This window comes from Sporobacter termitidis DSM 10068, from assembly GCF_900130065.1.
Taxonomy (GTDB): domain Bacteria; phylum Bacillota; class Clostridia; order Oscillospirales; family Oscillospiraceae; genus Sporobacter; species Sporobacter termitidis.
This window is the reverse complement of the sequence record NZ_FQXV01000013.1, coordinates 57,672-115,103: the sequence shown is the minus strand read 5'-3', so window position 1 is coordinate 115,103 and position 57,432 is coordinate 57,672. Positions and strand designations below refer to the sequence as shown.

General features: G+C 57.4%; 53 protein-coding genes and 3 riboswitches (2 of these 56 running past the window's edge). Of the genes, 42 read left to right on the top strand and 11 right to left on the bottom strand.

All coding sequences use genetic code 11. The features are described 5' to 3' along the window. Positions 1–17: riboswitch (molybdenum cofactor riboswitch) on the bottom strand (it extends 130 nt beyond the left edge of the window). 236 nt (positions 18–253) lie between these two features. From BUB60_RS16065 to BUB60_RS16045, 5 genes are read left to right on the top strand one after another with little or no spacing between them, the layout of a single operon-like run. Next, on the top strand, positions 254–943 hold the full coding sequence (locus BUB60_RS16065) for a GTP-binding protein (RefSeq protein WP_073081183.1): 690 nt from the start codon (positions 254–256) through the stop codon (positions 941–943). Further along, complete coding sequence (locus BUB60_RS16060; protein ID WP_073081180.1) at positions 940–1,959, top strand: ATP-binding cassette domain-containing protein; 1,020 nt, start codon at positions 940–942, stop codon at positions 1,957–1,959. Before BUB60_RS16065 ends, BUB60_RS16060 begins: the two co-directional genes overlap by 4 nt. Positions 1,960–1,995: 36 nt before the next feature. Beyond that, complete coding sequence (locus BUB60_RS16055) at positions 1,996–2,775, top strand: Rossmann-like domain-containing protein (protein WP_073081177.1); 780 nt, start codon at positions 1,996–1,998, stop codon at positions 2,773–2,775. After that, the gene (locus BUB60_RS16050) at positions 2,765–3,466 is read left to right on the top strand and encodes a class I SAM-dependent methyltransferase (protein ID WP_073081174.1); all 702 of its coding nucleotides are present in this window, start codon (positions 2,765–2,767) and stop codon (positions 3,464–3,466) included. The genes BUB60_RS16055 and BUB60_RS16050 overlap by 11 nt, the downstream gene beginning before the upstream one ends. After that, a complete protein-coding gene (locus BUB60_RS16045; protein WP_073081170.1) occupies positions 3,463–3,984 on the top strand; it encodes a nucleoside-triphosphatase in 522 nt (173 codons plus the stop codon). The genes BUB60_RS16050 and BUB60_RS16045 overlap by 4 nt, the downstream gene beginning before the upstream one ends. A gap of 21 nt (positions 3,985–4,005) precedes the next feature. Here the strand turns inward: BUB60_RS16045 and BUB60_RS16040 are convergent, their stop codons facing one another. From BUB60_RS16040 to BUB60_RS16025, 4 genes are all read right to left on the bottom strand, one after another. Beyond that, positions 4,006–6,687 (bottom strand): molybdopterin-dependent oxidoreductase, encoded by a 2,682-nt coding sequence (locus BUB60_RS16040; RefSeq protein WP_073081167.1) that lies wholly within the window; start codon positions 6,685–6,687, stop codon positions 4,006–4,008. Positions 6,688–6,763: 76 nt separating this feature from the next. Next, positions 6,764–7,111, bottom strand: coding sequence for a hypothetical protein (locus BUB60_RS20215; protein ID WP_073081163.1), 348 nt, complete (start codon positions 7,109–7,111; stop codon positions 6,764–6,766). A gap of 155 nt (positions 7,112–7,266) precedes the next feature. Then, a riboswitch (molybdenum cofactor riboswitch) is annotated at positions 7,267–7,398 on the bottom strand. A 166-nt stretch (positions 7,399–7,564) separates the two neighbouring features. Continuing rightward, positions 7,565–8,260 (bottom strand): RNA polymerase sporulation sigma factor SigK, encoded by a 696-nt coding sequence (gene sigK, locus BUB60_RS16030; RefSeq protein WP_073081160.1) that lies wholly within the window; start codon positions 8,258–8,260, stop codon positions 7,565–7,567. A gap of 182 nt (positions 8,261–8,442) precedes the next feature. Further along, entirely contained in the window at positions 8,443–8,952 is a 510-nt protein-coding gene (locus BUB60_RS16025; protein WP_084726559.1) for an SLOG family protein, read from the bottom strand. Positions 8,953–9,075: 123 nt separating this feature from the next. Continuing rightward, a riboswitch (FMN riboswitch) is annotated at positions 9,076–9,193 on the top strand. Positions 9,194–9,270: 77 nt separating this feature from the next. Here BUB60_RS16025 and BUB60_RS16020 point away from each other — a divergent pair. Then, positions 9,271–9,849 (top strand): ECF transporter S component, encoded by a 579-nt coding sequence (locus BUB60_RS16020; protein WP_073081157.1) that lies wholly within the window; start codon positions 9,271–9,273, stop codon positions 9,847–9,849. Positions 9,850–10,025: 176 nt separating this feature from the next. Here BUB60_RS16020 and BUB60_RS16015 read toward each other — a convergent pair whose 3' ends face one another. Both BUB60_RS16015 and BUB60_RS16010 read right to left on the bottom strand, forming a co-directional pair. After that, positions 10,026–10,427, bottom strand: coding sequence for a hypothetical protein (locus tag BUB60_RS16015; protein WP_073081154.1), 402 nt, complete (start codon positions 10,425–10,427; stop codon positions 10,026–10,028). Positions 10,428–10,605: 178 nt separating this feature from the next. After that, positions 10,606–11,268 carry a hypothetical protein gene (locus BUB60_RS16010; RefSeq protein ID WP_073081150.1) on the bottom strand — a complete coding sequence of 221 codons (663 nt, stop codon included), beginning with the start codon at positions 11,266–11,268 and terminating at the stop codon, positions 10,606–10,608. A 259-nt stretch (positions 11,269–11,527) separates the two neighbouring features. Here BUB60_RS16010 and hrcA point away from each other — a divergent pair, with 259 nt between their 5' ends. From hrcA to dnaJ, 4 genes are all read left to right on the top strand, one after another. Continuing rightward, positions 11,528–12,607 carry a heat-inducible transcriptional repressor HrcA gene (gene hrcA / locus BUB60_RS16005; RefSeq protein ID WP_073081147.1) on the top strand — a complete coding sequence of 360 codons (1,080 nt, stop codon included), beginning with the start codon at positions 11,528–11,530 and terminating at the stop codon, positions 12,605–12,607. A 27-nt stretch (positions 12,608–12,634) separates the two neighbouring features. Continuing rightward, positions 12,635–13,156 (top strand): nucleotide exchange factor GrpE, encoded by a 522-nt coding sequence (gene grpE / locus BUB60_RS16000; RefSeq protein WP_073081143.1) that lies wholly within the window; start codon positions 12,635–12,637, stop codon positions 13,154–13,156. A gap of 42 nt (positions 13,157–13,198) precedes the next feature. Then, complete coding sequence (gene dnaK, locus BUB60_RS15995; RefSeq protein ID WP_073081139.1) at positions 13,199–15,061, top strand: molecular chaperone DnaK; 1,863 nt, start codon at positions 13,199–13,201, stop codon at positions 15,059–15,061. A gap of 109 nt (positions 15,062–15,170) precedes the next feature. Further along, positions 15,171–16,295, top strand: a complete 1,125-nt coding sequence (gene dnaJ / locus BUB60_RS15990) for a molecular chaperone DnaJ (RefSeq protein ID WP_073081135.1) — start codon at positions 15,171–15,173, stop codon at positions 16,293–16,295. Between the two features lie 40 nt (positions 16,296–16,335). Here dnaJ and BUB60_RS15985 read toward each other — a convergent pair whose 3' ends face one another. After that, positions 16,336–16,965: a hypothetical protein gene (locus tag BUB60_RS15985; RefSeq protein ID WP_073081132.1), complete on the bottom strand. Its 630-nt coding sequence runs from the start codon at positions 16,963–16,965 to the stop codon at positions 16,336–16,338. Between the two features lie 257 nt (positions 16,966–17,222). Between BUB60_RS15985 and BUB60_RS15980 the strand changes: the two genes are divergently transcribed. The 6 genes from BUB60_RS15980 (at position 17,223) to BUB60_RS15955 (ending at position 24,594) form a co-directional block, all read left to right on the top strand. Then, on the top strand, positions 17,223–19,130 hold the full coding sequence (locus tag BUB60_RS15980) for a phospholipid carrier-dependent glycosyltransferase (protein WP_073081128.1): 1,908 nt from the start codon (positions 17,223–17,225) through the stop codon (positions 19,128–19,130). A gap of 50 nt (positions 19,131–19,180) precedes the next feature. Further along, the gene (rpiB, locus tag BUB60_RS15975) at positions 19,181–19,621 is read left to right on the top strand and encodes a ribose 5-phosphate isomerase B (protein WP_073081125.1); all 441 of its coding nucleotides are present in this window, start codon (positions 19,181–19,183) and stop codon (positions 19,619–19,621) included. A gap of 15 nt (positions 19,622–19,636) precedes the next feature. Further along, on the top strand, positions 19,637–19,834 hold the full coding sequence (locus BUB60_RS15970; RefSeq protein WP_073081121.1) for a hypothetical protein: 198 nt from the start codon (positions 19,637–19,639) through the stop codon (positions 19,832–19,834). A 420-nt stretch (positions 19,835–20,254) separates the two neighbouring features. Next, entirely contained in the window at positions 20,255–21,346 is a 1,092-nt protein-coding gene (locus BUB60_RS15965; protein ID WP_073081117.1) for a metallophosphoesterase family protein, read from the top strand. Beyond that, positions 21,343–23,541, top strand: a complete 2,199-nt coding sequence (locus tag BUB60_RS15960) for an ATP-binding protein (protein WP_073081115.1) — start codon at positions 21,343–21,345, stop codon at positions 23,539–23,541. Before BUB60_RS15965 ends, BUB60_RS15960 begins: the two co-directional genes overlap by 4 nt. Before the next feature lie 219 nt (positions 23,542–23,760). After that, entirely contained in the window at positions 23,761–24,594 is an 834-nt protein-coding gene (locus BUB60_RS15955) for a cell wall hydrolase (protein WP_073081113.1), read from the top strand. A 464-nt stretch (positions 24,595–25,058) separates the two neighbouring features. On the opposite strand, the gene BUB60_RS15950 is transcribed toward BUB60_RS15955, so the two are convergent. Together BUB60_RS15950 and mutS are read right to left on the bottom strand one after the other, a co-directional pair. Next, positions 25,059–25,766, bottom strand: coding sequence for a CPBP family intramembrane glutamic endopeptidase (locus BUB60_RS15950; protein WP_073081109.1), 708 nt, complete (start codon positions 25,764–25,766; stop codon positions 25,059–25,061). A 66-nt stretch (positions 25,767–25,832) separates the two neighbouring features. Further along, on the bottom strand, positions 25,833–28,430 hold the full coding sequence (gene mutS / locus BUB60_RS15945; protein ID WP_073081097.1) for a DNA mismatch repair protein MutS: 2,598 nt from the start codon (positions 28,428–28,430) through the stop codon (positions 25,833–25,835). Between the two features lie 233 nt (positions 28,431–28,663). Between mutS and recJ the strand changes: the two genes are divergently transcribed. From recJ to BUB60_RS15910, 7 genes are all read left to right on the top strand, one after another. Beyond that, complete coding sequence (recJ, locus tag BUB60_RS15940) at positions 28,664–30,364, top strand: single-stranded-DNA-specific exonuclease RecJ (RefSeq protein WP_073081094.1); 1,701 nt, start codon at positions 28,664–28,666, stop codon at positions 30,362–30,364. Beyond that, the gene (locus tag BUB60_RS15935) at positions 30,365–32,539 is read left to right on the top strand and encodes a RelA/SpoT family protein (protein WP_073081092.1); all 2,175 of its coding nucleotides are present in this window, start codon (positions 30,365–30,367) and stop codon (positions 32,537–32,539) included. A 794-nt stretch (positions 32,540–33,333) separates the two neighbouring features. Then, positions 33,334–33,777 (top strand): D-aminoacyl-tRNA deacylase, encoded by a 444-nt coding sequence (dtd, locus tag BUB60_RS15930; RefSeq protein ID WP_073081090.1) that lies wholly within the window; start codon positions 33,334–33,336, stop codon positions 33,775–33,777. Positions 33,778–33,816: 39 nt separating this feature from the next. Further along, positions 33,817–34,440, top strand: a complete 624-nt coding sequence (locus BUB60_RS15925) for an MBL fold metallo-hydrolase (protein ID WP_073081088.1) — start codon at positions 33,817–33,819, stop codon at positions 34,438–34,440. Continuing rightward, positions 34,437–35,924, top strand: coding sequence for a coproporphyrinogen dehydrogenase HemZ (hemZ, locus tag BUB60_RS15920; protein ID WP_073081087.1), 1,488 nt, complete (start codon positions 34,437–34,439; stop codon positions 35,922–35,924). The genes BUB60_RS15925 and hemZ overlap by 4 nt, the downstream gene beginning before the upstream one ends. A gap of 78 nt (positions 35,925–36,002) precedes the next feature. After that, positions 36,003–36,938 (top strand): uridine kinase family protein, encoded by a 936-nt coding sequence (locus tag BUB60_RS15915; RefSeq protein WP_073081085.1) that lies wholly within the window; start codon positions 36,003–36,005, stop codon positions 36,936–36,938. A gap of 100 nt (positions 36,939–37,038) precedes the next feature. Then, complete coding sequence (locus tag BUB60_RS15910) at positions 37,039–37,431, top strand: hypothetical protein (RefSeq protein WP_073081083.1); 393 nt, start codon at positions 37,039–37,041, stop codon at positions 37,429–37,431. A gap of 112 nt (positions 37,432–37,543) precedes the next feature. On the opposite strand, the gene BUB60_RS15905 is transcribed toward BUB60_RS15910, so the two are convergent. Continuing rightward, positions 37,544–38,308, bottom strand: a complete 765-nt coding sequence (locus BUB60_RS15905; RefSeq protein WP_073081081.1) for a protein-glutamine gamma-glutamyltransferase — start codon at positions 38,306–38,308, stop codon at positions 37,544–37,546. Beyond that, a complete protein-coding gene (locus BUB60_RS15900; protein WP_073081079.1) occupies positions 38,305–39,294 on the bottom strand; it encodes a hypothetical protein in 990 nt (329 codons plus the stop codon). The genes BUB60_RS15905 and BUB60_RS15900 overlap by 4 nt, the downstream gene beginning before the upstream one ends. 429 nt (positions 39,295–39,723) lie before the next feature. Here BUB60_RS15900 and BUB60_RS15895 point away from each other — a divergent pair, with 429 nt between their 5' ends. The 19 genes from BUB60_RS15895 to BUB60_RS15805 form a co-directional block, all read left to right on the top strand. After that, complete coding sequence (locus BUB60_RS15895; RefSeq protein ID WP_143162385.1) at positions 39,724–40,659, top strand: sensor histidine kinase; 936 nt, start codon at positions 39,724–39,726, stop codon at positions 40,657–40,659. After that, the gene (locus BUB60_RS15890) at positions 40,634–41,737 is read left to right on the top strand and encodes a response regulator (RefSeq protein WP_073081075.1); all 1,104 of its coding nucleotides are present in this window, start codon (positions 40,634–40,636) and stop codon (positions 41,735–41,737) included. The genes BUB60_RS15895 and BUB60_RS15890 overlap by 26 nt, the downstream gene beginning before the upstream one ends. Before the next feature lie 140 nt (positions 41,738–41,877). Continuing rightward, positions 41,878–44,451: a winged helix-turn-helix domain-containing protein gene (locus BUB60_RS15885; protein WP_073081073.1), complete on the top strand. Its 2,574-nt coding sequence runs from the start codon at positions 41,878–41,880 to the stop codon at positions 44,449–44,451. Positions 44,452–44,960: 509 nt separating this feature from the next. Further along, a complete protein-coding gene (locus tag BUB60_RS15880) occupies positions 44,961–45,308 on the top strand; it encodes a sporulation initiation factor Spo0A C-terminal domain-containing protein (protein ID WP_073081071.1) in 348 nt (115 codons plus the stop codon). 34 nt (positions 45,309–45,342) lie between these two features. Next, complete coding sequence (locus BUB60_RS15875; protein ID WP_159435442.1) at positions 45,343–45,966, top strand: HD-GYP domain-containing protein; 624 nt, start codon at positions 45,343–45,345, stop codon at positions 45,964–45,966. A gap of 18 nt (positions 45,967–45,984) precedes the next feature. Continuing rightward, entirely contained in the window at positions 45,985–46,659 is a 675-nt protein-coding gene (locus BUB60_RS15870) for a prepilin peptidase (protein ID WP_073081068.1), read from the top strand. Between the two features lie 18 nt (positions 46,660–46,677). Beyond that, the gene (locus BUB60_RS15865) at positions 46,678–46,857 is read left to right on the top strand and encodes a hypothetical protein (protein WP_073081066.1); all 180 of its coding nucleotides are present in this window, start codon (positions 46,678–46,680) and stop codon (positions 46,855–46,857) included. Positions 46,858–46,942: 85 nt separating this feature from the next. Next, positions 46,943–47,122 (top strand): Flp family type IVb pilin, encoded by a 180-nt coding sequence (locus tag BUB60_RS15860; protein WP_073081064.1) that lies wholly within the window; start codon positions 46,943–46,945, stop codon positions 47,120–47,122. Between the two features lie 243 nt (positions 47,123–47,365). After that, positions 47,366–48,157, top strand: a complete 792-nt coding sequence (gene cpaB, locus BUB60_RS15855) for a Flp pilus assembly protein CpaB (RefSeq protein ID WP_084726550.1) — start codon at positions 47,366–47,368, stop codon at positions 48,155–48,157. A gap of 43 nt (positions 48,158–48,200) precedes the next feature. After that, positions 48,201–49,379 carry a P-loop NTPase gene (locus BUB60_RS15850; RefSeq protein WP_073081062.1) on the top strand — a complete coding sequence of 393 codons (1,179 nt, stop codon included), beginning with the start codon at positions 48,201–48,203 and terminating at the stop codon, positions 49,377–49,379. 7 nt (positions 49,380–49,386) lie between these two features. Next, positions 49,387–50,742 carry a TadA family conjugal transfer-associated ATPase gene (locus tag BUB60_RS15845; RefSeq protein ID WP_073081060.1) on the top strand — a complete coding sequence of 452 codons (1,356 nt, stop codon included), beginning with the start codon at positions 49,387–49,389 and terminating at the stop codon, positions 50,740–50,742. A 4-nt stretch (positions 50,743–50,746) separates the two neighbouring features. Further along, positions 50,747–51,682: a type II secretion system F family protein gene (locus BUB60_RS15840; protein ID WP_084726549.1), complete on the top strand. Its 936-nt coding sequence runs from the start codon at positions 50,747–50,749 to the stop codon at positions 51,680–51,682. Between the two features lie 77 nt (positions 51,683–51,759). Then, positions 51,760–52,680: a type II secretion system F family protein gene (locus tag BUB60_RS15835; protein ID WP_073081058.1), complete on the top strand. Its 921-nt coding sequence runs from the start codon at positions 51,760–51,762 to the stop codon at positions 52,678–52,680. A gap of 1 nt (position 52,681) precedes the next feature. Continuing rightward, positions 52,682–53,056 carry a DUF192 domain-containing protein gene (locus BUB60_RS15830; protein WP_073081055.1) on the top strand — a complete coding sequence of 125 codons (375 nt, stop codon included), beginning with the start codon at positions 52,682–52,684 and terminating at the stop codon, positions 53,054–53,056. A 100-nt stretch (positions 53,057–53,156) separates the two neighbouring features. Continuing rightward, positions 53,157–54,617, top strand: coding sequence for a coiled-coil domain-containing protein (locus BUB60_RS15825; protein WP_073081053.1), 1,461 nt, complete (start codon positions 53,157–53,159; stop codon positions 54,615–54,617). Between the two features lie 92 nt (positions 54,618–54,709). Continuing rightward, positions 54,710–55,246 (top strand): TadE/TadG family type IV pilus assembly protein, encoded by a 537-nt coding sequence (locus tag BUB60_RS15820; protein ID WP_073081051.1) that lies wholly within the window; start codon positions 54,710–54,712, stop codon positions 55,244–55,246. Positions 55,247–55,265: 19 nt separating this feature from the next. Next, entirely contained in the window at positions 55,266–55,814 is a 549-nt protein-coding gene (locus BUB60_RS15815; protein ID WP_073081049.1) for a TadE/TadG family type IV pilus assembly protein, read from the top strand. 21 nt (positions 55,815–55,835) lie between these two features. Beyond that, on the top strand, positions 55,836–56,396 hold the full coding sequence (locus BUB60_RS15810) for a pilus assembly protein TadG-related protein (RefSeq protein ID WP_073081047.1): 561 nt from the start codon (positions 55,836–55,838) through the stop codon (positions 56,394–56,396). An 18-nt stretch (positions 56,397–56,414) separates the two neighbouring features. Continuing rightward, on the top strand, positions 56,415–57,432 hold the 5' portion of the coding sequence (locus BUB60_RS15805; RefSeq protein ID WP_073081045.1) for an ABC transporter substrate-binding protein. 263 nt of this gene lie beyond the right edge of the window; the window shows 1,018 of its 1,281 coding nt (coding positions 1–1,018); its start codon is at positions 56,415–56,417; its stop codon lies beyond the right edge, outside the window.

Sequence of the window (57,432 nt, the reverse complement as noted above, 5' to 3'; positions counted from 1 at the left end):
CGGAGCCAATATTGGATTTTATCTGTATAAATCAATGAAATTTATGCAGATACTATCATTTTTCCACGAGAAGCTTGAAATGGCTTTATTTTGAGTTAATATTTTAGTATAATAATATAATATCAAACCAAAACAGACCAAACTAAATCCACTTATCTCCAAGCAAATTTAACCAGTACAAATATATTTTACATAAGATCGCGTCAATGTCAACACTCTTTCTCACGCGAACGGCAGATCGGGAGCATTTATTATGAAATTGATCACCTTTGCAGGCCCGCCCTCCTCCGGCAAAACCTCCGTCATCCTCAAACTGATAGAAGCCCTGGACATGGACCCCAGCGACGTCGGCGTCGTCAAATTCGACTGTCTGACGTCGTTTGATTACCTCCGCTACGAGGAGGCCGGCGTCAAAACCGTCACGGGCTATTCCGGCAAAACCTGCCCCGACCATTTCTTTGTCGGGAATATCGAGGACGCCGTCCAGTGGGGGCTGCGCTCCGGCTTCAGGCTGCTGATCACGGAGAGCGCCGGCCTGTGCAACCGCTGCTCGCCGTACATCAACGGCATCGCCTCCGTCTGCGTCATCGACAATCTCTCCGGCGTCAACACGCCCAGAAAGATCGGCCCCATGCTCAAGCTGGCCGACTATGTCGCCGTGACGAAGGGCGATATCGTCTCTCAGGCCGAGCGGGAGGTCTTCGCCTTTAACATCAGGCAGGTCAACGCCTCGGCCAAGCTCGTCAGCGTCAACGGCATCACCGGCCAGGGCGCGTTCATGCTGGCAAAGCACCTGAGGGACGCCAAGGATATCACCACCCTGAAGGATTTGAAGCTGCGCTTCACAACGCCCGCCGCCGTATGCTCCTACTGCACGGGAGAAACGCGCATCGGCGAAATCTATCAGATGGGCACGCTGAAGAAAATGGGTTTTGAGCTATGACGGAACGGGAGCTGTATGATTTTTTAACGACGGCGGCCCTTGGGGATATTCTGGTGCGCTACCCCCTGGCCCGCGACTTTCTCTCCAACATCCGCGTCCGGGAGATACCGCCGGAAATGCGCCTTGAGGCGCTGCTCGCGGCGCTGGACGACACCGTCGCCGATGAATTCGGCCTCCGGAAAGAGGATATCCCGTACCAGCTGTGCCGCTTTCTCCTCTCCGTCACGCCGGGGCAGGCGCGGGAGGCGTCGGTCTCGTCGCTGACGATACTGGGCGGCCGGAACAAGTCCGGCGAGGCCGAAAATGTCACCCTCACGCTGGCCAGAGGCGAGGTCGCCGCCGTGGTGGGGCCCACGGGCTCCGGCAAAAGCAGGCTCCTGGCAGACATCGAGTGCCTTGCCCAGCGCGACACGCCCACCGGTCGGCAGGTACTGGTCAACGGCCAGGAGGTGCCGGACGAGACGCGCTTCGATATGGACGGCAAGCTGGTGGCGCAGCTGTCCCAGAATATGAATTTCGTCATGGACATGTCTGTCCGCGAATTTTTGGAGATGCACGCCCGCAGCAGGTTTTCCGAGGACGTGGATAAAACCGTGGCCCTGTGCATGGCGTGCGCCAACAACCTGGCGGGCGAGCAGTTTTCCTGCGATACGAAGGTGACGCAGCTGTCCGGCGGCCAGTCCCGCGCGCTGATGATCGCGGACACGGCGTATATGAGCGTCTCGCCGCTGGTGCTCATCGATGAGATCGAAAACGCCGGCATCGACCGGAAGAAGGCCATCCGGGTCCTGACGAAAAACGACAAGATCGTCCTCATTGCCACCCACGACCCGCTCCTGGCGCTGAATGCCGGCAAACGGATCGTCATCAAAAACGGCGGCATCTTTAAGGTGATCGAAACGACGCCGGAGGAAAAGCGCGTGCTGGCCGATATTGAAAAGATAGACGACACGCTGTTAAAGCTCAGGACGCAGCTCCGGTCAGGCGCGCGCATCACCGCGCTTGACGCCTTATAAATATCCTTCTGGCAACATTATAAAGGAGGCAACGACATGTGGGAGATATACGACGCGCTCATCGGCGGGATTCCGGAGGAGCTCACGGCAGATCGGATCGTCTGCGGGCGCGTGCATACGATTGTCGCCAACGCGCTGGGCGCGGGCTTCAGCTATACGCTCGATGACGACACGCGCCTGCCGGTTTCGTCCGGCGACCTGACCGGCAAGCCGCTCAGGGAGGTCGCCGCGCTCATAAAATCCTGGAATTTCCCCGAGGCGGCCATCGGCCACGCCGCCATCAATTCCTATTATAATGCGCCGTCCGTGGCCCGTGCAAACGGGATCGAGGTGCACGACGTCATGCACAAGGAGGACCGGGTCAACGACCCGTTCATCACCTCTCAAAACGACGTCAAGGGCAAAAAGGTCGCCGTTCTGGGCCATTTCCCGTATCTGGAGACCTTTTTTGAGCCGGTCTGCGATTTGTCTATTATCGAATGGGAGCCCACGGAGCAGGGCGAGTATCCCTTCTCCTCCTGCGAATATATCCTGCCGGTCTCGGACTTCATCTATATCAGCTGCCGGAGCCTGCTGGACAAAACCTTCCCCCGGCTTCTGGAGCTGTCGAAAAACGCGCGGCGCGTCGTCCTTGTCGGCCCCGCCACGACGATGGCGCCGTACCTTTTGACGCTCGGTATCAGCGACCTGTCGGGCTTCGTCGTCAAGGATGCGGAAATGGCGCTCAGGATCACCGCCGGCGCTGAAAACGCCAGGATGTCCAGGAGCGGGCAGAAAGTCTCTTTGAAGGAGGACGGGGCAGCGCATGTACTTTAACTGGGACAGGGACACGATCCGCTGGTATACGAATTCCGAAAAATACACGGGCTTTTTCAAAAAGCTTGCCGAGGCGATCGCGCCGATGGTGGCCGACTGCAAAACCCTCTGCGACCTGGGCTGCGGACTGGCGCTGTTCGACTTTGAGATCGCCCCGCGCTTTGACGCCGTGGACTGTCTGGATATCAACAAGGCCGCCCTCTCCGCCGTTTCCGAACGGGCGCAAGAGCGCGGCATCGATAATATACATACGCTCCTGCAGGACTGCGACGCGCTCTCCGGCGCGTGGGACGCCGTTTACATGAGCTTTTTCGGGAGCCGGGAGCTGGACCGGTACCTCCCCTTCTGCAAAAAGCTGGTGGCCGTCGTGGCCGCGGCCTCGAATACGGAGCTGTTCCCCAAGCGCGGCCGGGGCTTTACGCGCAACACCGACGGTGACACGCGGGAATACCTGGACACGAAGGGCATCCCCTATGCGCTGACGACCATGCGCCTAGAATTCGGCCAGCCGTTTACCTCAATCGAGGACGCCGCGCATTTCCAGCGGACCTACGCGCCCTATGCCTCCGATGGGGAGATCGATACGTTTTTGGCTCAAAAGCTGGTCAAAACGGAGAGCGCGGAATTCCCCTACTATATCCCGCGGGAAAAGTCCGTCGGCATTTTCGAGCTGAAGGGCGGGCTGGTATGAAGCATGTCTTTCTGACGGGCGAGATACAGATCGGGAAAAGCACCGTCATCCAAAAGGCGCTGTCTCTCCTGAACGTCGATTACGGCGGCTTCCGGACTTATTTCAGCGCCGACCGCGCCCGCCCCGACCGGCGGCTGTATATCGGCAGGGCCGGCCTGCCGCTCCCGTACGGCGAGGAGAACACGGTGGCCCGCTTTTCCAAGGCGCTGCCGCCGCAGCCGTTCCCGGAGCGCTTCGATACGCTGGGGACGCAATACATCGCGGAGGCCGCGGAAAGCGCGCGTCTGATCGTCATGGACGAGTGCGGCAACCTGGAGGACGGGGCGCCCCGCTTTCAGCGCGCCGTTTTCACCGCGCTGGAGGGCGCCGTCCCCGTGCTGGGCGTCCTCAAGCTCTCCTCCGCCGGTTGGGTGGATGAAATCCGCCGGCACCAAAGCGTCGCCCTCATCTCCGTCGACGCGCAAAACAGGGACGCCCTCCCCCGGCTCGTGGCGGACAGCCTCCGGCCATCCGTCTGACGCCGGCTTCCGCGCCGGTTTTTACGTCCGCGCCGACGCTTTTCTGAGATATTTTCTTCTTTCCTTTGCCTGGATTTCTTCAAAGCCGTGACCCTCGATGATCTCCCGGCATGTTTCCGCCTCGGGATCGGCATCCCTTGCCACAGCGTCAAGCTTATATTCAAAGCACTGGCTGTCCGGGATCGGGCCCTCGTATTTGCACACGTCCAGCAGCGTGGAGTTCGGCGCCATGCCCGGCACCATCGAGCCTATCAGCTTTCCCGGCGACAGAATGTTGACGCAGCCGCCGATATCCATGGAGGTATCCCCCGGCACGACGGGATTGTAGATACCCGAGGAGCCGTAGGCGTGGATGGTATTTTCCTCAACGCGGTAAGTAACTCTGGCGATACAGAGCACCGACCCGCGTTCATTGAACAGCAGCATAAAATCGCCGTCCTTGATCCCCTTCTCGGCCGCCTTCTTCGGATGGATGCGGGCAACGAGATAGGGGTTTCCGTTTCTGTACTCCCGGTTTTCGCGGATCTCCCAGAACCACGGTGTGGAGGAGTTGTGCTGGGTGTGGTAATCGAAGCGGGGGTGCGGCGTGATGAGATGAAACGGATACTTCCGCGCCTTGATAGAGTGGTGGCCCTCCCAGCTGTGCTTGTAGGTGGCGATGGGCGTGCGGGCCTCGTCGCCCGGCGCCCAGTACAGAAGGCTCTCGGAGACGAACTCGAACTTGCCGGTAAAGGTCCCCAGCTTGCCCTCCTCCTGGCACGGCTTGTGGTTGGGCGTGTCGCAGGGATAGCCCTCGGCAAACCAGCGGAAGCCGTAATGGCGCTCCCGGTCCTCCGGCACGGGCGCCACGTAATAGCCCTTCCTGGTGAAGTCTTCCCAGGATATTTTCTCGCACAGGTCGGATTTTTCCCAGAAGCGCTTGCACCAGTCGAGCTCGGTGCGGCCCTCCGTGAATTCCTGGCCCCAGCCAAGGCGTTCGGCCACCTGCGCAAAGATCCAGTAGTCGGACCGGGACTCCCACAACGGCTCGATGGCCTTGTCCTGGAAGACGACCACCTGCCAGCTGTTGCCGGTCTGGGAGTGGGACTGATAGCCGCCGTTGCCGGAGTTGCAGAGCTCGCCGATATCGTACCGCTCCAGGTTCGTGCAGGCGGGCAGGATCACGTCGGCAAAGCGCGCCTCGCCGTGGAAGTGGATATCCTGGTTGACGACAAACTCCAGCTCGGGAGATTTGTACATCCTGACCCACTTGTTGGTATCCAGCATGGTACCCATGAAGCAGCCGCCGTAGCGCCAGAACATGTGGACCTTGTTATAGCCCGGCTTGGGATAAATATTTTCCGTGAATTCCAGGTCGAGCCCGCCGCCGCAAAAGCCCTCGCCGTACCACTCGTAGTGGCCGTCCAGGATCGCGTCGGGGACGTTGGGGCGGTAAAGCTTCTGGGTCACGCAGTTCACCGCCGTCTTGTCGGCGATGGGCTGGTTGGCGATCTGAGAGAGAGGGTCCGAGTAGCCGCCGAACCAGAAATTGTAATCCATGGGCGCGCCTGTGGTGCCCACCCAGATGTTCTGGCCGGGCTTGCCCATGCCCTGCATGGCAAAAAGCTGGACCATCAGCCGGGCGAATTCCGTACCGTTGGCCGTGCGGCACACGCCGCCGAAGCCGCCGCGCAGGCCGGAGCCGCCCATGGTTTTGGTGGAGGCCCAGCGCCGTGCCAGCGCCTTGATGTCGGCTGCGGGAATGCCTGTTTCCGTCTCGACCCATTTCGGCGTTTTGGCCGTTCTGTCAATGCCCCGGCCCAGGATATAGTCGGCCCATTCGTCAAAGCGGTGGGCGTGCCTTTGGATATACCCCTTGTCGTAAAGCCCTTCCGTCAGCCACACGTAAGCGATGCCCTCGCAGAGCGCCGCGTCCGTGCCGGGGCGGGGGCCGAACCACTTGTCCGCCTGCTTGACGGAGGAGAAGTTGTTAAACGGGTCGATATAAATAAATTGGACGCCCATATCGTCAAGCCAGTGGCGCCACATGGTGGATTCGTTGCCGGCGTAACCGCCGCGGGTCGTGTCGGGGTCATGGGACCACATGATCATCGTCTCCACGTTTTGCAGGGCGTCCTCCAAAAGGTCAAACGCCTCCGTGCCGCCCAGGCGCCAGTAATAGCCATACGTGTGGGGCGCCCCCCAGGTGAAGCCCTCCCAGGAATCCGGGTTGTCCTTGAGCTCGGTGTAGCCCATCATTCTGAAAAACCGCGCGAAGGTGGACAGCTTGTAGCCCACAAGGCCCCAGGAATGGTGAGACCCCGTGCAGGCGGTAACGGTTTCCTTGCCGTACGTGGCATGGAGGCGCTTGATTTCCCTGGCCACCAGGTCGAGGGCCTCGTCCCAGGTGGCGCGGCGGTAACCGGACTTGCCGCGGTTTTCGGTGCTGCGGTTTTTGCCGTCCGGCGTTTCCACGAAATCCTCGCGGATCATCGGATAGCGGATGCGGTCATAGGAATAGGCCCTGTTTTTCTCCGTCAGGGCGATAAAGGCGGGCTGCGCCTTGCGGTTGGGCGTATATTCCTTGCCCCTGGCCTTGATCACCCAGCCCTTTGGGTCGTTGTCGTCGAACACGATAGGCCGGATACGCCTGATCACGCCGTCCACGGTATGTATCGCGATGGGGCCCCCGACACAAACGCTGTGCGTCACTCTTTCAGCCATTGCTTTTCCTCCTAATAGTATTGCGTGTCTTTGAATTGATGTCGCCGCCCGGGCGGTCCGGCCTGATGCAGGGCGTTTAAACCGGCCCGCCGTCGCCGTCCGGGAATATGGACAGGATGCCTTCCTCGGCGCAGCGCATAAGGGTGTATATATCGAGCGCGCGGTCAAACTCCGCCTCATAAAGATATTCGGATCGGTCGGCGAGCCTTTGTATGGCCGCGGTATTCTGTCCATACTTCGGGACCTGGTTCCGGCGCGCGCCGGCGGCGCCGTGTTCATGCAGGATCAGCTGATACCGGTTGTCACGCTCCAGAATATACAAAAACGCATTCTTTGAGCGCGCGATAATCATGTGGCCGCGGCCCAGCCCTTCCAGTATCCCGCCGCGCTTGACAGGCAGCGTTATCATGCCGATGTTCTCCATATATCCTCCGCGGCAGCTCAGACCAGGACACGCCCGCGCCTGCTACCGTTGTTCATCTGCGACGAAAACCCCGGCATATAAAATAAGGCAGCCTGTTTTGAGACGGACAAACAGGCTGCCTGAAACTGTGCAGCAATGCGCGCGGGAAAGCCGGCTCCCGCACCTATTTGTCTCCTTCTCAAAAGGAAGGCAGGGCCGTTTCCAGCCATACCCCGCGAGCCCGAGGGCTCAGGCCAAACGTCATGGTCGAAACCTTTAGACCATTTGGCTCGGAAACAGATTATCAGTCGGATTACGTCGAAAATGCGACGCCAGCCTCTGTATGATAACCTACATTTATCATACAATAAATTTTTCTTTTTATCAAGTCTTAAATTAAACGCATAAGCCCGCAAAAAGAGAGCCTGCCGGGCAAGCAGGCTCTCCCTTTCCGCGTGTCCTTCCCCGCGGCATTTACAAATAAGAATCCTCAAAGCATTTCCGGAGCTTTTCCAGCGCTTTCTTCTCGATCCTTGAGACATACGAGCGGCTGATGCCGCAGATGGCTGCGATCTCCCGCTGGGTTTTGGGCGTTGAGTTGTCGAGGCCGTAGCGCATGGTGATGATCTCCGCTTCCCGGTCCGACAGCGTTTCGCCGATGTACTGGCAGAGCTGGCCGCAGGTTTCACGGGCGCTCAGATTGTCCAGCATGTCGTCTTCCACGCTGATGACTTCCATGAGGGACAAGCTGTTCCCATCCTTGTCGGTATCGATCGAATCGGAAAGCGACAGATCGCCCGCCGTTTTTTTCAGGCTCCTGAAATACATCAGGATTTCATTTTCGATGCAGCGGCTGGCATACGTGGCCAGGCGCACCCGTCTCTCCGGCTTGTAAGTGGATATCCCCTTGATCAGCCCGATCGTGCCGATGGAAATCAAATCGTCCTGCTCGCTCGTGAGCGTGTAGTATTTTTTAATGATATGCGCGACAAGACGCAGATTACGCTCGATCAGGATATTTCTTGCCTCCATGTCCCCCCGCATGAAGAGATCTATGTATTTCTCCTCCTCGGCCGCGGACAGCGGCTTGGGAAACGACCCCGCGCCGTCCGACATGCGCAGCATGAGAAAGGGGCTCATCAGTAAAATGGCAAATGTGGCAGACAGCATATACACACCACCAAAAACGAGATTGGTATAGTGTATTCTGCCTCTATTTGTCCATATACACAAATCAGGAGCCGCACCGATAGTAAAAAAGACGAAAGAAACAGCCGTTATTTCATCCGGCTGTTATCGGCCAATATGGGATCTGTTAGCCGAATCTGGCATTTATATCCGGCAGAAACCGCCTACGGCTTTATCTGGATGATTTCCAAGCCTTGCCGGCCGGCGTAGCCCACGGTTTGCATGGTGCCGCCGAAGCGTCCGTCGTAGACGGCGATGAGGAGCGAGGCGTGGTCTACCATGTACATATTACGGCGCATCATGCAGTCCGGCGTGTATTTCCTGCTGACAAGGGTCTCCACGTCGCACTGCTCCACCAGCTTAAAATATCTGCTGCGCTGGGCCTCGTTCCAGCGGGCGGCCTGATCCTCGCACGGCAGGGCGGCCTCCAGCGTCACGTCCGGATGGTCGTCGCGGAGCTGCAGGGCCGTCTCGCAGAAAAGCGTGTCGCAGCCCAGCGCCATCCCGCAGATAAAATGGCGGATGCCGGACGCGTAAACGGCGGAAACAATATCACATAATTTTTCCCTGAGCCGCAGGCACCGTTCGTCGTCCTCGTTATATCCCCAGGGGAGCTTGTCGGGCCGGTAGCCGGAAAAGCAGCAGGTGGTCATGCGCTCAGTCGTCTGGCTCATATATCTCCCGGACAGTTTCATCATTTTTAATAAGTCATATTCTAATATGCCCGTCATCATTTGTCAAAAAATAAAGTTGCATTTTGCGCGGAATCTGCTATAATGACAGCAAATATTTGAATACGTTGTCTTCAGGGCAGGGTGTAATTCCCGATCGGCGGTACAGTCCGCGAGCGCGAGAGCGCATGAATTGGTGCAACTCCAATACCGACAGTTAAAGTCTGGATGAGAGAAGATTTCGTCAAACGGCAGTTTGGCATTTAAGTCACCTGAAAGACATGTCTTTCGGGTGTTTATTATTTTCCGGAGGTCGGCCCGATGAAATTCACCACGCGCAATCTTGTTATCATGGCATTTTTTATTGCTCTGTCCGTCGTTTTGGTTTACCTTATCCATTTTCCCATCTTCCCCGCCGCGGCATATCTCGAATACGACCCCGCCGACATCCCGATACTGATCGGCGCCTTCGCCTTCGGACCTGTGGCCGGCATCCTCCTGACACTGGTCGCCAGCGGCATCCAGGCGCTGACGGTCAGCGCGGCCAGCGGCCTTTACGGGTTTTTGATGCACGCCATCGCCACCTCCACCCTCGTGGTCGTGGCCAGTGCCATCTACCGCTTCAGGCATACGCGCGCCGGCGCCATTATCGGCCTCGGCTGCGGCACAGTGGCGATGAGCGTCGTCATGGTGATCGCCAACCACTTTGTCACGCCGCTGTTTTTGATGGTGCCCGCCAGCGCCGTCGACCCGCTGCTGCTGCCGATCATCGCGCCGTTTAACCTCATCAAGGCCGGCATCAACTCTACGGTCACCTTCCTGGTGTATAAATCCATCTCCAAGTACATTATCCACGGCTCGGGCTTCGGCGCCAAAAAAAGCGCGGACAATAAGATTTAACGACTTCTCCGGCTCCCTTAGACGAGGGAGCTGTCGCCCGTAAGCGACTGAAGGAGGGAACATGTCGGCGCCGCACCGCGCAAGCGGCGGCGGGAGCAAGCCCCCGCCCTACGGCATACTCACCCAGCGCTTATTAAAACAGATACCGGAGCTTTCCGGTATCTGTTTTTCCATTGTTACCGCTTTGAAAAGTCGAAGGCGGCGCTGTCGCCGGGGTTGATATTAATATAGGCGCGCTGGTTCATGAGCCTGTTCATTCTGCTGGTGGGCGTATCGGTCTTTTTGCTGCTGTTGACATTGCTGCCGGAGCCGTACGTGCCGGGCGCACCGGGCTTCACCGCGCCGTTTGAGGTCCCCTTTGGCATCCCGTTGGTCGCGCCGTTGGTTGCGCCTCTGGTCAGACTGTTGCCTCTCGTCAGGTTGTTGTACGCTCTGCCCAGGTTATTGCCATATGCCGGGCTGGTGTATGTCCCGGGCGATGCGTACGGCGTCACGCCGGGCACGTTGGGCGCGACATTGCAGCCGGCCAGAACGCATACCATGACGACCGCCAGGATAAGATACCATGCTTTTTTCATTTTTGCCTCCTGTTGAAAGAACCGCGGACGGTTCCTCTTATCTGGTTGATGCAGTTTTAGTATGTTCAATTATATAAATAATTGCGTGCTAAATGTTGTCAGACAAATCGGCAAAAAAATAAAAGAGCCGACAAATTTCACCGTTTGTCAGCCCTTTGTAACTAATTGTTGAGGAAAATTAAACAGTCCATACGCTGTGCACGATCACGGTCAGCTTCAGCTCGCCGTTATATTTTTCAAAGCCGAGCCGCAGGCTGCTCCAGTCGAGGCCGTCGGCATTCGCGTCCGTCCCGGGAATGTGGAAATCGACGTACCGGATGTTCGGAAAAACGTCCTTGATGTTCTCCAGCGAGTTGCCGGTTTTAATGACGGTATCCACGCCGATCTGGGTGGCCAGCGTATAATCCTTGTCAAACACGAATTTCTTGAAATAATCTGCCGGCGTCATTTCGATCGGGCTCCCGCTACCGTCGTACTTGCCCCACACGTATTTGTTGTTATCGCCCGCAAAGGCGCCCACCTGCGCCGCGGTAAAGCATTTGTTCGACGTCAGGTTGATGGTGGCGTAGGGCGAAAAAACGACGCCGAACTCGGGATGGACCATCGACGACAGGCCCGCGTAATCGCCGGCTTTAATATAATCCAGCACTTTGTAGGCGTATTGTGTCAGCTCGGCGTTTGTCGCGGCGGCCCTGAGAGAAACCGAGGCCGCGGGTTTTTTGGTGCCCACCGTTTTTTCAAACAGCCCGTCACCCGATGTGTAATATGCCGCCAGGCATGCCGCCACGCCGACGGCGATACCGACGATGACCAGCAGAACGCGCGTAAGGATTCTCTTCAATAAATTCACCAGCTTCCCGTCGAAGAACCGACACAACTCCCATTTGGTGCATCAAGGATACTTGATTGATATTTTAAATGCAACAACAATAATTTACAAAAGTAACAATACATAAAATCTTTCAGATTATTAATAAAATAAAAACAATATGAACAAGGTACTTGACATCAATGCTCCATAGTGCTAAATTATGGCTAGCACTCCCAAGGGGAGAGTGCTAATTCTCTGAAACGGCGCCGGCTTGAAAGGTAGACGGGATATGGATCTCGGCGAGCGTAAAAAAAGAATACTGCGCGCCGTGATCGACCAGTACGTCGAGACGGCGGAACCCGTCGGCTCGAAAGCCATTGCCGGCGACATCGGCATGAACGTCTCGCCGGCCACCATCCGCAACGAAATGGCGGAGCTGGAATCGATGGGCCTTCTGGAGCAGCCGCATACCTCTGCCGGCCGGATACCCACGCCCCAGGGCTACCGCATGTACGTCAACGAGCTCATGCGCCAGCACAGGCTGTCGCTGGAAGAAACCGAGACGATCAACCGCACGCTGAAAAGCCGCATCCAGCAGCTCGACAAGCTGCTCACCGATGTGGGGCGCCTGACCTCGCAGCTTGTGAGCCTGCCGGCATACGCCCTGAGCGCCGCGGCCTCCATCGTCACCGTCTCGCGCTTCGACATCATCTATGTCGACCCGAATACATTTATCGTCGTCGCGATGCTGAGTAACAAAACAGTGAAAAACAAGCTGGTCCAGCTGCCGTTCCCCACCGAGCAGGGCACGCTGACAAAGCTTGCCACGCTTTTCAACGCCAGCTTTACAAATATTACGGAGGACCGGATCACCACCCAGCTGATCTCCTCCACGGAACGGGCCGCGGGTGACGAGATGGGCATCGTCGCCGTCATCGCCGGCTTTGCCATCGAGCTTTTATATGAAACAAAGCTGAGAGAGACCCATATCGCGGGCACCTCGAATCTGCTGGAGTATCCCGAGTACAGGGACGTTGAGAAAGCCCAGCGTCTCCTCCGCTATCTGTCGGACGAGGAGGAGCTGCTGAGGCTCCCGGGTCCGGCGCCCGAGGACAGCGGCGGTATGAAAATCACCATTGGGCCCGAAAATCTGGCCGAGGAGCTGCGCGATTCCAGCGTGATCGTGGCGCGCTACGACGCCGGAGACGACATGCAGGGGCTTATCGGCGTCGTCGGGCCGACGCGCATGGACTATTCAAAGGTCGCCGCGCGCCTCGGGTATATCGCCCGGGGCCTGAGCTGGCTTTTATCGGGCGGCGACAAGCCGCCGGGCAGCCTTGCCGAAGGGCATGACAAGAGCCCGCCATAAAGATAATTATTCTAAGGAGATGATACAATGTCAAAGGCCAAGAAAGATGAAGCGCCCGAGGAAATACCCCTGGAGGCTGAAATCGTGGAGGAAACCCCGGCTCCCGAGACTTCTAAGACAGAGGAGCTTGAAACGGCGCTGAAAGCCGAAAAAGATAAGTATCTCCGGCTGGCCGCCGAATACGACAACTACAGAAAACGCAGCATAAAAGAGCGCGAGGCGCTGTACGACGACGTCCGCTCGGACACCATCAAAAAGCTTCTGCCGGTTTACGACAACCTGGCCCGCGCCTTGAGCCAGGAATGCTCGGACGACGCCTTTTTCAAGGGCGTCGAAATGACGATGGCGCAGCTCAAGGACATTTTGGAAAAGTGCGGCGTGACGGAGATCCCCGCCGTCGGGGAGCCCTTCAATCCCGATGTTCACAACGCCGTCATGCACGTGGAGGACCCCGCCTTCGGCGCCTCGACGATTGCCGAGGAATTTGAAAAGGGCTTCAAGCTCGGCGATAAGGTGATCCGCTGCTCCATGGTCAAGGTCGCCAACTGAAAATGACTGCTACGACATTTAAATATTAGGAGGACAATTCACATGGGAAAAATCATTGGTATAGATCTCGGCACGACAAATTCCTGCGTCGCCGTTATTGAAGGCGGAGAGCCGATAGTCATCCCCAACGCCGAGGGCGCGCGCACAACGCCGTCCGTCGTCGCGTTTTCAAAGGACGGCGAGCGCATGGTCGGTCAGGTCGCCAAACGGCAGGCCATCACCAACCCGGACCGCACCGTCATATCCATCAAGCGTGAAATGGGCAGCAACTACAAGGTCGGTATCGACAACAAGCAGTACACACCGCAGGAAATTTCCGCGATGATCCTTAGCAAGCTCAAGGCGGACGCGGAGGGCTATCTCGGCACGAAGGTGACCGAAGCCGTCATCACCGTCCCCGCCTACTTCACCGACTCCCAGCGCCAGGCCACGAAGGACGCCGGCAAGATCGCCGGCCTCGACGTCAAGCGTATCATCAACGAGCCGACGGCCGCGGCGCTGGCCTACGGGTTGGACAAGGAGCAGGAGCAGACGATCATGGTCTACGACCTGGGCGGCGGCACCTTTGACGTCTCCATTCTGGAGATCGGCGACGGCGTCATCGAGGTCAAGGCCACCGCCGGCAACAACCGCCTGGGCGGCGACGATTTTGACGACTGCATCGTCACCTACCTGCTGGGCGAGTTCAAAAAGGACACCGGCATCGACCTCTCCGGCGACAAAATCGCCATGCAGAGGCTCCGCGAGGCCGCCGAGAAGGCGAAGATCGACCTCTCCGGCGTGACGCAGGCGACGATCAATCTGCCCTACATCACGGCGGACGCCACCGGCCCGAAGCATCTGGACACGACGCTGACCCGCGCCAAGTTCAACGAGCTCACCGGCAGTCTCGTCGAGAAGACCATGGGCCCCGTCAACCAGGCCCTCAGCGACGCCGGCCTATCCCCGAACCAGCTGTCGAAGGTCCTGCTGGTCGGCGGCTCCACGCGTATCCCCGCCGTTCAGGAAGCGGTCAAGCGCATCACCGGCAAAGACCCGTTCAAGGGCATCAACCCCGACGAGTGCGTCGCGGTCGGCGCGGCGGTCCAGGGCGGCGTTCTGGGCGGCGACGTGGAGGGCATCCTGCTTCTGGACGTCACCCCGCTGTCCCTGGGCATCGAGACTCTGGGCGGCGTGTTCACCAAGCTCATCGAGCGCAACACGACAATCCCCACAAAGAAGAGCCAGGTCTTCTCCACCGCCGCCGACAACCAGACCTCCGTCGAGGTCCACGTGCTGCAGGGCGAGCGCGAGATGGCGCAGTATAACAAGACCCTGGGCCGCTTCCATCTGGACGGCATCGCCCCGGCCCGCCGCGGCGTGCCGCAGATCGAGGTCACCTTCGATATCGACGCCAACGGCATCGTAAACGTCTCCGCCAAGGACCTGGGCACCGGCAAGGAGCAGCACATCGCCATCACCTCCTCCACAAACCTTTCCAAGGACGACATCAGCAAGGCCGTTCAGGAAGCGGAGCAGTACGCCAAGGAGGACGCCGCGCGCAAGGACGAGATCGACACCAGGAACCATGCCGACCAGATGGTCTACCAGAGCGAGAAGACGCTCAACGACATGGGCGACAAGGTCGACGCCGCCGACAAAAAGACCATTGAGGACGCCATCGCCAAGGTCAAAACAGCGCTCTCCGGCACCGACGGCGACGCCATCAAGAGCGCCACGGAAGAGCTCCAGAAGGCCTTTTACGCCGTCAGCGAAAAGCTGTACGCGGGCGCGAACCCGCAGCAGCCCGGCGGCGCCCCCGGCCCAGACGGCGGCACGGACGGCGGTACGGACGGCGGCAGCGCCCCCGGCGGCGGCCAGTATTACGACGCCGATTATGAAGTTGTCGACGACGATAAGAAATAAAATACTTCTTAACCCTGCCACTCAATATAACGAAGAATCTCCTCATGCTTTGACGGAGATTCTTCGTCGTGATAAGGCGGCAGGCATCAATGAGAGGCAGGCTTGATTCATGGCAGACAAACGTGACTACTACGAGGTATTGGGGCTCCACACGGGCGCTTCCGACGACGAGATCAAAAAGGCGTTCCGGCAGCTGGCAAAGAAATATCATCCGGACGTCAACCCCGGGAACAAAGACGCGGAGGCACACTTCAAAGAGGTCAACGAGGCGTACGAGGTCCTCTCCGACAGTGACAAGCGGTCGAAATACGATCAGTTCGGGCACGCCGGCGTCGACCCGAATTTCGGCGCGGGCGGCGGCTTCGGCGGCTTTGGAGGCTTCGGCGGGATGGACTTCGACCTCGGCGATATCTTTGGCTCCATCTTCGGCTCCGGCAGCTCCTCATCGCGCAACAGGAACGCGCCGCGCAAGGGAGAACGGGTCCAGACGGAGGTCACGATATCCTTTGAAGAGGCTGCTTTCGGCGCCGACAAGGAAGTGTCCGTCTCCCGCATCGAGACGTGCGACACCTGCCACGGCTCCGGCTGCAAGGAGGGCACCACGGCGGAGCGGTGCCCCCACTGTAACGGCACCGGCACCGTGACGACGCAGAACCGCACACCCTTCGGCATCATGCAAAGCACATCCGAATGCCCCAAATGTGAGGGCCGCGGCAAGATCATACATCAGCCCTGCCAGAAATGCCGGGGCGCCGGCCTGGTCCGCCGGAACAAGACCATCAAGGTCAGCGTGCCCGCCGGCATCGACGACGGGCAGACCATATCGCTCCGCGGCCAGGGCAGCGCCGGCTTAAACGGCGGTGAGCCCGGCGACCTCTACGTGACGGTGAACGTCACCCGCCACCAGCTCTTCACCCGGGAGGGCAACGCCGTATTGTACGACATGCCCATTTCCATCGTCCAGGCCGCCCTGGGCGCCGAGGTGGAGGTCCCCACGCTGGACGGCAAGGTCAAATACAACATCCCGGAGGGCACCCAGTCCGGCACCGTCTTCCGGCTCCGGGGCAAGGGCATCACGAATCTCCGGGGCGGCGGCCGCGGCGACCAGTACGTCACCGTCCGCGTGGGTATCCCCACGGGGCTCACCAATGAGCAGAAGGACCTTTTGCGCAAGTTCGCCGACGCCCTTGGCGACGGCGGCTCCGGCGTCAAGAAGAAAAAGAAACTCCTGTAATGACAAGCCGTGGCCGGATCACTCCGGCCGCGATTTTTATTCAGCTCTTGTCAAAATCCCTGGAATAGATGATTTTCCCGGTGCTCGATTTACAGTCGATTTTCGTCAGGGAATCCACGGAGTTGATCTTGATGTCGATGAAGCCCCGCTGGTCCGTGTCCAGATATATGACCTTGATATCCGCCTTCGGATAATAAAGCACGATATTCCTGATATGCTCGTCATTGACGCGGCCCGCCGTTATATGCAGCTTCATATTCTCCACGCCGGGATATGTACCGATAAACTGCGTGATGGCCACGGGCGCCTCCCCGTCGTTAGGATAGTCCTCAAAATAGTACAGCTTCCACCGGTCGCCCTCCTGCTCCGCCACCGTAAAGCCATAGTACGCCGCGCCGTCGTTATCGTATGAAAACGCCAGATAGCCGATATCGTCGGCGTTCTTATAGTCCTCGTAAGTGATGTTCTCCGCTTTGTCATACCTCTCGCCGATACAGTCCTCTGTCAGCTGTTGGACCGAGGAGGCCGACGGCATATCCTCCTCGTTGACCGTGGCCGCGTAGTCCGTGCCGCCCGACGGCGTACTGTCGCTTTTGCCGCGTTCGCCGCAGCCCGCCGTCAGCAGCAGGAGCAGGCACATGGTCAGGAGCAGATGAGGTCTTTTAGGCATACCCTATTCTCCTTACATTATTGTTATTTATATTAAGGACAACCGAGCCCGCGATTTGGGACAAAAATTTTTAATTTTTGTATAATATGTACAATTTCATCCCACCCGCTCCCCGCTCCGAAGCGCCGTCCGGATACCGCCCGGCGCCGGTGCACCTCTAAATTCTTCTGTACTTTTCCCCCTTTTCTTGCTATCATAGTAAGATGAAATTTGGATAGAAAATATACTGGAGACGGTTTGCTGCGGAGGTATCTGCTTTGTACTATTCATATCTGACAATCGTATTTCCGGTTGTCACCGCGTTCTGCCTGCTTATGTTTTTCTGGTATTACCGCAAGGCCTCGCTGCCCCTTAAGGGCACGACGGAGTGGATCGACAGAATCGTGAACAGGCCGCGGTTCACCTTTACCTGCCGCCGCCACCCGATGGCGCGGAAGGATATCCTGCCGGTGACTGTCATCACCGTCGTCTACGCCGCCGTGGCCTTCGTCGGGCTCGGCGATTTTACGAACCCCCAGAGCTTTCATCGTTTCACCAGCGATGAAAACGCCGTCGTCATCACGCTGGACGAGCCCACGGACGTGGGCAGGCTCATGTACTATACGGGGCTGTGGATCGGCAGCTACACGCTGGAGTTTTCCGAGGATGGGACAAGCTGGCAGGAGCAGTACCCCGCGGGCGACCATGAGTCCGCCATGAACCAGCCGCATTCCGACCTTTTCAAGTGGCTGTACGCGGATCTGAACCAGGACAATTCCCCGACGAAATATATCCGCATCACCGCCGCCGCCACGCCGTTGGAGCTCGGCGAACTGGCCATCTACGACAACGCCGGAAACATCCTCCCCGCAAGCCGCATCTCCTGCGACGGCGCCAAAGAGCTCTTCGACGAGCAGAGCATCGTCCCGAAAGCGCCCAGCTACATGAACAGCATGTACTTCGACGAGATTTATCACGGGCGCACGGCGTACGAGTATATCCACACCATCGCGCCCTATGAGACGACGCATCCCCCGCTTGGCAAGCTGATCATCACCATCGGCATCGACCTTTTCGGGATGGTGCCCTTCGGCTGGCGCTTCATGGGCACGCTGTTCGGCGTGGCCATGCTCCCCATCCTCTATGTATTTCTCAAAAACATGTTCGGCAAAACCGTCATCGCCGCCTGCGGCACGACGCTTTTCGCCGCCGAGTTCATGCATTACGTCCAGACGCGCATCGCCACCATCGACACCTACGGCGTCTTTTTCATCCTGCTCTCCTATTTCTTCATGTACCGCTATATCACGCAGGACCCGGAGCTGCCGTTTAAAAAGACGCTCCCGCCCCTTATCCTGTCCGGGCTCTTTTTCGGCATCGGCTGCGCTTCCAAATGGATCGTCATTTACGCGGGCGCCGGGCTCCTGGCGCTGTATGTCATCCATCTGGTCCTGCACGCCGGCTATTATAAAAGGAACGAGCTCCCCGGCCACTCCCGCTTTCTGGTCAAAACGCTGCTGACATCCTTCCTGTTTTACGTTCTGATCCCCGTCATTATCTACTGCCTGAGTTATATCCAGAACGGCCGCGCCGCGGGGATGACCGTATCGGGCGGCATGCTCTGGGACCCGAAATATTACAACCTGATCTGGGAAAACCAGAAGTTCATGTTCCATTACCACGCCACGCTGGTGGCCACCCACGCCTATTCCTCCACCTGGTGGCAGTGGATTGTGGACGCGCGGCCCATCCTGTATTACAGGGACACCTCGATGGGCGAGGGCCTCAAATCCTCCTTCGCCTCCTTCGGCAACCCGATCGTCTGGTGGGGTGGCTTCCTGGCCGTCATCGCCATGGTGTTCCGGGTGGTAAAGCACAGGGACGGCAAGGCGCTGTTCATCCTGATCGGCTATTTCGTGCAGCTGGCCCCCTGGATTCTGATCACGCGCGTCGTCTTCATTTATCACTACTTCCCGTGCGTTTTGTTTATGGTATTCGCGCTCGCGCATGTGCTCAACACCATCTGGGAGCGGGCCCAGGGGCGGTACAAGCTGGCCGTCTACGGCTTTACGGGCGCCGCCGTCTTCCTCTTCATCGCCTTTTACCCGGTACTTTCCGGCGCCACGGTGCCGGAAAACTATACGCAGTACATCCTGCGCTGGGTTCCGCCCATGTGGCCGTTTTAACCGCGCCGCGCAACTACTTTAATATTGTATTTAACTTTGGAGGTTTCATTATGATTGCACTCGGATGCGACCACGGCGGCTTTGCCATGATGCAGGACGTCATCAAATATCTGGACGAGCAGGGGCTGCCCTACAAGAATTTCGGCACGTTTACGGCCGACAGCTGCGATTACCCCGTCATCGCGGAGGCCGTCTCCCGCGCCGTCACCGGGGGCGAATGCGACAAGGGCGTGCTCATCTGCGGCACGGGGATCGGCATGTCCATCGCGGCCAACAAGTTTTCCGGCATCCGCGCCGCCCTCTGCGGCGACTCCTATTCCGCCGAAATGACGCGCCGCCATAACGACGCCAACATTCTCGTGCTTGGCGCCCGTGTCATCGGCCTCGGCTTGGCCCTGAAAATACTGGAGATATTCCTCGCCACGCCCTTTGAAGGCGGCCGCCACGCCCGGCGCATCGCGCTGGTCAGCGACCTCGAAAAATGCAAGTAAGCGGAAAGGCTCCGAATGAAACGTAATTATCCCCGGACGTACAGGAGCCGCCGCCCCCTGAAAATCATCCTGACGGCTCTCGTCACCCTCCTTATCGCCGCCATCATCCTGACGCTGTCGCTGTTTTTCGGCCTCAGGCAATATATCGTTTATGATCCGGGCGGCACCCTGCATCTCGAAATTCCGTGGCTGCAGGACGACAGCGGCGAATAAAATTCAGTTACATTTTTGTTTCCAAATGAATACAATTCTGAATACAATTTTTATCCCGCCTGCGACGGCGGCGGACAGCAATCCGCCGCCGTTGTTCTTTCGTCAACGTTCCGTTTTCCATCTCACGTTCTCGTCATAATTGTCATTTTTTGGCGCTTATTTTTCGTTTTTTATCATTTTTTGCCATCGATAAATGAGGATTGGAGGATGCTGTCCATGCCATAAACCGGTCATTTTTTTAGACACATTGAACAAAACCGATACCTTATATGTCGGCCAATGCGCATATCTCTGGGGCATTTTTGCCAAACTTTAGTAAAACGACTTTATTTATGTTTCTTTTTGTAATCAATCGCACTATAATAACTCGAAGAAAGAGAGAGAATTGTAACTTTTCGTTACTTTTCGCGGGTAAGTAAGATGTCTGTCAAAATCCTCCATGCCGCTGATTTCCATCTTGATTCCCCTTTCGAAGCGCTGAGCCCGGAGATGGCTGCCGTCAGGCGCCGTGAACAGCGCGGCCTCCTGGACCGGATCGCCGGTCTGTGCGAGGACGAGCATGTTCAGCTCGTGCTCCTCTCCGGAGACCTTCTGGACAGCGCCGCGTCCTACTACGAGACGCAGGAAATCCTCGCCAGCGCATTTTCCAAAATCAGCGCCGAGATTTTCATTTCTCCCGGCAACCACGACTACTACTGTCCGAAGTCGCCGTACGCTTATGTAAAGTTCCCGCAGAACGTCCATATCTTCACGTCGCCGCTTATCAGCTGCTTCAATCTGCCGCAGCTGGGCTGCCGCGTCTGGGGCGCGGGCTTCAACGATCAATACAGCCGGCCGCTTTTAAACGGTTTTTCCGTGCCGGACGGCAGCATGCTGGACATCATGGTCCTCCACGGCGATACCGCCGGCGACGCCTACAATCCCATTCGGGAAGCGGAAATCGCCAAAAGCGGCCTTGACTACCTGGCCCTGGGCCATATCCATACGTTCAGCGGCTTCAAGCAGGCCGGGAAAACGGTTTACGCCTACCCCGGCTGCCCTGAGGGCCGCGGCTTCGACGAAACGGGCGACAAGGGCGTCATCCTCGGCACCGTTTCAAAAACGGGCTGCGACCTCGGCTTCATCCCAACCGCCGGCAGGATTTATAAGATACTCACCGTCGACCTGACCGGCGCCCACGATCCGGCCGCCGCCGTTTCGGCCGCCCTCCCTCAAAGCACGGAGCGGGACCTCGCGCGTCTCATCCTCACCGGAGAGTTCGGCGGCACGCTCGACCTCAAGGCCATCAGGGATGCGTTTTCCGGCCGGTTTTTCCATCTGGCCGTTCAGGACAGGACAACGCCGCCCAGAGACATCTGGCAGGGCATCGGCGACGATACGCTCCGCGGCATCTTTCTCCGCAATATGAAGGAGAAATACGACAGCGCTGGCGAGGCCGCCAAAAGCACCGTCCTTCTCGCCGTCCGTTACGGCCTCGCGGCCCTCGTGAACGCGGAGGAGTACGGCGCATGATCATTAAACGCTTATCCGCCTCCTTCGGGAAGCTGTCCAATGAAACGCTTCTTTTAACCCCCGGCCTGAACGTCATCGAAGCGCCGAACGAATGCGGCAAATCCACCTGGTGTGCTTTTATCCGCGCCATGTTTTACGGCATCCGCACCTCCGACCGGGACAAGCAGGGGTATCTTTCCGATAAAACCCGTTACCGTCCCTGGAGCGGCGCGGCCATGGCGGGCTCCATGGATATCGAGGCCGGCGGCGCCGGTATCACCATTGAGCGCGTCTCCAGCGGCAGGCTCCCCATGAAGGACTTTTCCGCCGTTTACACCGGCACGGGCACCCCGGTCGGGGGGCTTTTCCCGGATACCGCCGGCGAGACGCTTTTCGGCGTCAGCGAAGCCGTTTTCGAGCGCAGCGCCTTCATCTCCCAGTCGGGCATCAAGATCGGCCAGACGCCGGAGCTGGAAAAGCGCATTTCCGCCCTCGTCTCCACAGGCGACGAGACCGCATCCCTATCGGAAGCGGACGAGCGGCTGCGCCTCTGGCTCAGAAAGCGGCGCTACAACAAGTCCGGCACCATCCCTGTCCTTGAGGAAAAGCTGGCCGCCGCCGTAAAAAGGCTTGCGGCAATCGCCGCGGCCCATGACGACACCGCGGATATGCGCCTGGAGGCGGAGCGGCTCAAAAAGCTGGAGGCCGGATTTGCCGCCGAGCTCAAGGCCTATGACGATTACGAGGCACGGCTTGCCGGCCGGCGCGCCCTGGAAAAGCTTGAAAATGCAAAAGTTGGCTATAATACCGTCTATGCGGTGCTGACAAAGAACGGCCCCGCCCCGACGGAGAGCGACATTGCCGCCATCCGCGGCGACCTGAAGGCGCTGGATTCGCTGCAAAATATGATGCGCGGCGAGCAGGCGCGCCTTCAAGAGGCCAGGGCGCAGTACTTAAAGCTTCAGGGCGAAAAAGAAGCGTCCCCCTTTTCCGGGACGGACGCCGCCGAAGCGGCTGCCCGGGCCGAGGCGCTGGACCGAAAGGCCGGCCGCCTCTCACTCCGGAGCCCTCTGTCGGTTTCGCTCCTTCTTCTCACGATTATCTCTGCCGCGGTGGCGGCGCTCCTGCCCAGCGCGCGATTGATCGCAGCGGGCGCGGCGCTCGTCCTTCTCGCCGGCTTGCTCATACGCCTATGCCTGTCCGCAGGCGCCCGGAAAAAGCTTTCGCGGTACCTGTCCGGCTTCGGCGCCGGCTCTCTGGCCGGCCTCAAAAGGCTCTGCGGCGACGACGCCCGCCTGTCCGAAAGCCTGGCGCTTTCCGAAGGCGACGTCAAGGCCTCGGAAAAATCCGCGGCCGCCGCCGCGTCTGCCTGTGACGGTCTGCTGCAGACTCTCCGGGCACGGCTCCGGCAGCTGTCGCTGAGCGAGGACCTGGAGCAGCTCGGCGCCGCCCTCGACAGGATCGAGGCGCTGCACGCGCAGCTTTCCGGCGCCAAATCCGAGCTGGCCGCCGCCGAGAGCTTTCTCAAAACCGTTGAGGAGTCCGGCACAGGCAACACCGGAGAAGCGCCCGCGCAGGCGCCGGCCAGAAGCCGTCAGGCGATCCTGGCGGACCTTACCGCCGTATCCGGCCGACTGGAAGCTCTGTCCGGCCGGTACAACATGGCGCTGGGCGAGATTGGGGCCATGGGCGACCCCGCCCTGCTGGGCACCGAAAAGACTCTGGCCGCATCGGAGCTGGCCGCCCAGCAGACGCAGTACGAGGCCCTGACGATGGCGCTGGACGCGCTCAGGGACGCCAGCACCGAGCTGCAAACGCGCTTCTCTCCGCTCCTGGCCGACACGGCCGGCAGGATCATCCGGCGGCTGACGGGCGGGCGGTACGAAAAGCTCACCTTTGACAAGGCGCTGGACGCCCTGGCCAAAACGGCGGACGAAACGGTGAGCCGGAACGTCCTGGCGCTTTCCGCCGGGACGGCCGACCAGATTTACCTGGCTCTCCGCCTGGGCATCGTCGAGCTGCTTTTAACGGGCGGCGAGCCATGTCCGCTGATTCTGGACGACGCGCTGTCAAACTTTGACGACGGCCGCGCGCGCCTGGCCCTGGACTATCTCAGGGAGCTTGCGCAGGAGCGGCAGCTCCTCCTCTTTACCTGCCACGGCCGGGAAGCCGCGTACCTGGGCGGCACCGGCGCCAACATCCTGAAGCTCGGCTGAAAAAACTCATGGACGATACTTACGGTGATCAACAACGTGTCAAAACGTTTTGATATAAAAAAGGCATAACCGGGACCTCGGGCACGCCCGAAATTTAAAATCCCGTATGCATATATTAAAACTCAGCGCCTGCGGCCCATTCGCCCGACGGCGCGGGTGCCGGAAATCTCCGCGCATCTCGGAGGCTTCCGGTATCACACGAAAGGAAAGTATAGTTTCATGAAAAAGCGTTTACTCCTGTCAGGACTTGTCCTGCTGATGCTGGCGGCGATCACCCCGCTGGTGTTGGCGGCCGACATCGATTCTGGCACCCCGCCGACACGCGTCTCAGTTACGATCGACGGGCGGGTTGCAGAGTTTCACGTTTCACCGATAGTTATCAACTCTGCGACGTACGTATCCATTCGCGATTTCTCAATGGCCATGGGTGCCGCCAACGTCTCCTGGGACAGCGGCACCGCCACAGTGACCGCCCCCAACCTTTCTCTGACGGCCGCCGTCGGAAGCACTTATCTGGTGGCAAACGGGAGATACCTGTTCATCCCGGACAGCTGCCTTCTGGTAGACGGCAGCGTCATGGCGCCGGTCCGTGCTATCGCCAAGGCGTTTGACGCCGCGGTCGGCTGGGACGGCTTTACAAAAACCGTCAGCGTCACAAAGGGTTCCGGAGCGATTACGCCGGGCAGCGTCTTTTATGATAAAACCGACCTTTACTGGATGTCCCGCATCATTTACGCGGAAGCGCGCGGCGAGAGCCTCACCGGTAAAATTGCCGTGGGCGGCGTTATCATGAACAGACTGCGGTCCCCCCTCTTCCCGAAAACAGTCCGTGATGTCATCTTTGATAAGCAATACGGCATTCAGTTCACGCCGGCATATTCCGGCGCCATCTACAACACCCCCAGCGAAGAATGCATCATAGCGGCCAAAATAGCTCTTGACGGCGGGAACACCGCGGGCGGCGCCCTTTACTTCGCGGCGACGAAAAACTGCTGGGCCGCCAAGACCAGACCTTATGCGGCGACGATCGGAAATCATTATTTTTACGCATAAGCGCATGAGACAGAAAAATACGGGATAAAGCCGAACAGATAAGCTGACCATAAAAAAACTCTCCGCGGTCACAGCCCTTCCGGAACGCTACGGCAATGCGTTCCGGGGCTGACGCGGAGAGTTTTTCTTTTTGCGTTATGTCCGCCGTCTTGTCACGACGACAGGTCGGCACCCGATGCCGCCTGAACCGGCGCCGCGGCGGTGCTCTGCGACCTTTCGACAGACAGGCCGTAGGAGTAAAACAACACCAGCAGCAGGCACAGGATAAAAGTAATAATGTAAAACCGTTTCGTTGTGCTAACCTCCTACATTACAGTTATTTCTATTGTTGACAGAGATAACAGGCCTTAACCGATATATACCACAAAGTCCTACAATTTTCCACACCTCTTTGTAATAATTCGATCCTTTTTGCGAAAAATGTCGAATTTTGTAAAATATCAATAAAAACGGCCCGCCGAATTTTATCCGATCGTCACCTTGATGGAGATGAAATTGATCGCCGCGTGCAGGAGGATGGGCGCCCAGATGCTGCCGCTGCGCTCGTAACACCAGCAAAGGGCGATCGCGGCCGGGATGTACTGCAAAAGATACAGCAGCAGCATCCAGTCAAAGCCGCCCAAAAAATACTGCCAGAGGTGATAGACGGAGAACAGCGCCACCGAGACGACGTACGCCAGGAGCCGGCTCTTGCTCCTCAGCGTCCCGAACAGCGCCCCGCGGAACAGCGTCTCCTCCACGATCGGGACGAGCAGCACCGCCACGACGATGATGACGTTGGGGTCCAGCTTCGTCTGGTTGATGATTTCCTGGGAGTTCGGATTCACCACGTTTTTCAGGAGGAAAGACAGGAGGAAAAATACGGCGCTCACCGCCACGTAATTGAAAAGATACCCCAGCACCACGGACTGCAGCGCGCGCAACGGATTATCCAAAAGGTCCGAAAACGAGGTCCTCAGAAACCGGAACATGAAAATAAGCACGAAAACGAAGCCGATGATGTAGTAAACGAGATTCAGGTCCGGCCCCGTCATCACCACATTCATATGCCGCAGCACATTCGTATAAAAATATGTCAGGAGCCACGGCAGCGCGAAGATATGTACGCCAAGGTACAAAAGGCCCGCGATTCTCTCGGAGCTTGCCATCGGGCATTTAAACTGCGTTTTCACCAGATCATCCTTTTTGTTATGTTTGCCGTTGCAAATGCCCCGCGCCGATGGGCCCAGTCAGCGGTTCTATATTTTTTTCTTCAGCTCGAAGAGGAGATTGAGCGCCTCCAGGGGCGTCAGCGTGTTCAGGTCGGTCTTTTTCAGCGTCTCGGCAATCTCGCTGCCGCCGAGATCGAGGAGCGTCATCTGCCCGTCGCCGGGTTCCGGCTTCTTTGAGGGCGCCGACGCCGGCTTTCTGTCCGATTCCAGCGCGGCCAGAACGGCTTTCGCCCGCTTAATGACGCTGTCCGGGATGCCTGCCAGGCCCGCGACCTCGATGCCGTAGCTGTCGTCGGCCCCGCCGGGGACGATCTTTCGGAGAAAGATAATGTCGCCGCCGCGCTTTTTGGCCGAGATGCTGTAATTTTTAACGCCGCCGGTCTCCTTTTCGATGGCCGTGAGCTCATGGTAATGGGTGGAAAACAGCGCCTTGGCCCCCAGCTTCCGCCTGTCGGTGCAGTATTCCAGAACGGCCCGGGCCACCGCCATCCCGTCGTAGGTGGACGTGCCGCGCCCGATCTCGTCCAGGATCAAAAGGCTCCTGGACGTGGCGCTTTTGAGTATCTCCGCCACCTCCGTCATCTCCACCATAAAGGTGGATTTGCCGGCGGAGAGATCGTCCGAGGCGCCGATGCGCGTGAACACCCGGTCGACGACGCCGATCCTGGCCGAGCGCGCCGGGACGAAGGAGCCCATCTGTGCCATGAGGACGATGAGCGCCGTCTGGCGCATGTAGGTGGATTTGCCGGCCATGTTGGGCCCTGTGATGATGAGCGTCCTGGCGCCGTCCATGTCCATAAACGTGTCGTTGGGCACAAAGAGCGACTCCGTCTGCATCTTCTCCACCACGGGGTGGCGCCCGTCCCGGATGTCGATGACGCCGGACATGTCCACCTCCGGCATGCAGTAATTGTTTTTCGCCGCCGTCTCCGCCAGGGAGCACAGCGCGTCAAAGGACGCCACGCTGTATGATGTGGCCTGGATGCGCCCCACCTCCGAGGCGATGCGCTCCCGGAGGTCCGCAAAAATCTCGTATTCCAGGGCGGCCACCCGGTCCTTCGCCGTTAAAAGCGTCGTCTCCAGCTCCTTGAGCTCCTGGGTGATGAACCGCTCGCAGTTGGAGAGCGTCTGCTTGCGGATATAGTCCCCCGGCACATTGTCGGACAGCGCCCTCGGTATCTCGATATAATAGCCGAAAACCTTGTTGTAGCCGACCTTCAGCTTCTTGCCGGTCCGCTCCCGCTCCTTTGTCTCGATGGCCGCCATGGCGCCGGTGGAATCCTTTAAAAGGCCGCGCAGGTAGTCGACCTCCTCGCTGACGCCCTGGCGGATAAAACCGCCCTCCCGGACGGAAAAGGGCGGGTCGTCCTCGATGGTTTTTGCGATGAGTGCGCCGATGTCCTGGAGATCGTCGATCTTCTTCAGCTCCGCCATGAGGCCGGATTTCATGGGCGCCAGCAGCGCCAGTATCTTTGGCAGCTGGACGATGGAGTACTGCAGCGCCTTCAGGTCGCGGCCGCCCGCGGTGCCGTAGACAATCTTGCCGATCAGGCGCTCCATGTCGCCCACATTGCGCAGCGTCAGCATCAGCTCCGAGCGGAGCACCGTTTCGGAGAAAAGCTCCTCCACCGCCGCCAGCCTCCGGCCCACCTCCACCGTGGAAACCAGCGGCCGCAGCACCCAGGAGCGCAGAAGCCGCCGCCCCATGGGCGTTTTCGTCTTGTCCAGCACCCACAGCAGGCTCCCCTTCTTCTCCAGGGTCCGCGACGACGAGACCAGCTCCAGGCTGCGGAGCGTCTGGATGTCCAGCTCCATGAACTTTCCGCCGGAATTGATGCGCAGGTTGCTCAGATGCGACAAATCCGTCTTCTGGGTGTCCGCCATGTAGGACAGCAGCGCGCCGACGGCGCACACCGCGGCCGGGCTCCCGCCGATGCCCGCCTCGTCCGCGCTCGTGACGCCGAACTGCCCGGCGATGCGCGATAAGGACTGCGCCGGGTCGAAGCGGCCGTCGTCCTGCTGCCATAGGCAGCCCAGCTTGTCGCTTAAAAGATGGTGCAGCTCGCCGTTTTCATACGCCCCCGCGTTCAGCACGGCCTCTGCCGGGGAGAACGCCGCGACCTCGTTCAGCAGATGTCCCACGTCCGCCCCGGAAAAATAGGAGACGCTGATCTCCCCCGTCGACAGATCGGCAAAGCAGGCGGCATTATCGAGGGCGCCCACATATAATGCGCATAGATAATTCGATTTGCCCTCGTCGAGCATGGACGACTCGATGAGCGTGCCCGGCGTGACGATGCGCACGATGTCCCGGTCCACAAGGCCCTTGGCGGTGGCCGGGTCCTCCAGCTGCTCGCAGATGGCGATCTTGTAGCCCTTGGCGATCAGCCTGCCGATATAGCCCTCGGCCGAATGATATGGGACGCCGCACATGGGGATTTTTTCGTCCGGGTCCTCAGCACGCCGGTCCCGGGAGGTGAGCGTCAGGTCCAGCTCCTTTGACGCAGTCAGCGCGTCGTCGCCGAACATTTCGTAGAAATCGCCGAGACGGAAAAAGAGGATACAGTCTGTATTGCGTTCCTTGATGCTGAAATACTGCCGCATCATGGGTGTTACTTCGGGCATATTCTTTCGTTCCTCCGACCGTCATTTTTTGTTATATTTTAGTATATCAGAAACGGCGGGCCCGTTCAATACGCCCCGGACGATATATTCACGGCGCCGCAAGCCGGACAGCACGGTAAATTTGCCGATTTATCTATTGAGAAACGTGTCAGTTTTTGATATAGTAAAAAGATATTAGTGGATATGTCGCGCGGGAAACGGGGATCGCGCGTGTTTTCGGAGACTGATTATTTATGAAATTCGTCGATTGGGTCGTCAAAGGATATGACAGGGCTGCCGCCGTCAAGTTGAGCCGGAGCGGGATTAATCCGCTTGTTTCGGTTTTTCTTGCCGCGCGCGGCATGACGACGGTGGACGCCGCCCGGGAATTCCTCCGTGAAGACCTGAGCCTGATCGCCGACCCGTTCCTCCTCAAGGATATGGACGCCGCCGTCGAGCGCATACGGGCGGCGATAAGAAACGGCGAGCGCATCGCCGTTTACGGCGATTACGACGTGGACGGTATGACGGCCAGCTGCCTGCTGGCCTGTTATTTCCGGGCGCAGGGCGCCGATTTTGAGATATACATACCAGGCCGGATGGATGAGGGCTACGGCGTCAACAATTGCGCCCTGGAAGCGCTCGCCGCCCGGGGCGTCTCGCTGGTCGTGACAGTGGACTGCGGGATCACCGCCCTGGAGGAAGCGCTCTACGCCAAAGAGCTCGGCATCGACCTTATCATCACGGACCATCACGAGTGCAAGGAGACCCTGCCGGACGCCCTGGCCGTTGTGGACCCCAAGCGGCGGGACTGTCCGTACCCCAACAAATCCCTGGCCGGCGTCGGCGTCGCTTTCAAGCTGGTCTGCGCCCTGGAGCGCGGCCGGGATATTGAGAGCCTGCTGCTGCAGTACGGGGATTTTGTCGCCATCGGCACGATTGCGGACGTGATGTCGGTCGTGGGCGAAAACAGGATTCTCATCCGGCGCGGGCTGCACGCGCTGAACAAGAAAAGCCGCCCCGGCCTGCGCCGCCTCATGCGCGAGACCTGCGTGGAGCGGCGGGATATCACCACGCCGACCATCGGCTTTGTGCTGGCCCCGCGCTTAAACGCGGCCGGCCGGATGGGCCGCACCTCCCTCACCGTGGACCTTTTGCTGACGGAGAGCGAGGAGGAGGCCGAGCAGCTCACCTTAGAGCTCTGCAGCCTGAACAACGAGCGGCGGGAGCTGGAGTCCGGCATTTTTGAGGAGGCGTACACGGCGCTGCTGGAAAAGCCGCCGAAGGGCCCCGTCGTCCTGGAGAGCCGCGGCTGGTATCAGGGCGTTATGGGCATCGTCGCCGCGCGTATCGCCGAGCAGTTTCTGTTCCCCGCCGTCATGATCAGCGTGGGCGACGACGGCGTCGGGCGCGGCTCCTGCCGGAGCTTTGGCTCTTTCAAGATGTACTCCGCCCTGGAAAAGTGCAGCGACCTTCTGGAAAATTTCGGCGGGCACGAGATGGCCGCCGGGCTGACGATCACCGAGGACAAAATCGGCCAGTTCCGCGAACGGATTTTCTCGTATTACCACGAGACGATTAAAATCCCCGCCGTGCCGACGCTGCGGCTGGATTTCGAGGTCATCAAGCCGGAGCTTTTAACGCTGGAAAACGTCACGGCGCTGGAGCGGATCGAACCGTTCGGCAACAGCTTTCTGCCGCCGTTCCTTTGCATGCGGGGCGCCGTTTTGAATAACGTCATCCCCGTGGGCGGGGGAAAGCACACGAAACTGCGCATACTAAAGGCCGGCAAAAGCTTTGACTGCATCTGTTTCGGGCGCTGCGCCGAGGACCTGGGCGCGAGCGAGGGCGACGTCGTGGACGTGGCTTTTGAGCCTCAGGTCAATGAATATCGCGGCTGGCGGAACGTCCAGCTGCATATCATTGATATACGCGCACATTCGGAGTCGTTTTAAATGGAAGAGCTCATGAAGAAATACGCCCATTTTGAGGCGGTCATCAAGGAAAACAATCCCACTGCGGACCTGTCCCGGATTCGGACCGCCTTTGATTTTGCGGCCAACGCCCACGAAAATCAGCGCCGCAAGGACGGGTCCTTGTATGTGACGCACCCGCTGGCCTCCGCCGAGATCATCGCCGAGATGGGCCTGGACGAGGAGGCCATCATCGCCGCGCTCCTGCACGACGTGATCGAGGACACGGGCGTCACCCACGAGGAGATCGCCAAGCGCTTCGGCAGCAATGTGGCCGACATCGTCGAGGGCGTCACGAAGCTGTCCAGGGTCATGTACACCAGCAAGGAAGAGGAGCAGATGGAAAATCTGCGGAAAATGCTGCTGGCGATGGCCAAGGACATCCGCGTCATCCTCATCAAGATGGCCGACAGGCTGCACAACATGCGCACGATGGAATACCAGACGCCGCGGAAGCAGTCGGAAAAAGCGCTGGAGACGATGGAAATCTACGCGCCGCTGGCGCACCGCCTCGGCATGCAGAAGATCAAATGGGAGCTGGAGGACCTGTCCATCTACTATCTCGACCCCATCGGGTACGCCGAGATCGAGGACGGGCTCAAAAAAATCCTGAGCTCCAACGACACCTTTATCGACACCATCCAGAACAAAATTTCCGAGCGCCTGCACGACAACGGCATCAACTGCGACGTCTACGGGCGCGTCAAGCATATCTACAGCATTTACAGGAAGATGTACAGCCAAAACAAAACGCTCTCCGAGGTTTTGGACCTGTACGCCTTCCGCGTGATCGTCAACGACATCGCCGACTGCTATAACGTCCTGGGCTACATCCACGAGATGTTCCGGCCTATCCCCGGCCATTTCAAGGACTACATCGGCACCCCGAAGCCGAACATGTACCAGAGCCTCCACACCACCGTTATCGGCACGGAGGGCATCCCCTTCGAGGTGCAGATCCGCACCTGGGAGATGCACCACACGGCGGAATACGGCATCGCCGCCCACTGGAAGTACAAGGAGGGCATCAGCGGCAAGTTCGCCGACGAGGAGAAATTCGCCTGGGTCCGCCGCCTCCTCGAGTCCCAGCAGGACAGCGACGCCCAGGACTTCTTTCAGGACCTGAAGATCGACATGTTCTCCGACGAGGTTTTCGTCTTCACGCCCCGGGGCGACGTCATCAATCTGCCCGCCGGGGCCACGCCCATCGACTTTGCGTACAACATCCATTCCGCCGTGGGCAACAGGATGACGGGCGCCATCGTCAACGGCCGCATCGTCCCCTTTAACCACGAGCTCCAGAACGGCGATATCGTCGAGGTGCTGACCTCCAACTCCTCCAAGGGCCCCAGCCGCGACTGGCTGAACATCGTCAAAAGCCCGGAGGCCCGCAACAAGATCCGCCAGTGGTTCAAGAAGGAAAAGCGTGAGGAAAATATCACGGCGGGCAAGCTCGCCTTTGAGGCCGAGCTCCGGCGCGTCCTGCTGTCCATGTCGGACCTTACCCGCGAGGACATCCTGCCCCGCCTCCTCAAAAGGCTCGCCTTTCCGACGCTGGAGGAGCTTTACGCCGCCATCGGCTACGGCGGCATGTCGGCCCAGAAGGCCGTCAACCGCATCCGCGACGAGCTCCGGACGATCGACCGGGTCAAAAAGACCGAGGTCACTCCCTTTGAGGTACGGCCGGATAAAAAGCTCAAGCCCATCCACGGCATCCTTGTGGAGGGCGTGGACAACGTTCTCATCAAATTTGCCCGCTGCTGCACGCCGGTGCCCGGCGACGAGTCCATCGGCTTTATCACACGGGGCTTCGGCGTATCCGTTCACCGGCAGGACTGTAAAAACTACCTTAAATCGGCCGAAAACCCCGAGGAGGCCGGCCGCTGGGTCCGCGTGGCCTGGGCCAACACCGACGACGACATCTACTCCACGGCGCTGTTCATCACCGCCCGGGAACGCAGCGGCATCGTGGTGGACGTGGCGACCATCCTCAACGGCCTGAAAATCAAGATGACCTCCATGTCCGCCAAGGACCAGGGCGACACCACCGCCATCTCCATCGTCATTGAGGTCAAGAACCGCGACGACCTGAACGTCGCCATGGCGCGCCTGGCCGCCGTTCCCGGCGTCCTGGAAATCCGCCGCGGCGACGGATAAAAGCCCGCCCACCCGCCCACAAAAGGTATAGGGCTGCGCCCTATGACCCCTTTTTATGGAGCTGCGCCCCATGCCCCGTTCGGGGCTCCGCCCCGGACCTCATGCGCTCGGGGTTGCGTTTGTACCCTGTATAATGGCTATACTTGTAGGGGCGATTCACGAATCGCCCGCCGCGTCCCAAGGCTCCTTTGGCAAAGGCGTTGTCGCCGCAGGCGACTGAGGATTGCTCTTGTGCCGCGTCGCGCGGACAAGGGCGGACGACCAGTGGTCGTCCCTGCGGAAAGCAGCAATACTGCTAAATCTTGCTGAAAAAATGCCTTGTATCGGCTCAAAAGGGACCGGTAAACTTGATTTTTGGCGCGCATTTTGCGAAAATGGCCTTGTATTTCTCCTGAAAAGTCTTTTTTGGGCTTGTATTTCCGTTCAATTATTACGAAATTATTAAATCCTTTTGACCTGGGCGGACATCAAAGCGTTGCAATGACAGGATAACCGACTTTTGAAAATCTCATTTTGGCGTATATATATATTTCTTTTTTTGTCAGCCCCCGGAGTCTCAAAGACAGATTGTTTCAGCTTTAGTATAGCACGTGGATTGGGGATTTTGGGTGATGCGTTGACCGTCTGCCCACCCTGTTGCATTTTGTCCGCCGCGCCGGCAAGGGCGCGGCAAGGGCAGAGCCCTTGCCCTACCGAAAGCAATATACGCCGCAGGGGACGTAGATTCCCGCCTTCGCGGGAATGACAGTGGGGGCGCGTATACTGCAAGCTATTAACACCAAAGGACTGATATCATGCGCGCTGTTGTCACCCGTGTTTCCTCCGCCGCTGTGACGGTGGACGGCAAGGTCGCCGGAGAGATCGGCAGGGGGCTTCTCGTCCTCTTGGGCGTCGGGCCGGAGGACGCGCCCGCGGACGCCGTAAGGCTCGCCGACAAGGTGCTGGGCCTCAGAATTTTTGAGGATGAGAACGGGAAAATGAATTTGAATCTCGCCTCAGTCGGCGGCGCCGTGCTCGTCGTATCCCAGTTTACGCTGTACGCCGATTTAAAAAGCCGGCGCCCCGGGTTTACGGGCACGGCAAAGCCGGATATCGCCGTGCCGCTGTACGAGCTTTTTATCGAGGCGTGCCGCGAGGCGGGCTTTCATACGCAGACCGGGCTCTTCGGCGCGGACATGAAGGTGGCCTCGGTAAACGACGGGCCTGTGACGCTCCTTTTGGACACCGACCGCCTATAAAAGCGCTTTCCATAATTACTTTATTGAGGAGTTACCGCTATGCTGATAAAAACCCTCGTGGTGGGCCAGATCGAAACCAACTGCTATATCGTCACGGACGAAAAGACGCTGCTTTGCGCCGTTATCGACCCCGGCGACGAATCGAACGCGATTTTGGATTATATCGAGTCCAACCAGCTGAAGGCCCGCGCGATCTTTCTGACGCACGGGCATTTTGACCACCGGCTGGCCGTCTACACCGTCAGCGAGGAGACCGGCGCGCCTGTCTTTATCCACAAAAACGACGCCGTCACCGGCGAGGCTTACGACCAGTTCAAGCTCCCGGCGAACGAGCAGGTGCGGTTCTACGCCGAGGGCGACGAGCTCGATGTGGGCGGCCTGCGCTTTACCGTGCTGGAAACGCCGGGCCACTCCCCCGGCTCCGTGACGCTCCGCTGCGAAAACGCGCTCTTCACCGGCGACACGCTTTTCCGGGACAGCGCCGGCCGGACCGACCTGGGTGAGGGCAACGTACAGAAGCTCCTGCGCTCCCTGAACCGCCTGGCGGACCTGACGGGCGATTTTGAGGTCTACCCCGGCCATATGGACGCCACGACACTGGACCGCGAGCGCCGCTTTAACGGCTATATGAAGTACGCCCGGGAGGAATTCGGCGGCAGATGATTCTGGAGCTCAAGGGCCACGACTACAAGTACGCCGTCGAGCAGATCATGCTCATGATGTACCCGGACGAGCGCCCCGTATACGGCATCGCCGGGGCGGACACCCTGTCCGCCGAGGTCTGCCTGACGTACGGGGAAACCTGCGCCACGGCGGTGACGCGCGTTTATTCGGGGGATCGTGTTTACAGGGGACTCTCCCGGGCGCGCAGGGCGCTTTTGACCGACAAGCTCGCCGCCGACCGGCTCCTGCAGAAGATTCTCAAGCTCTCGTTTTATAAAGCGGCAAGGGAGGCCACGGGAAAAACGCCCGTCTGGGGCGCCCTGACCGGCATCCGCCCCGGCAAGCTCGCGTCGGGGCTATTGGAGCGGGGCTTTACCGAGCGCCGGGCGCGCGCCGTACTGGAAAACGAGTATTTTGTCTCGCCGGAGCGCGCCGCGCTCTGCATCGACACGGCCAGGGCGAGCCTTGACGTCAAGAAAACTCTGGAGGCGCGGGATATCGCGCTGTACGTCGGCATCCCCTTCTGCCCCACGCGCTGCCATTACTGCAGCTTTGTCAGCCACAGCGTTGAAAAATCCATAAAGCTGATCGCGCCGTTTCTGGAGGCGCTGCACAGGGAGATCGACGCGCTGGCCCCGCTCGTTCATGACCTGGGCCTCAACGTCGCTGCCGTCTACATCGGCGGCGGCACGCCGACGACGCTGGACGACAGGCAATTGGACCGGCTGATGGTAAAGCTCCGCGCGTCTTTTGACCTGACGAACATCCGCGAGTACACCGTCGAGGCCGGGCGGCCGGACACCATCACGCCGGAAAAGCTGGAGGCGATCCGCCGAAACGGCGCGGATAGGATCAGCATCAACCCGCAGTCAATGTCGGACGGTGTGCTGCGCGCCATCGGGCGCCGCCACACGGCGCAGGACATGGTGAACGCCGTGGCGCGGGCGCGGGCGGCGGGCTTTGACTGTATCAACATGGACCTCATCGCGGGGCTGCCCGCCGACACCGCCGGAACCTTCGCCTCCTCCCTGGACGCGGTCCTGTCGCTGGACCCGGAAAACGTCACCGTCCACACGCTGGCGCTCAAGAAGGGCACGCGCCTGACGCTGGAGGGCACCGACCTCCCCGGCGCCGGGGAGGTCTCCGCCATGCTGGACTACGCCGGAGAGCGCCTGCGGGGCGGCGGCTATGAGCCCTATTACCTCTACCGGCAGAAGTTCATGTCCGGCGGCTTTGAAAACGTCGGCTGGTGCCGCGAGGGCAGCGCCAGCCTGTACAATATCCTCATCATGGAGGAGCTGGCCACGATCCTCGCCCTTGGCGGCGGGGGCGTCACAAAGCTCGTCCGGCAGGATTCGGGCCGGATCGAACGGATATTCAACCTGAAGTATCCATATGAATATATAGAGAATATCGACAGGGTGCTGGAGCACAAGGCGCGCATTGTCCCCTTCTGCTCCGGGCAGCTCTCATCGCATGGATAAATCGGCGAGCCGCCCGCTTCAACGGCGGCAGGCCGCGCTCACTCAACCGGGTGACTTAAGCGGTTCCACGGAGTCCATATGACATACGATCTCTCGGTCATCAACCACCGCCTCTCCGAAACGCCCGGCGACTATGTGCAGGAGAGCGAAAAATACTTCAACTCCCGCGTGCGCAAGGCGGCCGACGAAATTTTCAACAATATCGACCAAAGCCCCATCGTCCTGCTGTCCGGCCCGTCCGGCTCCGGCAAGACGACGACGGCCAAGAAGCTGGCCCTGGAGCTGAAGTCGCTGGGGATAAACGCCTACAACGTCTCGCTGGACAACTATTTCGTCACGGTCGACCCGGTCACCGCGCCGAGGACGCCGGCGGGTGAAATCGATTACGAATCCCCCTCGTGCCTTGACATGACGCTGCTGAACAGCCATTTCCAGCGCCTGGCCGCCGGCGAGGCCATCGACATCCCCCACTTCAACTTTTCACAGCAGGCCAGGGATTCAGACAGGGCCACGCCCATGAAGCTGGGCAAGAGCGACATCGCCGTCTTCGAGGGCATCCACGCCCTCAACGAGTGCATCACCCACGAGCACCCGGCCGCTTACAAGATATACGTCAGCACCCTGACGGACATCACCGACGGCGGCGAGGTCCTGGTGGACAGGGCGAGCCTGCGCCTGGTGCGGCGGATCGTCCGGGACGATTATTTCCGCGGGGCCGACCCGCAGTTCACGCTGGAAATGTGGGGCAACATCCGCCGGGGCGAGCTTTTGAATATCCTGCCCTACAAGGATTCGGCAAACATGACCATCGACGCCGCGCTGCCCTACGAGATCTCCGTCATGAAGCAGTTTACCGGCGGCGTGTTTGACAAGATCCAGCCGGACGCCGGACATTATGAGGTGCTCCAACAGGTGCTGGACGCTTTCGGGCGCTTTGAGACAACCGACCCGGCCCTCGTGCCGGCGGACTCCATCCTGCGCGAATTTATCGGCGGCAGCAGCTTTGAATATTGAGCCATATGTAAACTTAATATGACCATGATGTTATTTGGCAAAATCAGTGATATAATACACTCAAAAGTATATCTGATACCTGGAGGGAAATCGTTAGAGCATGAACTTTCTCAGAAATTTCATGGCCGGGAGATACGGGCCTGATCAACTGAACGGGGCGCTCATCATCGCCGCCCTGATTCTCAGCATCCTCTCCCGCTTTGCCGTCCTTTGGGTACTCATTTACCTGTCATACGTGCTCCTGATCCTCGCCGTCTTCCGGATGCTCTCGCGCAATGTCCAGAAGCGGCGGGCCGAGAACGACAAATTCCTCCGTTTCTGGTGGCCTGTGCGGCAAAAATTCAAAGCGTACTTTTCAAGCCTGAAAAGCAGGAAGACGCACAAATTTTTTAAATGCCCCAGCTGCAGCAACCTGCTCCGCGTTCCGCGCGGGAAGGGAAAAATGCAGATCACCTGTCCGAAATGCGGCGAGCGTTTTGTCAGGAAAACATGATGACCTCGTTTATATGACGTACCGAAGCTCGAAGACGCAAACAGCCGAATAACAAGCAGCAGCGGGGGCATTTGCCCCCGCTGCTTCAGGCTGTCGACAAAGCCCCGCACCGTCACGCGCCGCCGGCCGCCTGGTCGTAGAGGTTCGAAAACCTTTTGAAGTCCGGCTCCGCGGCTGAATCCATCAGGTACGCCTCCCGGGTGGCGTGCCGCCGCCTGTTTTCATTGAGCGCGCGGATGATGGCGTCGGGCCGGTGCCGCCCCATCCCGTGGCCGTAGTAGGTGCCGTCGCCCATGACGATCACGTTTTCCCCCTGCCACTCCGGCGTTTCCGGGTCCACGTCCGGGTTGGGGAAATACCGCCGGTCGCCGGGGAGATAGTCTCTTTTGCGATGCATCATGCCGACTTCCCGGAGCTGCGGCGCGATATCGTGCCAGTTCATCAGCGTGATGTTCGGGAACATCCTGTTAAACGCGTCCTCCGGGAAAATTTCCACGAGCGCCTTGTAATAAATGATCTGCATTGCCGTGGCGCACTCGGTACCGTAGCGCGAGCTGTTTCTGTAGATATCGCGGATGGCGTCGGAGGCCCGGACGCCCGGCTTCAGCTCAAACCCGCCGTCGCCCCGGCGGCGCCAGTAGGTCGGATTGCACCTCGAGTCGCGGAAGACCTCAAAGGACAGGTTGCTCCGGTTTAGCGCGTTGGCGGCGGCCACGATCTCCTTGCGCATCCTGAGCTCGAATTTCAGTTGATTGAGCGAATCGTATGTATACCTCTCCGGGCTGGAGGACAGCGTGTTCAGCATGGACCGCTCCATGCTGCCCTCCGGATAGTCCAGCGCGGAGGCGTCAAGCAGCCTGTTGTCAACGAGTATCATACAGCCTCATACCCGCCTTTCGCCGCCATCACCTGTTCGGCGACCTGCTTTTGCATCCAGGCCTGCCAGGATTGCGCGTCCGTGCACCGCAGACGGTGCGAATAGTCCGTCAGCAGCTCCTGTTCCTCCGGGGAAAAGCCCCTGTATTCGTGCAGGCAGGCGATCTCGTGCTCGTTTAAGGGCGTGAGCGGCGCGCGGTAGCGCGGCGAGAGCTCCTTGCCCAGGTATTTCGCCTCCATATCCACGCTCAGGTGCTTCGGCCGGCTCGTCTGCTGGAAATACTCGCCGGTCACGTACAGATACGGGCGGTTGTCCTCAAGCCATTGGACGTACTGGTGGTGGAGCTCCTGGGTGTCCGCCTTGTTCAAGGCCGGCGGCGATTCCAGGCAGAGCAGCTTTCCGGCCAGGGCCGCGTCCCTGTTATCCGACGACAGCAGCTGCCCGGCGACGAGGGCGAGCGCGTCCTTGTCGAGCGTCTGGAAAAAGCACCAGGTAAGGTCGTGGACGAGATGTCCTCTTCTGTGCCGCGCGAAAATGAGGCGGGCAATGTCCGGCAGGACGGCGGTGTCCTCGAAGTCGATGACCAGCAGCGCGGAGACATAGTCGATCACCGCCTCGTAATCGTCCTGCCCGCGGCCCGAGGCGTCCCACTCCTTGCCGGTGTCCAGCATCCACCGGAGCGCCCTGTAAAGCGTGTCGTTGTCCCGAAACCCGGCGGACGCGTCAAAGCGGTCGTACCGCTTGAGCTTTTTCGCGCAGACGCACACCGCCGCGTGGTTTCTCGGGCTGAGCTCGTTTGTCATCTGATGCGCATGGAGCTCCGGCAACAGCGCGAATAATGCCGGAAACCGCAGTTTTTCATCGTCCAGGAGCCGGAGCGCCTGCTTTCGGTCTGTGGACGCCAGGGACCGGAAGCCGCTTTTCAGCCGGTCGGCGCCGCCGGTCTGCAGCGCGCGGTCCAGCGCGCTTAGCCTGTTGTCGTTCATGATATTGCTGTCCCCTTTATATGCCCGTGTTGAGAAAATAGTTTTTCAATACATAATATTGGGCGCGGCAATTTTTGTTCCGAACGCGCAAACAAGGACTTCCCGGCGGGAGACGGCCGTTTCAGCTTTATAAGTTTTGTGCCCCTCTGGAGTCAGAGGGGCACCTTCTTGAGCGGACGCGCGGAAAAGAATCTTGAAAACCGGCGTCCAAAAATTAAGATTTTGTATAGTAACGCCGACAATATCCTTTGAGAGCGTTAATGCGGGAGGACGTGATATCGCGCGGGGCATTGTTCATTATCGCCATTTCCTTTATCCTTTTATCATGTTATAAAATAATATGCGACACATCCTGAGCTTTTGCCGGCCGACGTATTTTGCCATATCATTTTTTCTGATATTTTTAAAGAAATTGTGAGGAGCATCACTGTGATTGAGCTTGCTTTTATTTTTATATCCATTAAGTATTTCACGTTTGCCGGCTGCTTTATCATGTCTTTAGGCCTGCTGATCTGCCTGTGCTCGGCGGTAATCGCCGCCGCGGGAATCAAAAACAAAGTTCCGGACGCGTGGCTCAATATGCTCAATATTATCATCCTGACCGCCGCTTACGTTCATGACGTCATACGCCCCGGCAAAAGTATTTATCTTTTCGCGGTCTACCTGGTGCTGATCATGCAGATGCTGGCCCAGGCCCGGAGGATCAAGCTGTATCACGAGCAAAAGACCATCGCGGAGCTTTCTTTCCTCCAGGCGCAAATAAAACCGCATTTTTTATATAACGTCATGAATACCATCATATCGGTGTCGCGTTATGATATCGATAAGACGAGGGACCTCATGTATGACTTCAACACGTATCTGAGAAACAGCTTTGATATCAAAAACGTCCATCAGCTTGTCGGGCTCGGGCAGGAAATGGCGCTGGTGGAAGCCTACTTAAAGATCGAAAAGGTGCGTTTTGAGGAGCGCCTGGACTTTAATATGGAGCTCCCGGACAGCGTTGACTATCTTGTGCCGCCGCTGATCATCCAGCCGATTATCGAGAACGCCGTGAACCACGGCGTGCTTTCAAAGCCGGAGGGCGGCAGGGTGGAGCTGAAAATTGCGATAAAAAATAAAAACATGGAATTTTCGGTAAAAGACAACGGGATCGGCATGACGGCCAAGCAAATAAGCGAAATCACGGTCGGCCGCAAAGAGGGAGGCGTCGGACTGGCGAACATTCAAAGCAGACTGAAGATTTTATATAACGAGCAGCTCCGAATAAAAAGCACCTTCGGAGCGGGCACCGAGATAACGTGGCAGATACCAATTAATGCGAGAAAGGGATATTTCCATGCTCAATGCAATAATCATCGATGACGAACGCCCGGCTTTAAAGGAACTCGAATATATGCTTGTGGATTATCAGGATATCGTCATCTCCGGGATGTATACCGATCCGATGATCGCGCTCAAGGATATCCAGGAAAGCAGGCCGGAAATCGTTTTTCTTGATATCAAGCTGCCTCAAATCAACGGCATCGATCTGGCCATCAAAATAACCGCCTCCAGTCCCGATACCGATATCATATTCATCACGGCTTACGATTCCTATGCCGTCAGGGCCTTTGACGTGTGCGCCCTGGATTATCTGCTCAAGCCAATCAGCAAGGACCGCCTGGAAAAAACGATACAGCGTATCAAAAAAAAGCATACGCAGCCGGTGAAGGAAACGAAGCGGCGGCTGGTCATCAAATGCTTCGGCGAGTTCCGGGTGGGGTGGGAGGACCAGGAGCCCATCAAATGGAGAACCGAAAAGACCAAGGAGCTTTTCGCCCTTTTACTGCACAACTATGGCAGGACCGTTTCAAAGCCCCAGATCATCGACGCGATCTGGCCCGACATTAATCCGGAAAACGCCGAGCACCAGCTTCACAACGGCATCTATTATATCCGGAAAAAACTGAGCGAGTGCGAGATACCGAGGGAGAATATCCTCCTATCGGGCAACTATTGCCTGAAGCTGTCCGACGTCAGCTTTGACTGCGCGCTTTTTAACGAATACCTGCCCACCAACATCAACGCGCTGCCGCTGGACATTCTGCAAAAGCTGGAAGCGGAATACGCCGGAGATTATTTTGAAAACAACGACTGGCCGTGGGCGGAAAACGATCGTTACGCTTATTCAAGGCAGTATTATCAGATCGCTTACAAATTATCTGAAATCTATTTTGAAACGCACAAATACGAAAAGGCCGAAAGGCTGCTGCAGAAATTGATCAGAAATAATCCGTATGACGAACAGCCCTTGCTGCTGCTGATAAAAATTTTTATATCCCTGAACAGAAAAAGCGAGGCGAAAAGACTGATCGACGATTTCAGAAAGACGCTGGAGAACGACCTTGGCGTACAGCCGAGCAACGAGCTCAAGGCCATTTACGGCCTCCTGGACAGGTGAATCAGACCGGACACAGCCATGACATCCGTCATGGCTGTGTCGTTTTTGGGAGAATTATGGGAGAATGTCAATTTATGCTTGTATATGGCAGAAATTGATAAAGCAATCTTCTCCGGTTTGTGTCAGGAGGTCTTATCAAAATGCTTCAAACTAAGCTGAGCGTACCGAGCATGCCCAAAAATATCGTTAACAGAAAAAATGTGGATGAGAAGCTTATGCTCTTACCCGAATACAGGATTGCTTTGATTACCGCGCCCGCGGGTTACGGCAAAACGACCGCCGTGACCAAATATCTGATGCACCAGCCGAATAAATTCGCGTGGTTCTCCCTGGACGCGTCGGACAACGATCCGATAAAGTTCTGGAGATATTTGATCATGTCGGTGGCCCTTTCCGTCAAGGACTACAGCTTTGCAAACATCCTGATCAACGAAGAGCTTTTAGTGTCGAATTTTGTCCCTAATTTTTTCATCGATATGCTGAAAGCGCTCCCTGAAGATATAACGCTCATTCTTGACGACTATCATTTTATTGACAACGCGCTGATAGAAGAGAGCTTTGCGTATTTTATCCGCAGCCTGCCGCCCAACGTCAATGTCATCATCGTCAGCCGGAGAGAGCCTGACAGCAAGATGTTTCTCTTTGAGTATAAAAATACAAGCATCAGGCTCGGGATGAAGGAGCTCCGCTTTTCTTACAATGAGATCAGGGAGTTTTTCGTTAAAAAGGGCATTGAGCTCGGAGAATCCGAAATCGAATACCTGCTGCGGCATACCGAGGGTTGGGCCGCGGGCGTGGCTATTTCGTCTTTTTACATCGAGCAGCGGGACGACGTCTATTCCAGCCTTTCCGGCGACAACGGGTGCCTGGACAAGTTTTTCCGCAACGAGGTATTCGCCATGTGGCCGGACGACATTAAGAGCTTTCTGGTGCGGACGTCCTTTCCAGGCACGCTGTCGGGGCCTCTTTGCTTCAGCATCACCGGAGACGACAAAAGCAAGGATATCCTGAAAATGCTGGTAAGCCACAACAGCTTTGTTGTGCCTGTGGATCAGGAAAATAACCTCTACGCGTACCACCCCCTGTTTAAGGATTTCCTGTCACGGGAGCTGCAAAAAGAAAATGACGAATTCCGCAGCGCGCTTTACCGCAAGGCCGGCGCATGGTTTTTGGAAAGCGACGATATCCTGGAGGCCATAAGCAGCTACGTGCTGGCCGGGGACTATGAAAGAGCGCTGAAGCTCATCTACGAAAAATACTCCCGCCTGGAGCTGTGCGAATACGGAACTTATCAGAAATTGATCGAAAGCCTCCCGCCGGAGCTCTGCGAAAAAAATGTGCTGGTCTGCGCCGATTATTCCTGGCTCCTGACGACGGAAAACCGGCTGGTCGACGCGGAATACTGGGCCGATAAGGCGCGGGCGTGCTTTGACAGCTGCGAAAAAGAGCTGGACGCGGATGAACGCGCATTCCTGGAAGCGAAGGTGGCGGCGGCGTATATCAATCTGGCCATTATCAAAATGGACGTGAATACGGCGGCGGCGCATTATCAGAAAATATCCCAGCTGAGCCTGCGCACCCCCCTGCTGACGGCGGAGATGAACACGGGCGAGGTCAGCCTGCTGAAAACGGTTTACGGCTTCAGCGGCGGTCTTAACAAAATAGACGCGCTGTATCTCAAAAATATAGAGACGCTGCGGGAGCTTATCGGAGACATTTCTTCCTACTTTGCCGTGCTTTTGGCGGAGTGCCAGTATGAGCGCAACGATTTGCAGGCCGCTTATACGACACTGTCAAAATTCATGGGAAGCATAACGCGGCTCAAATTCCCCGGCATCGTGGTGCCCTGCTTTATTCTGCTGGCAAAAGACAAGTACGCCAAGGGCCGCATCGAAGAGGCCTTTGATATGCTCGAAGCCGGCAGGCGCATGCTGCCCTCAAAAAGCGGGAGCACCTGGAGGCGTTATCTCGATCTGTTCACCGCCAGCCTTTACATATACAAAAGGGACGCGGAAAACGCCTCAAGATATCTCGAGGCGGAAAAAAGAAGCGTGTTTGACGCCTTATCCGGCGCGTGTGAGTTCGAGCACATCGTCTTTGCCAGATATTTGATGCTGAGCAATAATTACGACGAGTCGCTGCTGCTGCTGAGCCGGCTGGAGGAATTCGCCCGGAAGGACGCGCGGACGGGCAGCCTGCTCGAAATACTGTCCCTGAAAGCGATAAATTATTACTCCAGGGGAGAGACGTCCGAGGCCATGACCGTTCTGCACGAAGCGCTGGATTTAGGCATGGCGGACGGCTATGTCAGATCCTTTGTCAACGAAGGCCGGCCGATGGCCGAGCTGCTGGTCAAATACAGGGCGTGGGAGAAATTGAAGGGCGATCAGAAGCATTCAAAATATGCAAAAACGCTTTTGGACAGCACCAACAGCTTTATTCAAACGACCGCGGCATACGATCCGGCGGAGACCGTATCGCCGGACGACGACGACGCCTTATCCGGCGCGCCGGCGTCAAGCCTGCTGAGCGCGCGGGAATTGGAGGTTCTGCAATTGATGGCGGCCGAATGCTCGAATATTGAAATCGCCAACAAGCTGTTTATTACAGAACGGACCGTCAAGCACCACAGCTCGCGCATATACGAAAAGCTCGGCGTCAAGAAGCGCCTGGAAGCCATCATGAAAGCCAGGGAAATGAAGCTTTTTGATTAAAACGCCGTTTCCGTCAGCCTTGAGGCCGCATCCGATATGGGATGCGGCCTCAAGCTGTCGATAAAGCCCTTTGGGCTTTATCCGACAAAGGGCTGCATGAAAAGAGTCACTCCGGAGGCGCATATCCTCCTGCGTGACAAATTTTCGATTTATTTGCCGCTCCGGCGGCAAACTCTGCGAGGCTTTGAGCCTTGTAGGCAGTTTTTTCGACAAGCTGCGGCCGCTCCCAATATGGGGTGCGGCCTTTTTTGCATGTTGGGACAATGGACCTTGGTACCCGGCGGGGGCTGTACGTTTTGTACTCAGGTACCATCTCCCCGATTTGGTATGGATCGGCCGGCGGAACGCCCTTGAAATGATGGATTTCCTGCATAAATATGCAGGAAACAGACAGGTCCCCGCGGCCTTCCGTACAGTATTTAAAAGAAAAAGACTGGCCCGCGGGACAATAGTCAATTTATATCCATTTGTGTAAAATGATGTCGAAACACCGAAGTGGAGGGCACTCAATGGTTACTGGTAATGCCCAAATAAAAGACTACCTCGAAAAAGAAGGGCTCAAGCATTCCAGTCTGGGATTCAGATACCTGGTTCTCATTATATCAATCGTCGGCAAGGACCCTGACAAAAATACGGTGTTATCGGAAGTATATAAAATTATCGCAACGGAATACGACGCCTCGCCCAAAAGCATTGACAGGTCCATCCGCTATTCGATCAAGCACCAGGACGTTACGAATAAGGAATTCATTATGAAGGCCGTCGATGAGCTCTTCGCCGACCACGAAGCCCGGGGCGGCGCCTCCGGAAAGCAGAAGGCGTACCGCGGGGGCATCAGGAATTCACTTGTCTCCTGATATCGGTATCCTGAATAAAGAAGGTCGCGTCGATGTGATAAGCGAAAATGTCAAACGCGAATTGAACGGCCTCCTGTCGGACGGCGAGCTTGGCCACATGACGCGCGTCGGCTTCATGGTCGAGACGCTGGCGGCGAAGCTGGCGGGGATCGACAGAAAAAAAGCGAAAATGCTTGGAGACGCGGCTTATTACCACGATGTCGGCAAGATATACGTCCCCAGGAAAATCCTTCTCAAGCGAGGGCGGCTGACGTCCGATGAAAGCAATCTGGTCAGGATGCACTGTGTTTACGGCCAGCTTGTTCTGACTCAAATGAACGAGCGGGTGTCGTTTGCGGAAGAATATCTGAACCTGGCGACGGCCTCGGCGCTTTATCATCACGAACGCTGGGACGGCGGGGGCTATCCCTTTGGCCTCAAAGCGAAAGAGATACCGCTGCTGGCGCGGCTGACCTCCATATGCGACACTTATGACGCAATCACCAGTGTCCGGCCCTACCGGCGCGGAAAACAGCACGAACAGGCGTGCGCCGAGCTGGAGCGATACGCGGGAATACAGTTTGATCCGGAGCTTGTTGATATTTTCCTGGAGCATGGCGCCGAGATGAAAACGCACGCGGCCGAGGCCCGGGCGGAACCGCGGCAGCCGGGGCAATAATTTTTGAGGGAGATACATATGGACTTTTTAAAAGTTGGCGCATTTTTGTGCATCGGTGCCGCGCTGGGACTGCTGATACCGAGATTTTCCTACGGCCTGATCCTGCATAAATGCGCGAAGCGGCAGCAGGAGCCCCCGGAATTTTTCCTGCAGCGGTCTTACAAGGTGCTGCTTATCATCCTCGACGCGTTGCTGTTTGCGGCCGCCGGCTGGCTGATGCCTCTGCCGCAGGCCTGCATCGTCTGCATCTTCATCTTTACAGCGCTTATTTCAGTTATCATTGATCTTCATATTCGAATCATATGCAACGAAGTCGTACTCCTTATTTTTGTTACGGGGATCGCCTACCGCCTCCTTGACGGCGGCGTATACGCGCTTCTGGGCTCGCTGGCCGCGCTTGGTATAAATCTCGTTATTTTCGGCGGCGCGGCCCTCGTCACAAAACTCGTCACAAAGGAGCTCGGCGTCGGCGTGGGCGATGTTAAGCTCGCCGCGGTGATCGCGGTGACGGTTGGATATCCCGGAGTGCTTTATTTCCTGGGCGGCCTGGCCGTCGCGGTCGGCGTCTACTGCATTTTGGGCCTTATACATCGTTTCCTGACCATAAAGAGTACCTTTCCAATGTGCGGACATATCATGTTTGGTTTTTTGATCGCTCTGTTCATACCGTTTATAACGAACATTCCGCTGTAAGGGAAATGGGGGATAACCGTGATTCAAAAAGCGGGCAGGTGCCGAATCAGCGGCGAAAGCGGGCAGGGGTTAGTGGAGTACGCGCTGATTATCGCTGTTCTGGTGGTCGCAATACTTGTAACCTTTTCCCTCGGTTTTGCCGCAAAAGTGCTTGATATATACCAGTACATCCTGGCGAAGGCCAGCGTCATATTTTAACCCCGGCGCATCAATTTTATAGTATTCAACCAATCGCCGCAGACATTAACCGTACAAGTTCAGGTTAGAGAGGGAGGTGAGATAAATGGCAAACTTATGGAATTATTTTCTGTCTGAGGAAAGCGGCCAGGGCATGGTCGAATATGGCCTGATCATCGCTCTTATCGCAGTCGTTCTGATCGGTGTTCTGACCGCAATGGGCGGCGGCCTTAAAGGAACCTTCCAGACAATAACAGACAAGCTGGGTGGCGCAGGCAATCCGTAATTTAGGTAAAACCCTTTTGACAATTCTATAGATAGGCTTTTTGATCCGCTGGCGATGGTTGGTTACTGATAAGAAGCGAGGGTGGATATCAAAAAACACACCACTGATATCCACCCTCATATTCATCCATATTCATCTTATGGACTTCATCCGCAACAAAGAAAACTCGGTCCGCAGTTTGCGTGACATGAAAATAATTTTTAAACAACATTAATTACAGCCCGACAGGGGGAGGCGTGACCTTTGAAGAAGATCCGGATTATCGCTTTGATTTCCGCACTGTTTATGTTTGCGTGCGGATATAATTTTCTGAACGCGCAGGGAGAAAAACTTTCAGGCGGCGCAAAGGACCAGAAGATCGTAAACGTCGTTGTCGCATCAAAGAATATTCCGCCGTACACAACGCTGACAAGCGACATGTTTACCGTCAAGCAGACTGTCGCCAACGCTTTCCTGACGGATTACTATTCGTCGGTCAGCGACGTGGCCGGAGGCATCAGCGCCACCACGCTCTTCTCCGGAGAAGTCGTGACCACAACCCGCGTTACCAAGGACAAAAACGCCGTTGGCCTGTCGGCACAGCTTGAAAACGGCAAGCGCGCCATTACTGTCGAGGTGGATACCGAGCAGGGCGTCGCCAATAACCTTAAGATCGGCAATTACGTCGACGTGGTCTATACCTCACAGGTTCCGTCGACCGAGGTAAACGGCATTCCGATGACCGCGGGCCTCTATTTATCCGGGATATACGCCGCCGGCAAGCCCGATAACTCGCAGGATGTCGGCGAAATGATAGGTCAGTACTATGCCGTGATCGCTCTTCAAAAAATCAAAGTCGTCGCGCTGAACAGCTCGACCAGCGATGTGGCCACGGAGGCAGCTCCCGAATATTCCAGCGTCACGCTGGAGGTCACGCCGGCGGAAGCGGCCAAGATTGCCCTGTTGAACGATAACGGCGGAAAAATTCAGCTTGTGCTTCGCCCGATGGAGGACGACGGCACCGTCACCGAGCCTCGCGACACAGTGCTGAAATAGACTCCGCAGGCAGCTGAATAATTTAGCGGAAGTAGGATACCTAATGAAAATTAAAATTTTACTTTTGGGAAGTCAGCAAAACTGCGCCCAGCTTGCGACGAAGCTGCAGGACGAAGACCTCGTGATCGTCGGAACCGTCACGGATGAAAACAGCGTTCTCGACGAGATCAACCGCACCTCGCCGGACCTGATCCTCATCTCGGATACCTCGCCGATGGCGCTGCGTTCCTGCCAGCAGATTTATCTTCTCAGGCCCCGGTCCGTCCCCGTGGTGATTTCGGATATTGACGACGTCTCGCTGATGCAGAGAATCATGCAGACGGGCGTGCACTATATCCTGAACGCCCAGATGGAGCCCTTGAGCCTGATGTCCGAGCTGAAGGGCATCTATAATAACGAGGCCAACCGTATTCTCGCGCTTGAAAACGCCACCACGTCCTCCAGCAAGTCGAAGGTCATCCTGGTCTTCGGCCCCAAGGACGGCGTCGGCAAATCGACGCTGGCGGTCAACCTGGCCGTGAAGCTCGCCCAGAACAAAAACAAGGTGGTCGTTCTGGACTACGATTTCCAGTTCGGCGACGTGAGCGCGCTCCTTGGCGTCGAAACAAAGAAAACGATCCTGGAGCTTATCCAGGAGCAGAGCAATGTGAACGTGGATATCATCCGGCAGTTCCTGTCCCTGCACATCTCCGGCGTCAATTTTCTGCCGGCCCCCAACAACCCGGAATACGCGGACTCCATCTCCCCCGCTCAGGCGGAGAGAATTATCGCCGCCCTCCGCGTTTACTACGACTACGTGATCGTGGATTGCTTTTCGGGCTTTAACGACTATACGGCTACCTGCATCGACTGTGCGTCCCTGATTCTTTTTGTAACGAAAAAGGATATTCCGGCGCTCCGTAATGCCAAAAAGGGACTCGATGTGATCCAGGCGCTGACCGGCTGGGAAAAGATCCGCCTGATCATCGGCAAGGACAGCGACGGGACGATCCGGGACAAGGACGTCTCCCGCGTCCTCTCCTTCCCTATCTGGGACAAAATCCCTTACGACGACAAGCCCGCCGTCAACGCGTCCGACCAGGGAAGCCCCCTTGTTCTGGAATACCCCAAAAGCAAAATAGGCCAGGCGATTGCGCATATTGCGTCTCAGATAGACCGGATGTCGTTTACAAAGGAAGACTCAAAGCAAAAAAGCTGGCATCTCTTAGGTAATAAAGGGTGATTGATATATGGGCTGGACATCCAGAGTAGAACAAATGAAGGACAGCGGCAGCGCCGCAAACAAACCGGCCGGCGACATCGCCGACGCGGGGACCCGCACGGAAAAATACGAGCTTCTTAAGGAAATCGTCCACAAAGAAGTGGTCAACGAATACAACGTGGCGTACGCGGAAAGCGGCTCGGACGACGCCGCGGCCGACATGCTGGACAACATCCGCCGTGTCCTTGAACGCCAGGGGCAGGCGCTGACGAGGCTGGAAGAGGCCAAGCTGATCCGCGAAATTTATGACGATATCATGGGCCTGGGGCCTCTGGAGATTTATCTGCGGGACGCCAGTATTTCGGAAGTGATGGTGAACGGGCCGAACCAGATCTACATCGAGCGCTTCGGCAAGATCGAATTGACCAATTCACGGTTTCGGGACAACGCGCACGTGATGAACGTCATCAACCGTATCGTCTCCTCGATCGGAAGGCGCTGCGACGAATCGAACCCCATGGTGGACGCGCGCCTGGCCGACGGCTCCCGCGTCAACGCGGTGATCCCCCCTGTTGCACTAAAGGGACCGACGATCACGATACGTAAATTTTCAAAGACCCCTCTGACGATCGGCAACCTGATCGACTTCAACACGCTCTCGCCCCAGATGGCGAGCTTTCTGGAATCGGGCGTCAAGGGCCGCTGCAACATCGTCGTCTCGGGGGGGACCGGCTCGGGCAAAACGACGCTTTTGAACGTCCTGTCCTCCTACATTTCCGATCAGGAGCGCATCGTGACGATCGAAGACGCGGCGGAGCTCCAGCTGGGGCAGGAGCACGTGGTGACACTGGAAGGGCGGCCCGTGAATATCGAGGGCAAGGGCGCCATAACCATACGCGACCTGGTCCGCAATTCCCTCCGAATGCGCCCGGACCGCATCATTGTCGGCGAGGTCCGCTCCGGCGAGACCCTGGACATGCTGCAGGCGATGAATACGGGGCACGACGGCTCTCTGACAACGGTGCATGCCAACACGCCAAGAGACGTCATCTCGCGTCTGGAGACGATGGTGATGATGGCCGGCATGGAATTGCCCGCCAAAGCGATCCGGGAGCAGATCTCGTCCGCCGTCGACCTGATCGTGCATCAGTCCAGATTCCGGGACGGCAGCCGGAAAATCGTCAACATTTCCGAGGTTGTCGGCATGGAAGGCGATATCGTCACCATACAGGATATTTTCGTGTTCAAGCCAAACGGCGTTGACAGCGAGGGAAAGATCTCAGGCCAGTTCGTCCCAACGGGCATCCGTCCCAAGGTCACCGAAAAAATAAAGTACAACGGCGCGCTTTGCAAGGACGACTGGTTCTTCCAGAAAGGAAACTGAGCCAATGAAATGGGCAACACTTATCGCGGGTATGATCTTTGCATACTGCCTGGTCCATCTGTTGCTGTCGGGTATCGACAGATACCGCCTCCGCGTCAAGAAACGGCTCGACGCCATAAGCAGCGACAAAGCGGCCGACGAAAAGAAGGGCCGCGGCGGAAAGTCGAAGGAGCGCTCGCGGCTGGGCTTTCTGAATGTCTCCCAGAGCATGAAGAATCAAATCCAGCTCTCGGGTATCAAGCTGCGCCCGGAGGAATTCATGCTGGTGTGGATCCTGCTGATCTTCGTGCCTGCCATTATCAGCTTTCTCATCTCGCCAAGCGCCCTGCGCAGCGGCGCGCTGATTCTGGCGGGGGCGGTGTCGATGCCGCTTTATCTGAGAACGAAGATCAATAAGCGCCGGAGCCTGTTTGAACGGCAGCTGGGCGACGCGCTGCTGGTGCTTTCAAACGGTCTCCGCGCCGGTTTTTCCTTTGCGCAGGCCCTGGACAACGTCGCAAGAGACCTGGCGGACCCGATCGGGCCGGAGTTCAAGTCGATCGGCCGGGAGATCCAACTGGGCGGCGACATTGAAAGCGCGCTGACAAAGGTCACGGAGCGGATGGCCAGCGCGGACATGAAGCTTTTGACGACGGCCGTCGTCGTCCAGCAGCAGGTCGGAGGAAATCTGGCGGATATCATCGATACGATCGCCAAGACGATCCGCGAGCGGATGTCGATGAAGCGCTCCGTCAAAACGATGACGGCGCAAGGGCGCATATCCGGCAGGATCATCGGACTGCTCCCGGTGGCGATGCTCATTATCATCTCTGTGATCAACCCCGGGTATATGCAGCCCTTTTTCACGACGACATTCGGGCACGTCATGCTCGTCGTCGGCGTGGTGATGGAAGTGCTCGGATTTGTCGTGATACACAAGATCGTCGATATCAAATTCTAGCTGTCCAAAGCATACTGTTCCGTCTCCCGCCGCTACGTACAGAAGGAAACTTTTTTCACGCGAAAAGAGGAGTTTAAATGAAATATATATCAGCGCTGTTATTTGGAGTTTTCTTCGGTTGTATCGTATACATGGGCCTGGATCTGCTGTACAGGAAAAGAATCATTATCAACAAGCGGCTGCGCATGGCGATGAATCAGTCGGATTCGGACGAGGCGGACGCAAACGCGTCGTTCAGCGCGCGCATACTCAAGCCGCTCTCCAATCGCCTGCTGGGCTTCTTTGCAATGTTTGTTCCGCTGAGCGCCACCGCCCAGGAAAAGCTGACGGCGCAGCTGATGCAGGCCGAAATACGCATGAGCGCCAAGAATTACAGTGCCGCCGTCCTGCTGCTTTCCATTGTCTGCGCGGGCGCCGGCGTCCTGGTTGGGCAGCTGCTCGGGAAACCGCCCCTCACCTCCGCCCTTTTTGGCGCTGTCGGCATTTACGCCGGCGTGGCCTTGAGCCGTTTCCAGCTGAAAGGCAAAATTTCACGGCGGAAAGATGAAATTTACCATCAGATGCCGGACGCCCTGGACCTTTTGAGCGTCAGCGTCGCGGCGGGACTCGGCTTTGACCAGGCGCTGTCCTATGTGGTCAGAAAAAGCGAGGGCGCCCTGATCCGGGAATTCGACACGGTGCAGCGCGAGATTTCCCTTGGCCGGTCCAGGAAGGAAGCGATGGAGCGGCTCGCGGAAAGATGCGGCAGCATTGAGATTCAAACCTTTGTCAGCGCCATCCTGCAGGCCGACGAGATGGGCGCCTCCATCAAAAATGTGCTGCAGATACAGGCGGCCACCATCCGGGAAACACACAAGCAGAACGTTGAGGAAAAAATGCAGAAGCTGTCCGTAAAGATGCTCATCCCCATGGTGCTTTTTATCTTCCCTGTTCTGCTGATTGTGCTGCTGGGGCCGGCAGTTCCCTCCATCATTCAGGCGCTCGGCTCGATGGGCTGATATGAATAAGAATATATGCGACGAAAGCGGCCGGTTTCAATTATCGGCCGAGCCTGCCGACACCTTTACCAAACGTTTCAGGGGGCTCATGTTTAAGCCCTCTCTCCCATCCGGACAGGGGCTTTTGCTGGTTCCCTGCTCCAGCATCCACACCTGCTTTATGCGCTTTACCATCGATGTCGTTTACCTGAGCAAGGACTATAAGGTACTGGGCATCGAAACCATCGCTCCCTGGCGCGTGGGCAGGCACGTCCCGGGGACGAAGATGGTCCTTGAGACGGCAGCAGGATACGCTGCACAGCTTCAGACCGGCTCGAGCCTTATTTGCCGTCAAGCCCCGGCGGAATATTCCGGTCTGCACGGTCCCGAGCGCTGAGAATGAGCGGTTACTGTTGTCAGATGGATTTTTACGAACAAACATAACAGTATAACGCGGCTCAGCTGCGAGACTACGGTGCCAGAAAGGATGTGAAATTATGAGCGGTAATTTTGTCCAGGACAATACAACGCCCAATCAGGAAAACGTGGAATTCAACGCTCTTTTGGAGAAGAGCCAGCAGTCCATGCTGGAATCCAAGCTGCAGGTTGCGCGTGTGGGCGGCTATACCAAAAAAAGCGTCGAAGATTTCATTGCGGAGATGCGGCAGAGTGTGGTGCAGGTCAAAGCGCAGCTGGAACGGCAGATCCTCGATCTGGCCGCGGAGAAGGCAAGCGCAACACAGGAATGCACCGTTTTGCGCGCGCAGCTGAAAACCGCGGTGGATACTCTCGCGGCGCGAAAAACCGAAAAACGGCAGGACGGCACGGAACCGTCCGCCGCAGAACAGGAACTCATACAGGCGCGTGCGGAAAACGAGCGCCTGAAAAGCAAGCTGCTGGAGCAGCAGGCCAATGCCGGCGACCAGAAAATGTATGAAGAGCTGCTGAAGCAGAAGGAATCCGAGCTGGCCCAATTGAGCCAGACACTTGCCGGATATAAGGACGAATGCGGAACGCTGAGGGAGAAGATCGACGAAATGGTGAGCGCGTCGTTCGCCGCAGATGAAGAGATCTCCGCCCTCAGGCAGCAAAAGGATAATGTCGAGACCAAATACCAGAAGATGCTGCTGCAGATGGAAAAAGCCAACCTGGAGCTGGCGGAGAAAAAGCAGGACATCAGCGACGCGGAAATACGGCTGGAGCAGAAAAAGCAGCAGCTGGACGAATTGCAGTCGCAGCTTGATCAGGCGAAGTTATATCTGGAGGAGACCCGTGCACAGCTGGAACTGAAGGATCAACAGTTAGCGGAAATCCAGGCCAGGCTGGAATCCGAATTACAGGCAAGGGAGTATTGGCATATGGTAACGAATGAACTCGACGAAGGGCGCCGGACACCGGAGGACTGGCAGGAAGGCATCAGCGGCGAAAAGCTGATCGAATCCCTGTACATGCAGTTTTCTCAGCTCAGGGACACCGTTGACTATCAGAAATCGATCATCTCCGAAAAAGAATCGCTGCTGGCACAGTTTAAGGATCTGGAAAACGAGACCGCCGCGCTGCGGCAGGAGAATGAAAATGCAAAATCTGTCATTGCCTCTCTGAAGAGCTCCTTTGAGGAGGTCATGGAGGAAATGGACGAGCAGTCGGAAACCCTGAACCGCTATATTTCCCGCAGCCGCAAGGATCGCGAGCTGCTGAAAACCGCGCTCAACAGCAGGCACAAGCCCCTGCCCGATAATCCCGAGCAGGCGGCGCAGCAGGGGTCTCTCCCCGAGGACCTGGAGGCGGCGGACGAGGACCCTCCGTCAGAGGAAAACGCCATGCCGCCGATCAGCCAGATCCTGCGTTTTGACAACGCCAGGAAAATCATCCCCTTAAGCGACAACGACAAGGGACCGGCAGCGGAGAAACCCGATGAGGGCAAATATAATCCGCTGACAAAGGCCGCCGACATTTAAATCAGCATACCGTATGAAAACCCCGGCAGCCGCAGGCGTCTCCCCCGCGCGGGAGGCGCCGGGCCGCCACGAAGACAGTAAAGGAGAGGCGGATGTTGAAAAGAAAACTGAAAAAACTGCAAAGGGACGAAACGGGGCAGTCTCTTGTGGAGCTTGCGCTCATTCTGCCCCTTTTGATCATGCTGCTGACGGTTCCCGTGGATTATTTCCGTTACATAAATACGAAAACGATCCTGAGCAGCGCCGCAAGCGAAAGTATCGGGCAGCTGAGCTACGCTTCAATTGACTCCGGCAGCGCGGATAGCGACATCAGAGAAACGGCGCGCGACTGCTACAAAGACCGCCTGGACAGCAACAAGATCGGTGTGGACTTCACGCACGGGCGGCTTGAAAATGTCGAATACCCCTACTATGTATATTCCAGCGACCGGCAGGACCCCGACAACTACTGGAATCAGTTTGACCCCCGGGACAGCAACTATCAGACCATGGAGGTCCATCTGCAGCTTTCCTACGAGCTGACACCCATAACATTCTGGGGCGTGATGTTTTTAGGCGACAGCATCAATGTACAGACCCCCGTGTACACGCGGAGCGTTTACGCGGGCGGATACAAACCTTCCGCGTAGCGGTTATGAGGGATTTGAGATGCTCAGAATTAAAAATTTAAAAAAGCCAAAGGAAGCAGGTCAGGCGGCGGTTGAATTTGCCCTGGCACTCTTGATTTTTTTGCCGATTTTGTTCGCTATTCTGGACTTCGGCTGGATTTCCTTCCAGAAGGGGGCCTTTGAATACGCGTACATGCACGCCAGCTGGGAGGTCTCCGCAGGGGCCCTCGGCGACTCGGACGCTCTTGAGGACGATCCGTCCATAGCCACTTACGGCGGCCCGGCAGTTTCCGGCCCCTTATATGACGAGATGTCCAAGGACTCTGCCACCATTATCGCAACCAACCTCAATATTAGCGGCGCCAGCGCAAAGCTTTATAACAAAACGGAAACGTACAGCGTCCCGTCCAGCCTGGGAAATTCCGTTCCGGCGATCAGCAGGACGCGCTATATGGATTTATCCGCCGAGCTTGTCTATACCATCCGTCCTCTCACGCCCATCGGCAGCGCAATTTTTGGCCCCAGCCTTACGGTCTATAAGGAGCTCGACCGCACGCGGGTCGTGGCCTCACAGCACAGGTCCGAATAAAGGTGTTTTAAGGTGAAAATTATGAAGCATAAAATTCGGCGCCTCTTCGGGGAAGAGCGCGGCAACATCATGGTTTTATTCGCAGGAACACTGATCGTCATCATCGGTTTTATCGGTCTGTCCCTGGACGTGGGTCTGCTCCTCCTGCAGCGCAACGACCTGCAGACCTTGAGCCAGGTCATCCGCCAAGACCGCTTCACCTTCCAGGACACAATCAGGAACGCCGACGACCCGGGGTCTGCCAGCTTCACGCTCATAGACAGCACGCTGAAGGAAAATGGGTTTGACGGCACCTTGAAGGTTTATTTTTACGAGGAAGATCCTTTGCCAAATTACAGGTCCTATCGTATCCGCACCGTGCTCAGCGACGATTGCCCGTTTTATTTCGCGAGAGTCTTCGGCCTAACCACCACGACGCTTTCGGTCTCGCTGGACGGCGGTGAGACCATCGGAGACAAAGGAAACGACGTCGTCTGGCATCCGAAGAAGTCGCCGTCCGAATACAACGGCTGCTATACAAGCCTGCCCGGCGGCGGATATAACCTCAGTCACAGCGATATCCCGTCGGATTTGAAAACTTAGATTTCGAGGTGATGCACAATGCTCAAAAGACGTGCCGGTCTTGCCCTATGCCTGCTCCTGCCGGCCTTTATCCTGTCCGGCTGCAGCAGTATCCCGTTTCTGTCCGGCGGCAATACGACCAAAGAGCGGACGCTTGTGTTCAGCCATTGGGACACGGAGAACCAGGAGGTTTACAAGGCCCTGGCTGAGGCGTACGCGGAAGAACACACCGGACTGACGATCGAAGTGCAGGCCGTCGCGCCGGAGGGATACGCCGATACATATCTGAAAAGCGTATCGGATCAGAAAGCGCCGGATGTGCTTGCCGTACCGGCGGATGACCAGTTTCAGAGATTCGTCAGCAGCGGCAAGCTGATGGACCTCACCAAAAGCAAGCTGCTGCCGGAGGATTACGACAGCGCTCTCGCGCAGATCGGAAGCCGGGACGGTCACATTTGGGCCGTCCCCGCCACAGGCAGCATCCCGGTTGTATTTTTCAATAAGGCCTGCTACACGCAAAACAAACTGGTTTCTCCCCTGACGGTCTCCGACTTTATTGTCAACTGTTCGATCTTACAGCAAAACGGCGTGACGCCTTTCGCCATGTCAACGGACGGCAGCGGGCAATATGATACGGCCGACTTTGCCGAGGGGATTTTGGCCAACGGCCTCCGCGACACGCCCCTGCTGTCCAACGGAAAGTTTTTTGACAGCAATACCGAGCTGGACTCCGGCTTCATGGATACCGCGGGCCTGGCCAGCGCGCTGACAGCATCCGGACTGATTGCCGCGAAGGAGAACAGCGCACAGGGACATCAGGCGCTGCTGGAGCAGTTTACCAAGGGGGCATATGCCATGATCCCCGGCACGACGGACGATATCAAAACGCTGCGGGCGCTGGACGGCAGCTTCGGCTTCGGCTTCTTCCCGATGCCGGGCTCCGGCACCTCAGCCGCCGGTGTTTTCAAGGCCGATATGATGCTGGGGATATCGAAAGGCACGAAGCTTAAATCCGACGCCGAAGGGTTTATCAGTTATCTTTTGTCCCCGTCCAGTC

What these genes read in the sequence shown, in the direction of transcription:
- BUB60_RS16065 (WP_073081183.1), top strand. Translation starts at nt 254, where the DNA reads ATGAAATTGATCACCTTTGCAGGCCCGCCCTCCTCCGGCAAAACCTCC.
- BUB60_RS16060 (WP_073081180.1), top strand. Translation starts at nt 940, where the DNA reads ATGACGGAACGGGAGCTGTATGATTTTTTAACGACGGCGGCCCTTGGG.
- BUB60_RS16055 (WP_073081177.1), top strand. Translation starts at nt 1,996, where the DNA reads ATGTGGGAGATATACGACGCGCTCATCGGCGGGATTCCGGAGGAGCTC.
- BUB60_RS16050 (WP_073081174.1), top strand. Translation starts at nt 2,765, where the DNA reads ATGTACTTTAACTGGGACAGGGACACGATCCGCTGGTATACGAATTCC.
- BUB60_RS16045 (WP_073081170.1), top strand. Translation starts at nt 3,463, where the DNA reads ATGAAGCATGTCTTTCTGACGGGCGAGATACAGATCGGGAAAAGCACC.
- BUB60_RS16040 (WP_073081167.1), bottom strand. Translation starts at nt 6,687, where the DNA reads ATGGCTGAAAGAGTGACGCACAGCGTTTGTGTCGGGGGCCCCATCGCG.
- BUB60_RS20215 (WP_073081163.1), bottom strand. Translation starts at nt 7,111, where the DNA reads ATGGAGAACATCGGCATGATAACGCTGCCTGTCAAGCGCGGCGGGATA.
- sigK (WP_073081160.1), bottom strand. Translation starts at nt 8,260, where the DNA reads ATGCTGTCTGCCACATTTGCCATTTTACTGATGAGCCCCTTTCTCATG.
- BUB60_RS16025 (WP_084726559.1), bottom strand. Translation starts at nt 8,952, where the DNA reads ATGAGCCAGACGACTGAGCGCATGACCACCTGCTGCTTTTCCGGCTAC.
- BUB60_RS16020 (WP_073081157.1), top strand. Translation starts at nt 9,271, where the DNA reads ATGAAATTCACCACGCGCAATCTTGTTATCATGGCATTTTTTATTGCT.
- BUB60_RS16015 (WP_073081154.1), bottom strand. Translation starts at nt 10,427, where the DNA reads ATGAAAAAAGCATGGTATCTTATCCTGGCGGTCGTCATGGTATGCGTT.
- hrcA (WP_073081147.1), top strand. Translation starts at nt 11,528, where the DNA reads ATGGATCTCGGCGAGCGTAAAAAAAGAATACTGCGCGCCGTGATCGAC.
- grpE (WP_073081143.1), top strand. Translation starts at nt 12,635, where the DNA reads ATGTCAAAGGCCAAGAAAGATGAAGCGCCCGAGGAAATACCCCTGGAG.
- dnaK (WP_073081139.1), top strand. Translation starts at nt 13,199, where the DNA reads ATGGGAAAAATCATTGGTATAGATCTCGGCACGACAAATTCCTGCGTC.
- dnaJ (WP_073081135.1), top strand. Translation starts at nt 15,171, where the DNA reads ATGGCAGACAAACGTGACTACTACGAGGTATTGGGGCTCCACACGGGC.
- BUB60_RS15985 (WP_073081132.1), bottom strand. Translation starts at nt 16,965, where the DNA reads ATGCCTAAAAGACCTCATCTGCTCCTGACCATGTGCCTGCTCCTGCTG.
- rpiB (WP_073081125.1), top strand. Translation starts at nt 19,181, where the DNA reads ATGATTGCACTCGGATGCGACCACGGCGGCTTTGCCATGATGCAGGAC.
- BUB60_RS15970 (WP_073081121.1), top strand. Translation starts at nt 19,637, where the DNA reads ATGAAACGTAATTATCCCCGGACGTACAGGAGCCGCCGCCCCCTGAAA.
- BUB60_RS15965 (WP_073081117.1), top strand. Translation starts at nt 20,255, where the DNA reads ATGTCTGTCAAAATCCTCCATGCCGCTGATTTCCATCTTGATTCCCCT.
- BUB60_RS15960 (WP_073081115.1), top strand. Translation starts at nt 21,343, where the DNA reads ATGATCATTAAACGCTTATCCGCCTCCTTCGGGAAGCTGTCCAATGAA.
- BUB60_RS15955 (WP_073081113.1), top strand. Translation starts at nt 23,761, where the DNA reads ATGAAAAAGCGTTTACTCCTGTCAGGACTTGTCCTGCTGATGCTGGCG.
- mutS (WP_073081097.1), bottom strand. Translation starts at nt 28,430, where the DNA reads ATGCCCGAAGTAACACCCATGATGCGGCAGTATTTCAGCATCAAGGAA.
- recJ (WP_073081094.1), top strand. Translation starts at nt 28,664, where the DNA reads ATGAAATTCGTCGATTGGGTCGTCAAAGGATATGACAGGGCTGCCGCC.
- BUB60_RS15935 (WP_073081092.1), top strand. Translation starts at nt 30,365, where the DNA reads ATGGAAGAGCTCATGAAGAAATACGCCCATTTTGAGGCGGTCATCAAG.
- dtd (WP_073081090.1), top strand. Translation starts at nt 33,334, where the DNA reads ATGCGCGCTGTTGTCACCCGTGTTTCCTCCGCCGCTGTGACGGTGGAC.
- BUB60_RS15925 (WP_073081088.1), top strand. Translation starts at nt 33,817, where the DNA reads ATGCTGATAAAAACCCTCGTGGTGGGCCAGATCGAAACCAACTGCTAT.
- hemZ (WP_073081087.1), top strand. Translation starts at nt 34,437, where the DNA reads ATGATTCTGGAGCTCAAGGGCCACGACTACAAGTACGCCGTCGAGCAG.
- BUB60_RS15915 (WP_073081085.1), top strand. Translation starts at nt 36,003, where the DNA reads ATGACATACGATCTCTCGGTCATCAACCACCGCCTCTCCGAAACGCCC.
- BUB60_RS15910 (WP_073081083.1), top strand. Translation starts at nt 37,039, where the DNA reads ATGAACTTTCTCAGAAATTTCATGGCCGGGAGATACGGGCCTGATCAA.
- BUB60_RS15905 (WP_073081081.1), bottom strand. Translation starts at nt 38,308, where the DNA reads ATGATACTCGTTGACAACAGGCTGCTTGACGCCTCCGCGCTGGACTAT.
- BUB60_RS15900 (WP_073081079.1), bottom strand. Translation starts at nt 39,294, where the DNA reads ATGAACGACAACAGGCTAAGCGCGCTGGACCGCGCGCTGCAGACCGGC.
- BUB60_RS15890 (WP_073081075.1), top strand. Translation starts at nt 40,634, where the DNA reads ATGCTCAATGCAATAATCATCGATGACGAACGCCCGGCTTTAAAGGAA.
- BUB60_RS15885 (WP_073081073.1), top strand. Translation starts at nt 41,878, where the DNA reads ATGCTTCAAACTAAGCTGAGCGTACCGAGCATGCCCAAAAATATCGTT.
- BUB60_RS15880 (WP_073081071.1), top strand. Translation starts at nt 44,961, where the DNA reads ATGGTTACTGGTAATGCCCAAATAAAAGACTACCTCGAAAAAGAAGGG.
- BUB60_RS15870 (WP_073081068.1), top strand. Translation starts at nt 45,985, where the DNA reads ATGGACTTTTTAAAAGTTGGCGCATTTTTGTGCATCGGTGCCGCGCTG.
- BUB60_RS15860 (WP_073081064.1), top strand. Translation starts at nt 46,943, where the DNA reads ATGGCAAACTTATGGAATTATTTTCTGTCTGAGGAAAGCGGCCAGGGC.
- BUB60_RS15850 (WP_073081062.1), top strand. Translation starts at nt 48,201, where the DNA reads ATGAAAATTAAAATTTTACTTTTGGGAAGTCAGCAAAACTGCGCCCAG.
- BUB60_RS15845 (WP_073081060.1), top strand. Translation starts at nt 49,387, where the DNA reads ATGGGCTGGACATCCAGAGTAGAACAAATGAAGGACAGCGGCAGCGCC.
- BUB60_RS15840 (WP_084726549.1), top strand. Translation starts at nt 50,747, where the DNA reads ATGAAATGGGCAACACTTATCGCGGGTATGATCTTTGCATACTGCCTG.
- BUB60_RS15835 (WP_073081058.1), top strand. Translation starts at nt 51,760, where the DNA reads ATGAAATATATATCAGCGCTGTTATTTGGAGTTTTCTTCGGTTGTATC.
- BUB60_RS15830 (WP_073081055.1), top strand. Translation starts at nt 52,682, where the DNA reads ATGAATAAGAATATATGCGACGAAAGCGGCCGGTTTCAATTATCGGCC.
- BUB60_RS15825 (WP_073081053.1), top strand. Translation starts at nt 53,157, where the DNA reads ATGAGCGGTAATTTTGTCCAGGACAATACAACGCCCAATCAGGAAAAC.
- BUB60_RS15820 (WP_073081051.1), top strand. Translation starts at nt 54,710, where the DNA reads ATGTTGAAAAGAAAACTGAAAAAACTGCAAAGGGACGAAACGGGGCAG.
- BUB60_RS15815 (WP_073081049.1), top strand. Translation starts at nt 55,266, where the DNA reads ATGCTCAGAATTAAAAATTTAAAAAAGCCAAAGGAAGCAGGTCAGGCG.
- BUB60_RS15810 (WP_073081047.1), top strand. Translation starts at nt 55,836, where the DNA reads ATGAAGCATAAAATTCGGCGCCTCTTCGGGGAAGAGCGCGGCAACATC.